Here is a 55690-nt window from a genome sequence, read left to right on the forward strand (position 1 = left end):
GGACGCAGCGAGCTCAGCCGACCGCCGCTGTCCCGTCTGTGTCCCGTCGCTCGGCCGTTCCGGCGGTGAACAGGGGTCGCTAACTCGACCCACGCCGTACACAGGAACGCGACATGCTCGCGCGCGCAATCGAAACCGGGGAGATCTCGCCCAGGCTCGGGCCCGACGCCACGATGGACGCGCTGGTCGGCCCGATCGTCTATCGCGCGCTGACGGGATCGAGCGTCCCCCGGGATCTGGTGGATACCCTTGTCGATGACCTGCTCAGGCCCCGCTCCGACTGAATGCCGGCTCGGCGGTTCGCCGGCGCAGGGCGCTCCAGACCTGTACGGCAACAAACGATTTCGGTTGTACGTGATGTCATTGTGATGGCGCCCGCTGTGAGTTTGGGCTCCACATGGAGCTGCGTGACGCTCTGCGGATCTCCTTCACCTCGACGCTCCTGGGCGTGCTGCCACGTGCCTGAACCTGCCCACTCGCTGTCATCGACGGGCAGGTCGCCTCCTGGTCTTCGTTCCACATCCCAGTGTCCTGAAGTGTGATGTACTCGGCGCGCTACTCGACCTCGGCAATCACTGACTTCCACCACGCCACGGCCGAGCTTCAACATCCTCAACGGCATCGCGCTCGAGGCTCTGGCCTGGTTGAATACTCGCGCTTTCCAGGTACGCATGGGCACGCTCGGCGCATCCAACGTGAACTACGACTTTCCCGGCCTTTGGTATCCACGCATGGAACAACGGGCAGGCCACCGTGGCCCTCGCTCTCGAACCGGCCCGCCCGAAACCTTCGATTCGGTCACGCTGTCACGGTGAGGAATTGGGTCTGGATCTGGACGGCCTGGCCGGATACCGGCAGCTCGAAGTGGTTGACCGCGGTCACCTTGTCGGCGTCTTTCACCTGCCATCCGGCTTTGTCGAACAGTGCCAGCCACGCGTCGCGGGTACCGATGGTGCGCAGTGGCCCGACACCACCGAACATCTCCCCGTCGACGGTGGAGACGACCAGCGCGGAGTCGAGGCCGGCGGGGTGCACTTCGGCGGTGACGGCCAGGGTGCTGCCAGCTGCGGCACGGCTGGAGGTAGCGGTGATCAGCCGTTCGACGTCGTTCGGTTCGAGGAACAGCACGAGGTGCTCGGCGATGAACAGTGTCGGGCGGTCGGCGTCGTGTCCGGCGCGGGACAGGACCTCGGCGACGTCGTCGGTTCCGAAGTCCACGGCGACCAGGATGAGGTGGGCGGTGTCGGTATCCATTGCTTCGAGTCGGCGCGCCTTGTCGGCGATGATGTCGGGCAGGTCGAGGTCGAAGAATTCCACGTCGGGAGCCCAAAACCGCAGCGCGCGGTCGTCATAGCCTGCGCCGAGATTGACGATCTGGGGAACCCCCGCCGTGATGGCATCGAGCACGAGCTGGTCGAAGTAAGGGGTACGCGGAGCCAGCAGGTCCAGCGAGAGGGTGATGTCGCTGGGCTGGCCGTCGGGATCGATGGCTTGCAGTCCCCGCACGAGCAGGCGCGCAGCGTCGGGGTCGCCGCCGCTGGTGTGCGGTCGGTCGAACTCGGCGCGCCCGAGAGCGCACACCTCGCGGATCATGGTCAGGATCGGGTTTTCTTGCGACATGATGACTTCTCCTTACTTCCCGAGGACGTGCCGGGCGCACGTCGGAAAACGCCGGGGGGACATGGACCTGCTGGATGTTCAGCCGTGGCCGCGAGTCAGGGGTTGCCCGGCCATGGCAGATCGGCGGTGATCTTGTCGAGCAGCACCTGGAGGGTTTCCCGATCTGTGCTGGTCAGCGGGGCGAGCAGCGATTCGTCGGCGGCGACCATCGCTTCCTCGTGACCGGTGATGAGCTCGATGCCTGTGTCGGTGGCGAAGACGCGTTTGCTGCGTTCGTCGCCGCTTTCGACACGGCGTTCCACGAGGTTGCGAGCTTCCAGTCCGCGCAGGACACCGGAGACATTCGCGGGCGTCGTCCGTGTCGCCTGCGCGATATCCCGCTGAATAGCCCCAGGATTGCCAGCCAGGTAGTTAAGGACGAAGGCTTGCGCAAGGGTGAGCCCGCGGGAGCGGATCCAGTCCTGCCCGGCCTGCACCTGAGCCCAACTGATGACTTGAAGCTTCGCGAGTGGGCTGGCGGGAGGATGTTCCAACGGCTCCATACCCTCGACCTTAACTATTAAGGCCTTCACAGTAAAGTACTTAACTAAATCTGATCCTTCTGACATTGGGCGTTGGAGTCGGCAGGTGCGGGCGGTGGTGTCGCCGAGGCGGCCTCGGCGCGTTGTTCTTTGGACGTCGTGCGCGCACGCGTCGAAAGCGCCTGGATGTGGCCGCATACCCGCCGTACGGCAACGCCTCTACAGAGAGCAGGGGTCCGGGGTCAGGTCCAGGGCGTTGAGCCACAGATGAGTCAGGGTTGCCGCGGTGTCGTCGAGTGAGACTCCGGTCTTCGACGCCTGATAGAAGGCACGTTCGGTCATCCACACCAGTGCGGTTGTCACAGCGCGTGCGCCGGTCGGGCCGTCCACATCGGGAAGCCCTGTACGTTCGGCGATGGCCTGGGTGATGTCGCGGATGGCGGTGACGGCCGAATGCCAGCTCTCGCCGATGGCCGCGACGGTGGGGGCGAGTTCGACGGCGGCGCGCATGACATCGCCGTGGTCGCGCCACATGTCGCGGGTCTGGTCGATGCTGCGCCGCAGAGCGAGCGCCGGTTCGCCGGAGGCGTCGGCGGCTTCGATTTCCGTGCGTAGCGTGACCACGGTTCGTGCGACCAAGGCGGCCAGGACCGCGTTCTTGGAAGCGAAGTAGAAGTAGAACGCTCCCCGGGTGATGCCCACCGCGTTGGTGATCGTCTCGATCGTCATCCGGTCGAATCCCAGTGTGTCCAGCTGCATTTCGGTGGTGTCGAGGATGGCTTGCTCGCGCTGGTCACCCTTGGTGGGCGCGGCACGGCGGCGGCCGCGGGTGGTTCCGGTTTCGGGCACGAACCATTCTACCCGAAGACAACTAATTTCTACGCTATGTCAATTTTGTCTGACATAGCGTAGATTCTGCGTTGTGACTGATCGAACCTCCGTCAAGACCTTCCTGATCACCGGCGTGAGCTCCGGCTTCGGACAGGCAATCGCACGCAAGGCCATCCAGGACGGCTACGTCGTGGTGGGCACGGTCCGGCGCGAAGCCGACGCTGACGAATTCCGGGCACTGCATCCCAGTCGCGCCGTCGCGCGTGTTCTCGATGTCACCGACGACGCGGCGGTCCTGGACACGGTGAATGACATCGAATCCACGGTCGGCCCGATCGATGTCGTCATCGCCAACGCCGGATACGGCCACGAAGGGGTATTCGAGGAATCGCCGTTGGCCGAACTACGAAACCAGTTCGCGGTCAACGTCTTCGGCGCGGTGGCCACCATCCAGGCGGTACTGCCGTACCTGCGGGCCCGGCGATCTGGTCACATTCTGGGCATCACCTCCATGGGCGGGCTCATGACCGTGCCCGGTCTGGCGTACTACCACGGCAGCAAGTACGCCCTGGAGGGAATCCTCGAGACGCTCGGCAAGGAGGTCGCCGGGTTCGGCATCCATGTCACGGCCGTCGCGCCCGGCTCGTTCCGCACCGACTGGGCGGGGCGATCCATGGTCCGCACCGAACGTTCGATCCCGGACTACGACGCATTGATGGATCCGGTGCGCGCACACCGCCGGGCCGCCGACGGCAATCAGCTCGGGAATCCGGAAAAGGCCGCGGCCGCGATACTTTCGGTGATCGAGGCCGCGGACCCGCCGACCCACCTGGTGCTCGGCTCCGACGCCCTGCGGCTGATACGGGCCGGCCGAGCGGGCGTCGACGCCGAGATCGAGAAGTGGTCCGACCTCTCGCGCACAACAGACTTCGCTGACGGGGCGCAACTGCCGCGCTGACCCGGCAGGCAGCCGCACCAGTGCCCTAGCGTTTCGGTACCGTGCCGCAGCAGGCAGTGCCAGTTAATCCTGACGAAAGTCCGCTATTCGGCGGCCATCTCGACCTAGTGACCGACCCGGCACACGCCCAGCGCTCAGGGCAGATCCCCAGTTTGCGCGGCTTTTATGAGGAGTTTGTGCAGGATGACGCGCTCAGCGTCAGTGAGGGTGCAGACAGAGTCGGCCAGGACCGCTTCGACGATCTGCGATCCGGCCTCATAGGCGCGCTTGCCCTCGTCGGTCAGTTCGTGACGGGTGGCTCGGCCGGGACTGTCAGCCCTTTTCAGCAACCCGCGGTCGATCATCCGCTTGACGAGGGTCCCCAGGGACTGATCGGTCTGGAAGATCAGTACCGCCAACGTGTGCAGCGTGGCGTCCGGCCGGTCGTGCAGGTGCCGGAGAACATCCCACTGCACCAGGGAGAGCCCGCCGTGCACGGACAACCGGCGGTTGGCCTCGCGGTGGTGCCGCCACTGCAACCGCTTCACAGCGAGCCCGATCTCCTGAAGCGACGGTGACACCGGCGCAAGGTATCCCACCACCAGCGATCCTCCTCACGATTGACTAACTAAGGTTGTTTATATAAGGTTACTTATATAAGTGCAGCGTATCGCACTAACGGCGGCGTGGGGCGTCGTTGCCTGATAGAGATCCACTTTCTGACCAAGGAGTCATTTCATGAGCATCGTCATCACTGGAGCCACCGGCCAGCTCGGCCGACTCGTCGTCGCGGATCTGCTGGCGGCGGGTGTCGCACCGGACGCCGTCACCGCGATCGCCCGCAGTGCGGAGAAGGCCGCCGGACTCGGCGTCCACGTGCACGTCGGAGACTACGACCAGCCGGAAACGCTCGAAGGCGCGTTCGCGGCGGGCGACCGTGTGCTGCTGATCTCCGGCCCGGAAGTGGGCAAGCGGGTTCCGCAGCACACCGCCGTGATCGACGCCGCGAAGGCCGCAGGCGTCGCACAACTCGCCTACACCGGCGTCTTCGGAGGCCCGAAGGCGGACTTCACGCTCGTCGCCGAGCACCGCGCGACCGAGGACCTGGTGCTCGCTTCCGGTCTGCCGTTTACGTTCCTGCGCAACAACTGGTACACCGAGGGGTACACCGCCGGTCTCGCGGACACGGTCGCACGCGGCGCGGTCACCAACAGCGTGCCGCCGCAGGCCCGCATCGCCACCGCGACCCGCGCGGACTACGCGGCCGCGGCGGCGGTCGTGCTGCGCACCGAAGGGCACCTCGGCGCCGCGTACGAGCTGAGCGGCGACACCGCATGGACGTTCGGAGAGTTCGCCGCCGAGATCGCCCGGCAGAGCGGCCGGCCGGTGGCGCACAACTCCGTGAGCCCTGAGGAAAACAAGAAGATCCTGGTTTCCGCCGGGCTGCCGCCCGCGTTCGCCGACGTGCTCGTGGGAGTAAACGCCGCCATCGGCCGGGGCCTGCTCGCCGGCACGCCGGGCGACCTGTCGCGGCTCATCGGCCGGCCGACGACACCGATCGCCGACTCGATCGCGGCGGCGTTGGCCGGTTAGCTAATGCGCTGCGAACCGCCACGTACCTACCCGAACCTGAGTACAGGTTAAAGAGCCCTTGTCGCCGTAGCATCCGCCGAAAAAACAATGCCTGACCAGTAGGAACGTGGCTCCCGATGGGGGCAACCCGGTGGTCCAATCGAATGTCACGTTATTCGAATACGATTCGTCCCTCAGGCAGCATCACGTTCACCCCGAAATCACCACCGGGCCAGGACTGCACGGCGAATTCAACGGCAACGCACTCGTCGTGTCCGGCCTCGTTCGTGACACCTACCGTCCGAACCCCGACGGAACCATCACGCTCACTGTCGAAGAGCCCAGGGGCAGTACGTTCTCTCCGCTGATGGTCTGCACGATGACCCGAGACCGACCGTTGTAAACAGATGCGCTGTTGGGGGCGGGTCATCACCGACGACAGCCCATACAGTCGGCTGTCCGGTGAGCGGCAAGTTCGAGGACCGCCCACCTCGTCATTGAATTTCTTGTGGCGCAGATACTTCCGGCGGCCGCACGGCGCTCCACCCGCTGATCATCTGTGGCCCAGCGCTGGCCGGTTCGGTCAGCACGATATGCGGCAGTAGTGTGCGGCCGACCGACCCAGATAACCAGTGCCCGTGGATCTTCCGCATTCCGCACTGGCCATTGTGATCGATACGGAATGCGGAAGACGCGGACGTTTCCGACTCGCGCTGGTGGGCGGATCCGGTTGTCTCGCAGGCCGATCTATGGCTAAGTTACCGATGCCGGGGTCGGTGGGGTGATCGTGCTGAGGTCGTCCCAGGCAGTGCTTTCTTTGGGGGTATGTTGTTCGGTCGAGTATCGATCGTGATCGTGGCGGCGGTCGTGGCGCCGCTGGTTGGGACGACCTTCGCGGCGGCACAGCCAGCGAGCGGGCAGTGTCGCGACACTTCGCGCTGAAATCGGCAATAGCGCGCACTTGAGTGCGTGCGGTAGAGCCAGGATCAGGACCACCGAGCAGTTATCGATCGGACCGGCCGACTAACGGGAATCCGATGCCTGCAACCCGTGGCCCGTGGGCATACCTACCGTATGACCGACAACGATGTACCCCAAGGTTCGTCGCCGCAGGTACACGGTAGCCGCCACCGCGAACCGCTGGATGCGGAGTTCGAGATCGTGATCGCCGAGGGACACGACAGCGAGATCCTCGCGCGAAGCCAAGCCGAAGTGTTGTGGGAGATCACCAAATGGCAGGCGTCCCGACCGAAATAGCCGACCCGGAAGCCTCCGCAACGCCCCAACACGACCAGGGAGTCTCAACGTTGACGACCCCCTAGCGCTTGCTGCCACCCAGGGCGAAATCGGCTTCGATCACCAACCGACCAACAAGAAGATGCTGGTCGGTACTATTCCCATCTATATCGTGCCCCGCCGGGGGCGCTCACCGGGCTTGACCTTTACCCAGGTCAGGCCGGGTACCCACACCAAGTACCCAACCACCGAAACAGAGAAACCCCAGGTCGCCGGTCGCAGGTTCGTTTCATCGGGGGTTGCTGACAGCTAGCATCCCAGCTCAGAACACCTATAGGACATGATAGCCAGCCCAGCGGGCCTCCGAAGAGGGCTTAACGCAGAGTTCCTCCAGCCAGACTGCACGACCGGGCTAGGCAGGAGGGAGCGGCTGTGCTCGCCTCCGGACCGCCATCATGTGATCCCGCGGTGTCCACCCATCCCGCCACACAGGAACCGCCACACTTGCATCACTCACAGCGAGATCCTCACGTGCGGCCACACTGAAGTCCTTACGCAGACGGTAAGCCTCTCGAACAATCAGCAACCAATCCTCATCGCCGGCAAGCTTCCCGTAGGCGAACCATTCCAAAGTCCATGTGCACCTGTTGAGCTCATCCCCGACCGCCACCGCCTTCGGGCTACCCAGCAACTGCACCTCCTGCCACCGCTGAACGCGCTCACGCTCGAGTTCGCCGAGCTGAACAATCCCCTCCTGCAACGAGATCCCGTACGTGTCGGCCTCGCCCGCTCGTATCCTGACCACACGACCAGCCAAGATGTGCATCCCCCGAGTGACGATCAGGAACTCTGAATACACCTGCAACCGACGCTCATCCCACCGCGCAGCCTGACTCCGATTCCACTTCGACCGCTCGTTGACATAAGAAGCCAGAAAGGTGATCCCACCACCGATCACCACCCCACCCAACGTGCCGAACAGCTGAGACAACACGGCCAAATACTATCCGCGGCAGTGGATTTGACGATGAACTTCAGTGTCAGTCGGTCAAGATCCACCGGCAACGAGGTCAGCGAGATCAGTCCGCAGGACAGTATGCAGATCGAACCCTAGCTTGACCATGACACGACTCGTCATAGACGACGTCCACCAGGAGGCCGATATCGCCGCCCTGACGGACGACCGGATCTATACGCGACAGCGAAGGACCGTGTGCTGCTCGCACGCAGCGGGTGACACTTCAGCCCAGCGAGATAGACGATTGAATTCCGAGGGCTCTCAATGCATTTCACGACAATTCGCTCCTTGGAAACCCGGACCGAGATGTCGGTGGGCGGGCGCACCATCGAAGTTATGACTGCATTCGACGCCATCAATGCCGCCAGTATCCAGCGCGCCCGCGCCACCGGCTGGCCAGAGCTATCCGGATCCGACGCCCAGGTGGGATGGTCCTTCACCGTCCGCGAGAAGAAGATGCGGGAATTTGAGGCTGCCGCCGTGTGCGATCCCGAAAGCCGTGCCCGGTAGGGAGGTCCTTTTGCACGAAACCAGCGCCGCAGCATGGCTCGACAACCGTAATCACCCGTGGCAGGTCATGTGGTGGTGCAACCTCACCGCTGACGAGCGCACCACGTTGCTCGACTCCGCAGACGGCCGGTAGCCATATGGACGAGTCGCAACGACCCTGGATCGTGCGCAAGGCCAACAGGACCAGGCTGTGGGCCTGGATGCCATATGGGGACGGGAAGAACCGCGCGTGGCTCAAGGGCGAATTGGGCCGGATTCAGCCGGAATGGAACAAGGCCGAACAACGTTGGGAAATCGCGCGCAAACACCTGTGGGTCCTGGCCGAAGCGTTGGCCGAGAAGTTCGGCGAGGTCGAGCTCACGTTAGAGTTCAATAAGACCGAGAAGTGCAACCCCAGCTGCCAGAACGCCGTCAACGACGTCAGTGAGTGCGTGTGTTCCTGCCTGGGCGAGTTCCACGGCGGGCGCGGTGAGCCACGCGAGTGGATCCGCTCTGGTGCCCACACTCTGATCTCGAAGGGCCCGACCCACACAACCTACTTGATCGTGCACCGCCGCGAACCGATCCTGGAAACCATAGTGCCGGAACCGGAACCCGCTGTCCCACCGCAGCTTCCCGAATCCACGCCGAGAGGCCCGACCTCCAAGTCGGTCCCTCTGTACGCCACCGGCACCACGGATTCAACCCGCGACCCCACTCCCCCGCCCGGCAATGATGACGCCGCCACGAGAAGAAGTTCCACCCGGCTGCGGGCTGGCTGCGTTCCTCTTCGCCCTGATGATCGTGCTCGGAGTGCTCGCGGTGACCGTGGACAAGTTGTGGTGGATCGGCGTGGGCGTGCTGATCGTCGGCATCTTCGCGGTCATCGTCGAAAACTCGTGACCGCGAACCGTACTTTCGCGGACGGGTTCGATTATCGATCTCGAAACTCTTGAGTTAGAGACCATTTGGATAAGGCCGTACATTGACTTGGCAGATAGGTCGCTAGACGTCAGACGCATCCTTGTCGGTCCCAGGGTCTAGCGTGCGATGACTATGGGCGCACAAGGTGTTCCGCTGGACGTGCCGATCTTCACCCGACGGGGTTGGGTCATGTACGACCAGATCCTTCCTGGCGACGAGACGCCCGGTCTCAACGTCGAGACGGGCCACACCGAATGGACCCGGATCACAGACATCGACACCTACGACAACGCAGAGGTCGTGGAAACCACCAGCATGTCGTGGTCGGTTCGCAGTACCCGAGATCACCGCTGGATTCGTTGGCATCACGCGAGCGAGACGTACTCGCAAGTCACCACTGCGAACACCACGCGGGCCATGTCGTGGCAGGTAGCTACCCAGATGGCCGACGGCCCCGGACTGGAACTCACCGAGGGCGAGGCCGAACTAATGGGCTGGCTGCTCACGGACGGCAGCCAATGGGAAAGCGCAGCCATCTGCGCGTTCGAGGGGTGCACCAATCCGGCGCGCGCCAGAGCGTTGTGCGGGTCCCACTCACGCCAGCTCAAGCGAGGCCAGGAGTTACATCGGTTGGGGAAGTACCCGCGTGGTGCGGTGGCCGACTTCTCCATGTTCGTCTGGCAGACCAAGCCTGGCGGAGTCCAACGGCTAGCGGAGATCCTGGGCGAGCAGGGCCGTTGGAACGGCAAGGGCTATCGGCTCATCGATTCGTATGCCCGCGACCTGCTCCATCGCGCCCGGATCGAGCGGGTCAAGAATGCGCCTCAAGTCCTGGCGATGATCAACGAGATGACTGCGGCACAGCGCCACGCTACATTGCGAGGCGTCATCGGCGGTGACGGGACGCGGATCGTCAGTGGTAGCTCGGAACACCTGCGCATCTACCAGGACGATGGCCCGCTGGTCGACGTCATAGCAATCCTCGGCTACTTCTGCGGTTACCGGCCAAGTGTTCTCAAGCGCGAGGTTGAGGGGTTTCCGGGGTACGAAAGCAAAGGCGTGCATCTGAAGATCGCCCTCTGCCGACCAAGGGCGGCCCCCGGTCGCCAACCCAAGCGTTCCCTCGGAGTAATGACGGTGTGGTACCCCACCACCGAATTAGGAAGCTGGACAGCACGATTTGGAAAGAATCCGGTGCTCACTGCCAGCAGCGACCGTAGGGATGAAGCCAATCCTGAACAGTCGGTGCCAGATTCGCAGCCTTACCCCAGCGCCAGTTAGGACGGTCCGTAGCTGTCCGATGACTACACTTCTGACAGCCAAGGTCACATCGAAGGGGCTCGGATGGTTCCACGAAACATGCAGGGCAAGACGATGAAACTGCGCCGCGTCGCCGACGACGGTACAGCGACTGTGTCCGATATTGAGGCCATGGATCTCGGCCCACAGCATGGAATCACTTTCAGAGTGGACGCTGACGTCGAAGACGGTGACGAGGTGACGGACACGCTGCCGAATGGCAAATCGAAGACAATGCGTCTGAGGGAGGTCCAGGTCCTTCAAAGCCCTTTCGGCAGTGGCACACTCGATCACACCGGTGCGAAGTACGACGTGATCTCAGGTAAGGCTGCACTCGGCCGTGCAACAGCCAAACCTGTGGCGGAGATCCTCCGAATCCTGATGTTGGGCGCCTCGCCCGAGGGAGACCTGCGGATCACGCGCGAACACACTCGCATCCGCAAAGCTGTGGAAGCCGCTTTGCACCGCGACTTCGTCGAGTTCGATGTAAGGCTCTCCGCGACGGCTGCCGACCTTCAGGAAGGGATCGCAAAGTTCCGCCCGCACGTGGTGCACTTCGCCGGCCATGGTGGGGACAAGCTGATCGCGCTTGAACGAGACCTGGACGAGCAACATGAGGGCGTTGTAGTCACCGAGAGTGCTTTGGCGGCGGCGTGTGCGGCGACCGACGAGCCACCGAAGCTGGTGGTGCTCAATGCCTGCGACTCGGCCGCGACGGCAGACGCGCTGGTTGAGCATTTCGCGCCACTGGCAATAGGTATGCGGGGCAGCGTGGCTGACGTGGACGCGATGGTCTTCGCCACCAGCTTCTATTCTTCGGTAGCGAACGGCCAGTCGGTGTGGGCTGCGCACTTGGCCGGGCGAGCGGGTGTGGAGTTGCAAGGCGGGGATCATGAAGCGCCCTACCTGGCGGTCGCGGACGGTATTGAACCGAAATCGGTGAAACTCGTAGCAGCGCCGAAGCAGTAACAGGCCGCCTTGAGTGCCTGACCCACTTCCTCGGCGAGAGCGAGAGTCTTCTGGCTGCTTCATCAGGAGCGCAAACGTACTGCCGAGAAGCAACTTTCGTACATGTGGGTCGTCCGGGGTGTGGTGTACAGTCATCGTCACAGGCTCAACCGAGCTGACGATCTTATGAGTCCAGTATTTTTCGTTCGCGACACACCCGCCACCGGCCGGACGTGTCCTTGTGCCCATCTCTAAACCCCATCTGTTATGTGGTCGCGTAGGTTGCGGCCGAGACTTCTGTACCCAGTTCCTTCCGAGCCGGTCGGTCGGACCTTGGTTCAGCCAGACGAAGCATTCGTACTGGTCGAGCTGAGGTTCGTTCGCCTTCTCTCTCGACCAGATACTTCGAGAGAGGAACAAACTTCAGTGGATCTGACCGCGATTCTGCTCATAGTCAGCAGTGCCGCCACGGGTGTTGCGGCCTCAGCCGCGGCCGCAGCCGCCAGGGTCATTATCACGAAGAACAAGATCCGGCTCACCCGCGAAGTTCTCCGGGATGTGCCCGGTGCGGACCGTCCGGCCGTTCTGCAGGCTCTCGCTGAGATCCTGTAATCGTTGTTACGCCGATCGCCCGTCTCCCCGCCGCACTGGGTGGAGGCGGGCTTCGATCGTCAAGGTCGTCCTGCGGTCGGCGCACCGTTTTCGCAACTTCGCCCCGGTTCCGGATTGAACAAGATCAAATCTGTTGTGTTGCAATAGGAAAAGGATATGCCCACCTGAGGCGCGACGCTGGGCAATCTGCATGCTGTTGGGCTTCCAGCTTCCTCGCTCTGGCCGATTGAACAGCTCGATCAGTGTCCATCTAGAGGCCCGTAGGCAGGGCCGGGTCCCGTCAAGGTGCCCGGTGAGACGCTCCCTCAAGCGGCTTCCCACCAGCGTGATCGGTGTGGCCAGCCAACCGATCCTCGATTCGGCGGTCGCGGCAGGTGCCCGGCACCACCGCCCGCGGTGCGAATACTGTCTGCAACAGGGCATTTCGAATCTATCGTTGGAGGCTGGCCGAGGACCGCTTGTACGGGGAGGATTCGAGAGGGCGATGGGACGAGTCGAGTGGAGCCTGATGGCCGGCGACGATGTCGAGACGGTCGTCTCGATGCTGCTGTGCTCGGAAATGCCCAGCGCACAACGAGTGCGGCCAGCACAAGGCGACGGAGGAATCGACATCTTCGTCGCCGGTGACGACGGCCCCACCGTGTCGCGAGCGATCTACCAGGTCAAGAAGTTCGCCGCCAATCTCACGAACAGCCAGAAACGTCAGATCACGAAATCGTTCAACCGCGTTCTGGACACCAGCAACAACGAAGGGTGGGCGATCACACAGTGGCATCTCGTCTGCCCGCTGACCCCCACCCCGGGCAACCTGAACTGGTTCGTCGGACTGACCGAGAACGCCGGATTTCCCTGCTACTGGCTGGATCTGGACCGCCTCAACATGCTGGCCTCCAAGTACCCGGCGCTGATCGACTGGTATCTGCACGACGGCAAGCAACGCCTCGACAACGCCATCACCGCGCTCGCCGCAATCATCACTGGCCAGCGTAAACGGGAATCAGAACAGCCACTGACACCGTCCGACGTGCTACCCGAGCTCGTCGGGATCTACGATTCCATCAACGCCCACGACCCCCACTACCGCTACGCGGTAGAGATCAGCCACCTGCAACCAGACGCCACTGCAGCGCAAAGCCCCGGACTCGTCGCATTGTCGGCTACCCGGACCGAATCGGCGTGGGTGATCACCAAAATCTTCGCGCGCAGTCTCGCTGCGCTGGAAGAACGTCCAGTGCCGCTCGAACTGCAGTTGACCGTGGATTCAGACCACCCCGACTACGAGGAGCTAACAGACCAGTTTCAGCGATTCATTGACTACGGCGCGCCCCTGACAATGCCTCGGGGCACCGTCACTGGCATCATCGATCTGCCCGCCGGGCTGGGCGGCAACTTCTCCGACACCGACCTCAGCCTCACTCCGGTCACACACCGTCAGTCCAGCCCCTCAGCCGTGGCCAACGACGAAGTCCTGCTCGCGATCCTGGACCCCACCGGGCGCGACGTGCGCACAGAGCTACGCATTCACGCCGTCGAACACACCCATGGATCCGTCGGGCATCGCACGGTCTGGCACGACAAGTCCGAGCTCATCGTCGTCGAAACCCGCACGCGCCCCAAAGACGGTCACCTCGACATCATGGTCGAACTGCGCGGCGCCGACTTCACCGGCCGCCGACCCGAAGATCTCGTCGAGCCGTTCGAGTTCTACTCCATCCTTCACCAGCCCAACCGGTTCGGCTTGCGCCCGGTCTACGGCCCCCGCCGGTTCGAGGACACCCCGACCATCCCCAACGACGAGGACCAGCACCTGGTCGCACTCGCACAGCTCGTCCGCATGCTGGTGACCATCCAAGACCATGTCCCGCAACGCCTTCTTTGGCCTGCGCGCCTGACACGAGACGAGATCACGGAGATTATGACCGCCGCGAAATTGCTTTCTGGGCAGCTGGTTCCGGTGCACTCACAGGACCTTTACATCAAGCTGGACGAACCTACCGATCTTGCGGTGGGCGGTGAGTACGAATTCTGCGACGTCTACGAGTTCGCCATCCACCTCGATGGGCAACGCATTCCGGTCGGTCATTGTGCGGCTGTTGTACAGGGCAGGATCGTCGCGCTCAACGACAGCTTCGCTGCGATCGAGCCCGCCGAGCCAAGCAGCGTGCTCGGCTTGTTTACGAGCAGCGACGTCGCAGTGAGCCAGGTGTTCTTCCGCGGCAGACACGTCGGCCACAACGTCGCCTCCTGAGCAACTCGACCAACGAGTGCGGGTACGCGTTGCGATGGCCGGTAGGCCCCTATGGTCGCGGTAAGGGTTGCCAGCAGGCGCGTATTAGTAGTGAGCCGCTGACCCGAAACCATGAATCACATGTGCGAAACAACGTCATCGCCCAAACCAAATGTAGGACCGCCCAACAGCAGATCAGCTAAGAGAACTGCTCCGAAGTCGTGCTCCAGCACCGTCCCCGCGCCGCCGGTCGCGATCGGGCTGGCCATCTGATCGACCTCATTGCCTACCACCGTCACACTGTATGTCGCCCACTCCGAACGAACCTCAGAGTATTGCCAGACACCAGAAATTTCTCAAATGGCTCTATATCACCTACTTCGCAGCGACGCACACAGTCGCCACTGGATCCTCATGCCGACCGGGTCTCCTCCACTGAGCTCGGCCAGAGTGGCCACCGCGCGGCGATACGCGTCCTCAATGAACGTCGCCGACGACCGGACATATTGCATTGTCGAACCCACCGTCCAATGGCCCAAAGCGCGTGGATCGCAGCAGGATCCACGCCACGCTCATAGCCATGGGGCACGTACACGCGCCGCAGCCCATACGGACTGAACTTCGAACGACCGGCGCGCGGAACCTGGGACGGCTACGCATAACGGCCCCCGGCTGCGGGCTGGTTGCGTTTCTCTTCGCCCTGATGATCGTGTTCGGAGTGCTCGCGGTGACCGTGGACAAGTTGTGGTGGATCGGCGTGGACGTGCTGATTGTCGGCATCTTCGCGGTCCTCGTCGAAAACTCGTCACCGCGAAGCGAGTAGATCGACCGCTCATCGTCGGTTGTTACGCCTCGCGGCTGATTGCTTCTTCCGCTGGGTCTTCCTGCGCTCGGCAGAATTACCCTGACTAGCAACGGGCTTCAGGAGATGACCGAACCGACGGCGGCCGTCGCGTCTCCACACCGCAAGTACGGAGGGCACTCGGTTGCGGGTACTCAGCCACTGCATCGCGGCACGGGAATATTCATCGGCAAAGTCGTTGGCCAACTCGTGAACGGTCCGATCCTTTAACGCCTGTACGGCAATGGTCGTATACGGGTGTGCGTTATAGCGGCCGAGACCCTGCACCTGGGCAACTCCAGTACAGAATCCGGCCCCTACGTGCCACGCTGCGCCGGCCATGACAGCACCGGAATCCTCGCCTTCGAGCTCCGTCGGACTGCAAAGGAGATCAACTAGCTGCTGTTCCTGTTGGTCGAGCTCCATCGGGACTTCTGTCGCTAAGGCTGTGGAATACGCTGCCACGGCGTCTTCTCTGGTGCGCAGGACGTGCCGACGTACGTAACCGCCCATGTCGAAGTGCAGCACTGCATCTGACTGGATGCCGGATGCTTTGCCGTAGACGGCCCTTGTTGCCCGGTACCCGCTTAGTACGACGAGCTCGGATCGGCGCTCACCCTTACGCCCGTCACCCCGGCTCAGTCGGGCATATGGCGAAGATACGAACGGGCAGATCTGTGCTGCATACAGTCCGCATATCTCGTGCACGGGAGCCTCTGATGTAGTGACGTCCTCGTCTGTCTCCTCGAACATCACCTGCCAACGCAGCTCGTCATGGAAGGGGAGCGCGCAGACGGCGCAGAGATCGAATGTTGCCAAGGCGAGTTTGCGCCCTTCGGACACAGCGCCGAAGTCTGGTGGCGGCTCCTGACCAATCGTCGCGATAATCGGGTAGCCGCGGGCATCCGCACGGAGGTGGTTACACCGGGCCGGGCGGGGCACGCCAGCGGGTCCTCGATCGGCTATGTCAGGCATGCTCAATTCCTACCGGACAGGTCGTGCGCGTCAAAACACTTTGCGGGTAACCTGTTTGGAGCGCGCCGCCGACCTGCTAGTACGTATGTGGTGGCCAGTGGGCTTCTACAGGGGCGGATCGGGTTGCATACGCGTGCTAACGAGCCCTTTGGCCTGAAACCAGAAACACGGCGGCTACCGACGGTGATCGTGGGCATACCTATCGCATGGCTGACAACAATGCACCCCAGATCCCTTCGCCTCCGGCTGGCGGAAGCCGTCGACACGAACCGCCGGACGCAGAATTCGAAATCGTGATCGCCGAAGGACCCGAGGGTGAACTGCTTGCGCAACATCAAGCCCAGGTGTTGTGGGAGATCACGAAATACCAGGCATCGAGGAAGGAGCAGTCCTCCTAGCAATCCGAGCGGGTAACACCCTAGCTATGTAGGAGGTCTCGACGTCGATGACCACCTAGCGGTTGCCTTCACCCAGGCCGAAATCGGCTTCGATGACTAGTTGACCGACAAGAAGATGCTGGTCGGTACTGTTCCCATCTATATCGTGCCCCTTCCGGGGGCGCCTACCGAACCTGATCTTTCCCCAGGTCAGGCTAAGTATCCATTTTCATACCCACCCGCCGATTCAGAGAAACCCCAAGTCGCGGGTCGCAGGTTCGTTTCCTCGGGGGTTGCTGTCAGCTAGCACCCCAGGTCGGAACACCGTGCAGATCGATGCCGTGCGTGTTCAAGACTGCACGCAAAGAGTCATGGCAGCAACGCTTTCGACCCTCAAGCCCCCTGCCGAACCGAAAGTCGCCGCAGCAACCACGACCGTGGGCCAGGTAACGCCCAACCTGCCCGAAACCATGAACCACATGTGCGAGGGACTGAAGTTTCGAAGGTGGTTCGCGGGACGAGCTTTGGAAGCTACTGGGTCGAGGTCAGCGCGGATGATCAAGATAGAAAAGCGCTGGAAGGCGTGATCGCCGAACGTGGGCGCACGGGACCGAGGTCGATGCAGATGGACGACGCAATAGTGCGACTCGCTGACGACAAGGTCGAAGTGAGCATCGGAAACACACGCGTCGGTGAGTTGGGTGCGGACGACGCGTCGAGATACGCGCCGGTGTTGGAGCTGGCCGGCCGGCCGCCCGCTCGAGTCGAGTGGGATCGTCCTTATCGGCGCCCGTGTTCGCACGTCAAGCTGTACCTGCCGAGCCCAGAAATGCTCTTGCCCGCCAACGTATTCGACCCATCGGTGCCACGATTCCCAGCACATGACCGGGCCGGGGGTGCGACCCTGGCGAGGCGCAAGTCCGACCACACTCTGATCGAGACAGCAACAGCTTCGTGGTGGTCGGGGACATCCCGGTCCGTGTGGGTTGTCCTGACTCGATCAGGCACTGAGATCACCGCAACGATAGATGGGCTCCCACTTCCGCGGTTGAACCCGGATCGAACGTCGGAGCTCCAATCCGTGTGGGACTTACGACATCCCGAACAGGAACGGTTACAGCTCGAGGCACATGTGTACGAGATCAAGGCGGGGAGGCAGATGGCCATCCTGCACCAGTACATCTGGTGAAATCACGAACAGCCAGATGAAGGCTACGACCGACAACAACGCGCAAGGCTGCTTCCAGAACCACGCTATCTGGCTGTAGGTGGTTCGATCAGTACGACTAACTGTGAAGGTTCGGCGCTGGGCCCTGGCATCAATCCTGCCAGTAGAAAGAGCAGGGTTCCGATGTCCAACGGCTCACGCTTGCCGAAGTAGCAGGTGCAGATCGGTCACCTCAGTCCGAGTCCAAAGATGTGTTGTTGGCATCAATCTCACCGACCTCTGTGGCTTGTGGCGAAGCAAACCGGCAGACACGCGTTCCGTCGCCGGCCCAGACGACAAAGTACTCGCCAGTCTCGATCCGAACCTGGGGCTGGTCTTGATCCTGAACATCCTCGAACACTCCCATCGCTATCGAAGTGCCCTCGACCGGTGTGAGCCCGACCTTCTCTTCAGGCTTGCGATACAAGGCAACGCCGCTGCGCCGGTCGAAGAGAATCGCCTCGCCGTCGAGGGCGCCCGTCTCGATATGGGTCACTTGAGCCAGCGCTTCCCTGAACTCAGCCGAGTACCAGGCATGAGGATCCCCAAGCCCGCCATACGGGGTGATGAGGAAATAGCGCTTGGCCTCGTTCCCGAGGGATTCGATCTCGTCTCGAATCGCTTGCGCTGTGGGATCTAGCAAGTCGTTCTGCTGAGAACGGAGCTCCTCCAGGATCCGGAGTTCTTCGCCTTCGATGAATCCCCGTGCAATCACATTGCCGAGCTCTTTGGGGTCGGCGTGCGTCTGGTTGAAAACTTTGTCGACGAGGTAATGCCGAGGGACCCGGAAATTCATGCTGAGGATCGGGCGAGAGGTGTCTACTGATTCGGGGACGGTTGTCTCAACGGGAACCTCCGCGGTAAGCCCTTGTCCGGATTCCAACGCCTCTCGCAGCGAGATCCGAAGCACGTCAAGCTTGGTTTGCGACAACGGCTCCCGCGCGAGCCGCTCGTCCTCGGTGGCGTCCCATTTGCCGACCTCATCGTTGAACCTCTGCATGAGATTCGATTCCGCGGTACTCAACTCGCGACCTTCCCCACCAAGCAGCCTTACGAAGCGCCTGTACCCGGATGCAGTCTCCTGATCGGTCGCGGGTGGTAGCGAGCCATACGAGGAGGCAAGCGCGTCCAACGCGGCACAGTCAATGTAGTGAGGAAGTTGAACTCGCTGAGAACGACCCGATGTGGAAGTGCGCATTTCCCACCATTCCCACCGACTGAACAGAGTAGCTCCGCGCTCCGTTACGGCGTGAGCGGCAAGGATTTCGAACCGCTCACCGTGCGGAGTCAGTAGCGCCCTCATGCCTGGGTCACCGGGGTCCCGCGTATCTCCCCTGGCCGCGAGGTAGTCGAGCCAGGCACTAAGAACCAACTGACCCGCCCGGACGTTCATGCGCCCGTGTCCGCCAGAATCTGCAAACTCGAACAGGCCGTTCAGCTCACTCGCCGCCAACCGGGCATTCTCCAATTGCTTCCCATCAAGTGCCAATTTGACGAGCTCGACCATCGCCCAGGTAGCCCGGGCTTGCAGGTCGTGACGCGGTTCCTCTGCTGCGAATGAATACACGGCGAGGTTTTGAACGCACGTCACGATGCGGAGCGGCACTGAATCGAACTCAGCGCTCCCGTGCCTAAGTACCTCGAACCAGACGCGAGTGAAACTTCGCAGGCATTCATCGACGTACTCCACCGACCCAGTTCGTGGTGCCTCGATTGCGCGCGTCATCGCCTGACCGACAAAGAGACCGCATGCCCGTGGAGACAGCAACGCATCCTGCTCAACCTCACTGATGCTGCGGTACAGCCAGTCACGGCGGGTGAGGGAAGACCGGAGAGAAGAGTCCAAGCTCTCCGGTCGGGCAGTCCAAACCCCGCGAACGACCTGCCCGAGCAGCTCCATGGCCCGCTCGGCTGTGCCGTAGGCACCCGAACGCAAGCTCGTGCCGACGGCATCCTTCAGGATGGCGATCTCTCGATCCGTCTCCTCGTCAGGTGTGACTGATCCTGTGGCCTCGAACTCGATGCTTGACTGAAGGAGTCGGACCAGTCGGTCCTGAACGTTCCGATCCAGCTCTTGTGATGTGCGGATACGGAAGGCCGTTTCTCCGATCCTGGTCCGATCACCGGGTTCGATATCGATATCGACTTGGGGTGGAGAGGAGAAATCGTCGCTCCCACCATCGTCTGCTCCGCCCTCGGTCAGCGGAGGCCCGAGGGTAGCGATTGCTCGAAGGACGAGCTGTGGCCTGATCGCCTTGACGACGAGACCGACCTGTGGAACTGGAACGCGCAGCGTTACGGCAGATGGCCCAAGATCCCCGACCGAGAATCCTGAACCGGCGAGGGAATCCCGTTGACACCGCGCAGCGGCGTACTTACGAGACGCGGTGTTCAGACGACTGGTCAGAACCTCAACCAGTGCCACACGAACAACTTCGTCGAGCCGCGATGGGCGACCGAAGAGACGCATGAGCCCGATGTAAGAGGACACCAACAGCATCACCGTCGCCACGAACCAGCCTATGGCGACTCCGAGAGTGCCAATACTGCTTGGCAACCAGACGGTTCCAACAGCTATGACGGCATTTGCCGTGAGCCCGACCCCAACAAACCACCCAGCACGCACGTGCTCAAGAACCCGGTCACGGGACGCACCGATCGCCAGCGGGGCCTCAGCGAAGAGCTGCGCCGCAATCGCGAGACCAGCAAATCCCACCGACAAGAACGTCGTCTGAACCTGCCAGAGAATTCCATTACTTCCGGGTACGGCCGGATGATTAACGAGCCAATCTGGATCGCCCGCATAGTACGAGATCGCAAGGATCGCAACACTTAACGCGAACGCGAACGCGAGGATGAGGATGTCCCGCCACTTCATACTGCTGAGTTTCCCCCAGTTGGAAGACAACATTTTCTGGGCGGCATCGATCCATCGACGCCTGGTGGATACCGTCACAATGCTCCCATCATGAATTCTCATACCACCGCAGCAAGATCGAATGCCACATCTGATTCAAACGCCTAGGCAGACCCCGGAATCCATTCGCAACCACAGACTCAGCCTCGATCAACCCTAAGCTGATTGGCTCTGTCACGGTCCGACGACTAGGAGCTGCAGTAATCTGCGCGCCAGAAACATCGGGAGAGGGTCTGCGGATCACCGAGGTTTCCAACTGGCCGGTCTCTTTCGAAATGTCGTACTCGCGAATAAGCACGTCGTCGATTTCTGCAGCGACAGCTTGCCGAGCAGGCTCCCCCGAGCATCGCGCGGGTCCTCGCTGATTTCCGGCCGCCTCGTTAACTCGGCGCGGGGCTCTCGCCGTCCCTCCATCAGCATCGCTGCCTCGACAGTGTCACTGCCCACCAGGTCGATAACGAAGTGCGCCCCGTGCCACCAGCAGGTGGATTCCTGAACGAACATGCGGTCCAGGTCGCTTGTTGGGATAGCGCGTTGCCAGTGTCCTTGTCGCGGTTCGAAACCGGGAGGCGGGGACGAGCCGTAGGCACGCAAAATCATCGTGTCTACGCGCCAACCCGAGATGCGATACTCGCCGCCTTCGAAGTTGGCGAAGCTGCCTTCGGGCAACAGATTTGGGGTTGTCACAGCGTAGGCACCTTCAAGGTTCATCGAGTATCCGGATCGCTTGCTGTACTCCATCGACGGCCATTCAAGAAATCGGGGCCATAGGCGCACGGTCTTGGTCTTGTCGGCTTATGGGCACTACAAGGGTATGACTAATGACAACGTATCCCAAGGTCGGCACGAGCCACCTGAAGCGGTACTTGAGATCGTCATCGCTACCGGCCCGGACGGTGAGAAGCTCGCACAACGCCAAGCCGACGCATTACGCGAAATAATGCGATGGCTTGCTTCACGACAGGAGTAGGTCGCGCCGATTCTCACCCTGAAAACTCAGCGTAAGCAACCTCTAACGCTTACCGCCGCCCAGGGCAAAATCGGCTTCGATGACCAGTTGACCCGCGAGAAGATACTGGTCGGCACTGTTCCCATCTGTAGATGATCCTGCCGGGGGCGCTTTCCCATCCTGACCTGCGACGACAGTCGCAGACTCAGGGATACCCAGCCCGTACAGCGCTCAAACAGCTAGGGATTATCGCGGCTGGAATCGCGAGATGGGGCAGGATCTAGACGCCATCGCGGAGCTGTCGGAGGACTTCACAACCGAGCTTCCACGGGCGAATCGCACGAAGTCGACGATCGACACGTACAGCCGCGACATCGGGTTCGGAAGGCTCACCCCCAAGCCGGTAACGATAACCCGGCGCTATGGCTGGGTCAGCGAGGCAGGATGACCAGTTCCGGCATTCAGCAGATGCTCTACCGCCGCGGTGCCGCGGCCGGCATCGGCCATCTGCACCCACATCAGCTACGCCACTTTTTCGCCCACAACTGGCTAGCTAGCGGCGGCCAAGAGCAGGACCTGATGATGCTGGCCGGTGCGCTCATCCAGCAGCTGCCACCGCAGACTGTGGGAAGGGGACTACCGTCGCTGCCACCGCGACCACGAAGAGCATCACGACCGGAAACGATCAAATTGTTCACCGTGATCGGGTAATTCCAGCCAACCTAGAGAGGTAGCTAATCAATTGCCCAAGGAACGGTGGACTCACCGATAAACCCTCCACTGTGATCCAGGCAACACTTACCGCCGAAAAGGGCGGCTGACCTGGCCTCCAGGAGCGTGCCGACATCCGCTTTCGTCCCCGCCCCAGCCCCGTCGGCGTGCACACCGCCTAAACCGCCAGGTAGATAACACACCCAGGCAGACAGATGCGGCTACAGCCCAGGCCGAGCGGATTCTCTGCACCATGCAAGTCGGCACCCAGATGTTGCGGCCCACAACGTCCAAAGTCCCAAACGACGCTGCGGATCGGCGCCCTCAACCCACGTGCCGTCCATCATCGGGGCCAGTCAGCGCTCGAGCGGTGAGCGGGCGAACCTGCGCGTGAGATTGTCTGCGGCACACAGGTTTTCAGCATCACTCGACATATTTCTCGGGTTCCTGATCGTTCTGCCCGCCAAGGCATTCGGGGCAGGTGCCGTAAAGGTCGATGTGGTGGGTGACGTCGGCGTAGCGGTGCTGACCGGCGATGCGGTCGGTGTGGTGTTCGAGGTCGTCGAGGGTGAATTCTTCGGCACGCCCACAGATTCGGCACAGTAAGTGGTGATGGTGGCGGTCGTTGTCGCGGAGGCGGTACAGGAACTCGCCGTCCTCGGCGCGCTGAACCTCTACGACTTGCTGGTCTGTGAGTATGCGAAGGATGCGGTAGACGCTGGTCAGTCCGGCGCTCAGCGTGGGGGTCGCGCGCAAGTCGGCGTGAAGCTGCTGGGCGCTGCGGAAACGGTCATCGCGCCGCATCACCTCCAGCAGCGCGCGTTGCTGCGGTGTGATGCGGCGGCTCCCGCGACGCCCGGCGGTGGGTTCAGGCGATCGATGATCTGGTGCGGGCATGGGTTCGGGCTTGATATCGGCGGAGATGGTCGAAGAGGACGGCGATGAGATAGCAGGTGGTGGCGACGGACATGATGGTGAAACTGGCGGGCGCGGCGGCGAAGCGGTAGGACAGGGCGATTCCCGCCCACACGGCGCCCACGGCCAGCAGCGCGGAGAGCCAGAACGCTTGCCACGGCCGGTTCGTGAGCCGCGCCGCGGTGGCGGCCGGGGCGGCGAGTAGCCCGAGAACGACGACAGCGCCGACCAATTGGGTGGCCTCGGCCACCGTCGCGCCCACGATTCCCAGGAAGACCGCGCCGAGAAGGCGGACCGGGACACCCGCAGCGAGCGCAACGCCGGGATCGACGGTGGCGAACAGCAACGGACGCGAGATCGCCAAGAGCACCGCGGTGGCACCGACCGCGATCAAGGTGGCCGTCACGGCGGCGGAAGCGCTGATCCCGAAGATGCTGCCGAACAGCACATTCACGTTCGCGCTGCCGTTTCCGCCGCTGCGGTGGGTGGTGTAGTAGGCCAGGAACAGCACGCCCAGCCCCAGTACCCAGGAGAAGAACGAGCCGATCACAACCTCGTCGGCGCCACCGCGCACACCACCGACACCGAGTGCCACCCCAACTGCCACTGTTGCTACGAAAAGCCCTGCACGCGGGTTGATTCCGGCGGCCAGCGCCGCCATGGCACCGGTATAGGCCACGTGGCCCAGTGCGTCACCGGCGAAGACCTCGCCACGTTGCACGACGAAATAACCGGCCAGTCCGCACAGGATCGCTACCGCTGTTCCGGCGAGCAGCGCATGGTCGATGAAGGGATGCGCGAGCATGGTCGACACGGCGTTCACGCGGCCACCTCCGCCACCGCGTGGTGGGTCCGGCCTGGGTGCAGGTGTCCGCGCCGATCGAGCCACGTCCTGAGGCCCGCGCTCGCCAGGTAGCACGTGAAAGCGAAAGTGCTGACCCAGAATCCGATCGGATACGGGGAGAAGTACGCGAATCCCATGCCCAACCAGGTCACTACGACGGCGATCGCGACCGACACCGCGACGCCGAGCCCGGGATGGCTGGTGAGTCGGTGCGCGGCGGCCGCCGGTGACACCAGCAGCGCGAAGACCAGCAGGCTGCCGGTGACCTGACTGGTACCCGCCGCCGCGACACCGAGCAGTAGCATGAACGCTGCTGCGACCAGTCGCACCGGAACTCCCTGGGCTGCAGCGGTTTCCGGGTCCAGCGAAGCCCACAGCAGCGGCCGCCCGAGCAAGGCCAGCACCAGCAGGCACGGCACGGCCGCGATCAGCAGCACAGTGACCTGCTGAGAGGTGATGCCGGCGATGGTGCCGAACAGCAGATTGGTCAGACCGGAGAGGAACCCCTTGTAGAGGCTGACGAACAGCATTCCCGCGGCCAGCGCGTATGCCTGCACGGTGCCGATGACGGCGGACTGCTCGCCGGTGCCGCGCGAGCGGGCTGCCTGGGGAAGTGCCGCGATCACGAGCGCGGTCACGATGCAGGCGGCGAAATACCCGTACCCTGCGCCGATTCCGAGCCAGGTGGCAGCGGCCGCGCCGGGGAACCCGACCACGGCCAGGGTGTGCCCGGCGAAGCTTTCCCGCCGCAGCACCATCATCCAGCCGATCGCACCGGCCGCCACCGCGACGATGGTTCCCGCGCGCAGCGCATTGACCATGAACGGGTAGGACAGCAGCTGCCGCAGATCCTGCACCAGGTTCCAGGTGGCGACCGGGTTCATCGCTCGGGCCTGGCTATCGAAGCGGTGGCGGTGTGCCCGGGTGGCACGTCGGGCTGCCCGACCACGAACAACCGCCCGGTGCTGTCGCGCAGCACCTCGATCGGGATGCCGTAGAGCGCCGAAAGTTTCTCCCCGGTGATCACTTCCGCGGGTGTGCCGGTCAGAGCCTGTCCGCGCGCGACGTATACGAGGCGATCGAGGTAGGGCAGGATCGGGTTCACGTCGTGGGCGACCATGACGACCGCGACCTGCTCCTGTCGGCAGATGTCGCGGATCAGCGCACTGATACCGGCTTGGCTGGGCACATCCAGGCTGTCGAGCGGTTCATCGAGCAGCAGCAGTCGAGGGCGCCGGATCAGCGCCTGTGCGATGAGCAACCGTTGCTGTTCACCGCCGGAGCACTGCCCGATCGGGCGGTGCGCGTACGCACTCGCCCCGACGAGGTCGATCACTTCTCGCAGACGCTGCTGGCGTGCCCGATATCGTTCGGGGGTAACAAGTTTCGAGAGCCAGGGAATTGGTGTTCCCCACCGCGCCCCGTCCAGGCCCAGGCGCACGATATCGATGCCGCGGATGCGTAGGCTCGTATCGAAGGCGCGCCGCTGCGGCAGATAGCCGATGCCTGAATTGCGCCGGCCTACGGGGCCACCGAGTACCTCGACGGTGCCCGCCACGGTCGGCGTCAGACCGAGAATCGTCTTTATCAGCGTGGATTTGCCCGCACCGTTCGGGCCGAGCACGGCAATGAACTGCCCGGTTGCGACCTCCAGGGACACGTCCGACCAAATGGTTCTGCCACCCACCGCCGCCGCGGACCCCCTCATGCGGACCACGGGAGCGGGGACGGAATCCGGCGGCGGGACCGCGATCTCGGTCATCGCGGTCCTCGCCTTCGTGCTGGTCATCTACTTGCCGGTCGCCTGGTGCAGCGCGTCCTGCAACGCCGTCAGCTGGCTCGATTGCCAATCCTGGAACGACGCATTCTCCGGCGCAAGGGTTTCGGTGACCGTCGACACCGCGATGCCCTGCTTCTTCGCCGCGTCCACCTGCGCCTGCACGTCCGGGGTGCTGTTCTGGCTGTTGTAGACGTACACCTTCAGTGCCTTGGCGGCGATCTGCGCATCGATGGTGGCCTTGTCGGCCGGGGCCGGGTCGGTGCCCTCGCTGATCGCCTTCAGGAACTCCGGCGGGGTGATCAGGTTGAGGCCCAGTGCCTCCGAGAGCGGCGAGAAGATCGACTCGCTCGCGCCGACCGGGGTGCCCGCGTACTTGGTTTTGATAGCGGTGACGAGGCTCTTGTACTTCGACAGCGTCACATCCAGGAACTGGGTCTTCTGCGTATCGAAGTAGGCGGCATCGGACGGGTCGGCCTTCTTGTAGTCGGCGGTGATCGCGTCCACCACTTTGGTGACCGAATCGGGCGAGTACCACTGGTGTGGGTTGCCGTCGTCGGCAACACCGAGCTGCTTGCCGACATTGAGCTCGGTACGATCGTTGCCCGGATTGGCCGCCAGCAGCTTGTCCGACCAGGCGTCGTAGCCGATTCCGTTGGCGATCACCACTTTCGCGCCCGCGATCGTGCGCGCATCCGCCGGTGTCGGTTCGTAGGCGTGCGGATCGGTGTCCGGGTTGGTGATGATGCTGGTTTCGTGCACCTTGTCGCCGCCGAGCTGGGCCGCGATGCTGCCCCAGGCGTTGATCGTCGCCACCACTTCGAGTTTCCCGCTACTGCCGCCCGTATCGGACGAAGTATTCGACGAACTACACCCCGCCACGACCGCGGTAACCGCGACCGCCCCCATTGCCGCTGCCATCACGCGTTTGCTGTTGCCCGGTCGAGCCATCTTGCATCCCTCATCAGATCTTGAAACTGGAAATCATTATCATCAAGGTAGCAGCCGGATCGCCGATCGTCCAAGCGAGCTTGACGTGTCCATCCGGAGGCGCATGGCAGTGAGTGGATGTCCATGAAGAACGGCCGCAATCGAGCCAATCCTATTGCTGCGCTTGATCTCCCACGATTGCTTCTGGTTCGACCCTCCAGTCCCGTGGAGGCTTCAGTGGGGTGCACGTCACTGTTTCTGGTTGCGCATTGACATTCACGCAACCCCCCCTCATGATTACCGGCATTGACAACCATGTTCATCAAGCAGCGTCGACAACCCCTCGCTGAGCCGTTCCGCGCGTATATCAAGTCTGTCGCGGCTCGCACTGATGCATGCCCGAACGGCTCTCGTATCATGTTGCGCGACTGTGTAATTCGCCCGGATAGCCCTTTGATCTCCGGTTTCAGTGACCCCGGTACGGCTGCGCTGTTCCCCCTGCCCGCATCGCAATTCCGAATTCCACGAAGAAAGAATCCTGATGAAGTTCCGTAATATCGCCGCGACCGCCACCATCGCTATCGCTGCTCTGTCGATCACCTCTGTCACCGCGAATGTTGCTTCCGCGCAACCGGATTCGTTGAGCAACAGCTCCGTCTCCACCGACATCGCGCCCGGGATCCATTACAAGGCGAACATTGTCGACCATTCGGTCGTCATTGCCACCGATGCGGGTTCGCTGGCCGTCAAGGACAACCAGGTCCAGATCGTCGACAACTCCGGCGCGGCGGTCGCTACCCTCCCGCTGAGCTACCAGGCGAACGGGAAGTCCTTCCCGATCGCGGCTCGGATTGACGGCGATACCGCCACTCTGACCCCGAACACCGATCCGGCTGCCGCGCAGCCGATCACGCCCGGTGCCCCGGTTATCAAGCAGGTCGACGCCACCGCCAACGCCAACTTCAACCAGGCCATCAGCAACCTCGCCAACGAGGTCTCGGTTGGTGTGGCGATCGGTAGCCTCATCGGCACCGTGATCGGCGCGGGTATCGGTTGCATCGCGGGCGGTGCCATCCTCGGCGCGGGCGCTACCGCCGCGACCATCGGCACCCTGACCATTCCGGGCGCCATCGGCGGCTGCCTGGTCACCGGCGCGGCCGCCGCCGCCATCGGCCTGGTGGCCGGCACCATCTTCATCGGCGGACCCGTCGCGGCCGTAGCCCTGTTCCAGTTCTTCAACGACCTGGCCACCCCGCCTGCCCCGGCTGCCGCTCCGGCCCCGGCGGACGCGGCTGCGCCCCCTGCTGCCTGAGTAATCCGCATAGCTGGCGGAGTCCTCGATAGGCCACCGCCGGCTGTCGGCATTCCGGTCCCGCACAAACGATTTCAGCAAGTAGGTGGTCGAGGGTGCCGATGCCAGGTGGTGGAGAATCGAGGATCGCCCGCTGCTCTTCGATTCTTCAGTTGCAGCACGAGCAATCGTGGTCAGCGGGTTGCCTAGCGGCAGGGAGAGCGCCCGGTGACGGGCAGCAGGTGTCGCCACGCCAGGCGTTGATGCCTTCCCTGATGGCGATGACCGCGATGACCAGAGCCGCGATCGGGTCCGCCCACGACCAGCCGAACAGGCTGTTGAGGAGCAACCCGATCAGCAGTACCGCCGAGAGGTAGGTACACAGCAGGGTTTGCTTGGAATCGGCTACCGCAGAGGCTGATCCGAGTTCGCGCCCGGCGCGGCGCTGCGCCCACGAGAGCACCGGCATCACGGCCAGGCTCACTGCCGCGAGCATGATGCCGATCATGGAGTGTCGGGCCTCACCCACACCGAGTAGTCCGCGCAGCGAGTCGACGCTGACGTAGGCAGCCAGCGCGAAGAACGAGAACGAAATGACCCGCAGGGCAACCCTTTCCCGCTTTTCGGGGTCTCGCGCGGCGAACTGCCACGCGATCGCCGCAGCGGAGGACACCTCGATGACCGAGTCCAAGCCGAACCCGATCAGCGCGGTCGAGGACACGCGCGTGCCCTCGCTCAGCGCGATGATCGCCTCGATCACGTTGTAGGAGATCGTCGCCGCGACGAACCAGCGGATGCGGCGAGCCAACAGCGCCTGCCGCTGTGGTCCGGGCCTGGCCAGGGCGGTTGCCGCGGGAAGCGGTGGGATGCCCAACGTCTGCGACATCAGCAGCACCCCTCGGTCTGCGAATCGGCGCAGTACGCCGGATCGACGGCCAGCACCAACCCCGTCAGATCATCGAGCGCTGTCCCGATCCGCGCGTCCGCGAGTTCGTAGCGGGACCGGCGCCCCTCCGGCACCGCCACCACGAGGCCGCAACCACGCAGGCATGCAAGGTGATTGGACAGGATCTGGCGCGAAACGCCGATCAGGTCGGCGAGATCGGAAGGATAGCTCGGTGCCTGCCGAAGACTCAGCAGGATTTGGGTACGGGTCGGATCGGAGAGCGCGTGCCCGAAGCGGGCCAGCGCATCACGGTGCAGCAGGGTATCCACGCACTCACGATACATTAGAATCTGTATTCAGAAAGCGATGAACCATTCGGGACCTGATTAGGAAGTTCGACCTGCCATGACCCCCGGACCGCGCTGATGGAACCGGCCACCCATCGGTGGCCGGTGGCGGGCTCGTCCCAGGACGCGATTAGTCGATTTCGGGTGGGGCGATTTAGGTCGGCGCGAAGGCGCGGGCTCGCTCGCCGGGTGTCGACTGGCAGTGCCTCGGTGGGCGCGAGCAGCAGTGTCGTCGTGATGCGAAGGATCAGCTGCACCGCATGTTCGGCGGCCTCGACGTCCATCGTTTCGCTGATCAGTAAAGAGCTGTGCGCGAACGACACTCGCACCGCCAACTGCGTGACGTCATCCTTCGGCCGGACCGCAACCCACGGGCCGCCCTGCGCAACGGGGCTCAATCGTTGCCCTTCACGCCCCCCGCTGTAACGCTGGTCACTCCCGCGATGGGTCATCGAGCGAGACGCAGTCCGAGCCTCGCATTTATTGACAATATGTGATGTCATTTCATTGAAGAAAGGTCGCGGTCGCCGCATTCAGCCGTGACCGATCCGCACCTGAAATACCAACGCTCACCTCGAATGCCCATGCGCACCACAGGAGTCCTCATGTTCGGCCCAGGATCATTGTTATACGAGTCTTATGGCGATCGGCGCGGTTACCTGGTTGCGCCCGTCGAAGGGCTGCTGCAACTGATGTACCCCCCGCTCGGTCGCGGCGTCGAGCAGCACTCCGCGTTTTCCGACGAGCCGCTACAGCGGTTGTTCCGATCGGTACCACAGATTCAGGCCACTATCTTCGACGGTAGGTCAGCTGCGGAAACGGCACATCGGGTCCGGGACTTCCATCGAGATATCAAGGGCGACATGGCCGATGGCACCCGCTACCACGCACTTGATCCGGAAACCTACTTCTGGGCGCACGCGACCTTCATCGACGCTGCCTTCCGGACCAGTGATCTGTACTTCACTCGGTCCTACAGCAACGAAGAGAAGGCCGCGATCTATCGCGAGGGCGTGCAGTGGTGGCAGATGTACGGCATGTCCGCCCGGGTCGTTCCCGCGACGTACCCGGAGTTCCGCGAGTACTGGGACCACATGCTGCACAAAGTGCTCGAGCCAACCCCGTCCGCGCGTGGACTTGTCGATTTCTTCCGGTCCCCCGGCAGTATGCCGCAGCCATGGGTCCCGAACTGGTTGTGGCGCATGGCAGGACCGGCCGGGAGCCAGGCATGGTTGCGGGTAGGCGCCGGGGCCCTGCCGCCGGTCGTCCGTGAGATGTTCGATATTCCGTGGACCCGGGCGAATCAGATCGCGTTCGACGCGTTCCGTACCACCGTCGCCTACACCTGGCCCGCGGCGCCCTATCCCCTGCGCATCATGCCCCGCGCCCGCGCCGCCTACCGCCGTGATGGGCGCCTCGGCCTTGCCGCGGCCCGCGAACTCGTCGTCTCCGGACGCGGCGCCGAGGCTCCCGCCGCCTGAACCCGGCAATCGCATGCCGACCCAACGTCACACCGCGCCCCGGCAGGCACGGTCTCGAACCATGGTGAGCCAGATCATCGATGCAGGTGAGACCGTGCTCATCACACACGGTTACGAGGCCGCCTCGACCAACCGGATCGCCCACACCGCCGGCATCAGCCCGGGCTCGCTGTACCGGCACTTCCCGAACAAGGACGCCATCGTCACCGCAGTCGTCGACCGCTACAACGACGAGGTCGTCACCACTCTGCGAAGGTATGTCTTCGACAATCTCACCCAACCGCTCGAAATCGCCGTCCCCGCAATGATTTCGGTGCAGCTCGACGCACTCGCCGACCGGCCCGAGCTGCTGCGCGCGGTGATGGAGCAAACCCCGCGCCTCAGCGCTTCCGGTACCGTCTTCGCCTTCGAACAACAGATATCCGAGGTGGCCCGCACCGTTCAGCATCTGACGATCCGCTACATACTCGATCGGCCCGCGATGGTCCGCGCCCACTTCGTTGCCGACCTCACGCGCCTGGTACGCAACTTCGTTCAGGAATGACCGACCGTCGCAGATGCCTGCCCCGAGCGGTTTTCGCCTACTCCGGTCCGGGACCGGCCGACACCTCGATGATTGCCGGGAAGTAGGTTCGCGCGAACCAGCGGGCGTGCTCGTCGGTGTCGATGGGAAGCGCATCGGTCGGGACCATCAGCAGGGATGCGGTGACTCGCACCAGCATTTCCGCGGCGCGCAACGCGCCGTCGAGCGGTAGCGAGTCACCCGCGATGGTCATGGCGATCGCGGCGCGGATCGGCTCCATCTGCGCCGTACTGTCGGTGAAAAACGAAGTGAGCGTTTCGGGTTCGTACTGCTGCAGCGCGATCACCAGCGGATGCCTACGGCATTCGCGCACCCCCAGGACAAAGGCTTCGGCGGCACGGTCCGCCGGGTCGGTCCTGGTGAGGACCCGGCCACTGATGGCGACGAAGAACGACACCACCTCGCGCACCACGACCTGACGCACGATTTCGTCCTTATCGCCCAGCCGCCGGTAAACGGTCGGCCGGGACACCGCAGCGCGCCGGGCGATATCGCCGACGGAGGTGCGCCGGAAACCGTGTTCGATGAATTCGGCGCGGGCGGCATCGAGCAGTCGGCCGTGTTCGGCATCGGTGGCGAGCCCCGCCCCGAACAGCTGCTCGATATCGATGCCTGCGTGCGTCATGCAGCGAGAATAACGTCCGACAGGCCCCCAACGGGCACCGCTATCGGCGGACACTTAGAAATGTTTGTCTCAACGCCTGCACCGGAAGGGTCTCCGAGTACCCTCGGGCCATGGCGAGGATGGCTCAGTCACGCGCGGGGCGCGCCGCACAGCTGGGCGGCCTTGCGGGCACACAGGCCGCCCGGCTCGCCGCGCAGAAGACCGGCGATCTCGTCCGCTCCGATGCCCGCGCCGAGGCCGCCGCACGGGCTCGCCGCACCCTCTTGACGCAACAGCTGGTCGCCACGCTGGGCACCATGCGCGGGGTGGCGATGAAGCTCGGCCAAATCCTCTCGCTGGTGGATATCGGTATTGTGGGCCCAGAGAATCGCTCGGTGTTCCAGACCGCGCTGGCGACCCTGCAGGACAATGCGCCCCGGGTGCCGTGGACCGAGATGCGCGGCCATCTCGAAGGCGAATTGGGCGGCCCGCTGGATGAGGTCTTCGCCGAATTCGAACCCGAGCCGGTGGCCGCGGCCTCGATCGGCCAGGTGTATCGGGCGCGGCTCACCGACGGCCGCCAGGTGGCGGTCAAGATCCAGTATCCCGGTATCGAAGCCGCTGTCCTGGCCGATCTGAAGAATCTGCGCACCCTGCTGACCGTCTACCGATTCGTCCATCCGGCCCTGGACACCGCAGCGCTGGCCGACGAGTTCGCGGAGCGGATGCACGAGGAACTGGACTACCGGATCGAGGCGCGCCACACCGGACTGCTGGCGGGAGCCCACCGCGGCCATCCCTTCATCCGAATCCCCGATGTCATCGAATCAATGTCGGGCAGAAGGGTTCTGGTCACCGAGTGGCTCGACGGCCGGCCGCTGCGCGATATCTACACCGGCCCGCAGGCCGAACGTAATCGAGTGGCGGAGATCGTGTTCCGCTTCTACGCAGGCACCCCGTATCGCCTGCGCCACTACAGCGGCGATCCGCATCCGGGCAATCTGCTGCTGCTCGACGACGGCGCGGTCGGCTTCCTGGATTTCGGCCTGTGCAAGACGATCGACGCCCGCACGGCCGAGGCCGAATTGGCGGTCCTGCGCGCCGGAATCGACGGCGATGCCGCGCTCGTGCTGGAGCTGATGGAATCGCGGGGCTTCGCGCGCAGTTCGAAGATGTCCGAGCAGGCCGCCTACGAAACCTTCCTGCGCGTGTTCGGCTGGTATCTCTGCGACCGCGAGGCGGATATCAGCCAGGAGAACGTGAAGGATCTGGTGGCCCTGCTGAGCCGCTCCGGCGATTCGACCGGGGTTTCGGTGCGCCCCTTCAATCTTCCGGCCGATCACGTCCTGCGCGGCCGCGCCGAAGTGCAGCTGCTGGCCATTCTCGCCCAATTGGAACCGCGGATGAACCTGTACACGATCGCCCGCGAGTGGATCTTCGATGCCCCGCCGGTGACTGAACTCGGCCGCGCACAGCGCGAATGGGAGCTCCGCCGCTAACCCTCCGGGACCGACCTTGAACGGTCTTCGAATTCTGCCTTCTTGACACAGTGTTACAACGACATATTTTTGTATCACTGCCACAGGAAGGGTCAACATGAAGACGCTGCACAACCTCGGCCCCTCGCCCGAGCACGAGCAATACCGAGCACTGCTGCCGCAGTTCTGGGAGCGGGTCGACGAGCAGGGCTGGCCTGGTGGAAACCGCAGTGTGGGAGTGTCCTGCCGCCGCGATCAGCATCCTCTGAAGAACGCCGCGAAACCCATGGTTGACCTTTCGCTCCACAATTGACAATATCTGATGTCATTATCGCGTTTCGGCGATGGTGGCATGCGGAGGAGCGCGAGATGGCCGAGGACATCGTTGTCGAGGTCGACCAGGAGCTGTGTCTGGGGTCCGGGTTCTGCACGAGGATGGCACCGGAAGTTTTCGAGCTTCCTGATGACGTGGTTGAGCTGCGTGATCACGCCCGCGGCACGACCGGTCCGGTAGCCGTACCGGACCGGTTCGCCGAGGCCGTGCACTCCGCCGAGCTGGGTTGCCCGGCGGCGGCGATCGCGGTGCATTCACCTCACTAGGTCGCGGTAATAGACAACTTTCGTTGTAAATCTTCAGAAGTACCCGGAAGGACATCGCAATGGTGCAAGTGCTGGCAAGCAGCTGGGGGTCGCCACCGATCACTGAGGCGGGGACGGTGGCAGCCTGGCTGCTGCTCGGGGTGGCCATTGCCTCGGTGGTCGGTGCGCTGATCTTCGCGGCCGGACTGGTCATCGCCAAGGACCGGGAGACCTCGGTGCTGTTCTGGCTGGTCACGGCGGGCGCGGTGGTGGTGTTCTCGTTCTATGTGGAGCCGTGGCTCGATTTCATCGGTGCGACAACGTATCTCACCAATGTCTTTGATCCCGTCGTGACCATCGTGGACCGGCCGATCCCCTGGCATGTGGTGCTGACCTACTCCGGCGGCATCGCACCCGCGACGATCATCGCGTACCTGATCATCAAGCAGGGCCGGTCCGCCAAGGTGCTGTTCGCCTGGGCCGCTTTCATCTCCGTCGCCGAATGCATCGGCGAGATGATCAGCTGCCACTACGGCGTGATGCTGTACTACAGCAATAACGCTCTGGTGCTCGGCATTCCGATGCCGAGCCTGGTGCAGAACGGCGGCATGTTCGTCCTCATCGGCTGGGCGATGGCGGCCATGCTGCCGCATCTGCACGGCCGGCGGCGAATTGTGGTGGTGCCGTTCATCGCTCCCGCGGTGTACCTCGCCTACACACTGCTGTGCACACTGCCGAGCTACTACGCCATACACAACAACGCTTCCTCGGCTGTCTCGTGGACGCTGGCGATCGTGTCGACGGCGTTGAATCTGGGGGCCGTCATCTTCGCCGGATACGCACCTACCGTCACCCGGCTGCGTGCAGCCGCACAGTCCGGAGATACGGCGAAACACACTGTCGCCCAGCCCGTTCAGACGACCGAGGCAGCCGCATGAACACTCCGCAGCGAGACAGGTACGCACTGACGCGCAATCCCGCACGCGCGGTACGCAAGTCGATCGTCGCCAAGCGCCGCAATCTCCTGTTGCCGCCGGGACCGGTCGGCCGGCCAGTGACCGGCGTGCTGCGCGAGTTCACACGCGATCCGTTCGAATATCTGCGCGGTTGCGCCGCCGAATACGGCGACATCTTCCGGCTGCCGACACCGGTGCTGGATATGGTCGTCGTCAATACTCCCGACCTCGTCCGCTACATCATGAGCGACGTCGAGAAGTACACGATGATCGGGCATTACGCGCCTGCCGCGCACAGGATCCTGGGCCGGACCATTCCGCTGCTGGAGGGCGATCCGCTGCGGCAGCGGCGCAAACTCATCACGCCCATGTTCAAGCACAGCTCACTCAACGAGCTGGCCGATGAGATCGTGGACGAATTCGCCACCCGCATCGACAAGTGGGGCGAGTGGGCCGATTCCGGCGAGACGGTCGATCTGCAGCACGAGATCGCCTGGCTGACCATGCCCGCATTCATGCGCGCCATGTTCGGGATCACGCCCTCGGACGCGGAGATCGAGCAGCTCGACCACGATCTGCGCCTGCTGCTGAGCTCCTTCGCCGCGGCCGTATTCCTCAGTCCCATACCGAAAATGGTGCCCTTCCCCGGCCGGGACACCCTGCCCGCCGCCTGGTGGCGCATCTCCCGCTGGATCGAGGATCAGATCGAACGCCGCCTGACCCAACCGGTCGACAAGGTCGACATGCTGCAGGTGCTGCTGGACGCACGCAATGAGGACGGCACACCGATCAGCCGCAAAGATCTGATAGCCGAGCTCGCCATTCTGATCGCAGGCGGCTACGAGACCGTGGTGGCCTCGGTGTCGTGGACCCTGGCGCTGCTCGCCGACGATGCCGAAGCACGGGAGCAGCTCATCGCGGAAGTCGATGAGCTGCACGGTGAGCGGCCCGAATACGCCGACCTGAAGCGGCTGGAGTGGGTCAAGGCCTGCTTCGACGAGGGCCAGCGCATGCAGGGACATCCGTTCCATCCGCGCATCGCCCTGCACGACGATGTCATCGACGGGCATTTCATCGCGCGCGGCACCATCATCGGCGTCTCGGTCTACGCCCTGCATCGTGATGAGCGCTGGTGGCCCGAGCCGGACAGGTTCGATCCGTCACGGTTCACCGATCGCGCGGTGGTGGCCGCACGCCCGGTCAATGCCTTCATCCCGTTCGGGACCGGACCACATCGCTGCATCGGTTCCCAGCTCGGATACATGAACGCGCAATTCATTCTCACGCTGTTCTTCCAGCGCTATCGGATGAAGACCGCGCCCGGGTGGAAACCGAAGCACGCCTCCACCTTCTCCACCACCATCGAGGGCGGCCTGCCGGTCACCCTGGAGCGCGTGCCGGTGCCGCACCCCGCCTGATCCGAAACCAGTGGGGCCGATCGCTTTTCACGATCGGCCCCACCGTGTTTCTCGCGCTCAGGACGGATCCGAACCGGTGACCTTCCGCCGCCAGACAACGGCTTCGTCGATAAAGCTCACCAGATAGTCGACCAACTCCTCGGCGGACATATCGAGCCGATCGTCGACCCACGCCATGAGCACCTCGGCGGCGGCGCCGGCCATCGCGATAGTGGTGATATCGCCCATGACCGGGTCCACGGCCTCGGAGCCGCCGTTCATGAACTGCGTCATCATCGGCAGCGCCGCGACGACCATATTGTTGGATTCGGGATTCTCCAGCCACATGGTCATCAACCAGGTGGTCCCGTAGAGCATCTGCTGCCGCACCTTGGCCAGGGCGCCGCCGGCCCGTTCGGGCTCGATGAACAGGATGCGCCCCACCCGGGGGTCCTCATCCATGATCGTCACGAGTTCCTTTGCCACCGCCCGCAATCGGGCCTGGCCCTCGTCGATGCCGACCGCCTTCAGGAACAGCCGCCCCGCGACCTGCATGGCGACCGATTCGACGACCGCCTTGGCGAAGGTGTCGAGGTTTTCGAAACTCTCGTAGAAGTAGCGCTCGGTCAGCTCCGCCTTGCGGCAGACGTCCCGGACCTTGGTCTCCGCGATCCCGGACTCGCCGATGACCGAGATCCCCGCCTGCAGGAACGCCTCGCGGCGGGCCTGCACGCGGTCCTCTTTGCTCATACCCGCGAACCGATGGGGCCGCCGGGCGGCGCGGGTCGGTTGCGATGTCATGGGGTCGATTATCTCCTATCGCGGCGTGGTGGCGTGGAGGGTGACCGCTCCGGGGACCGCGACGGCGGCCAGCGCGGTATCGAGCAGCCTGCTGATATCGATCGATCCGGACGAATTCACGGCCGCACTGATCCCGGGCAGCGCCGAACCCGCGAGCTTGCGCACATCGGGGCCGACCTTGTCCTCGAAGCCCTGCAGTTTGCCGAACAGGACCAGCGGTCCGACCTGCACGACCCGCGGATAGTCATTCGTCTGCATCATATCGACCGCGGTTTGGGCCAAGGTCGCGAAATTGACCCCCAGCATGCGCGCCGGATCGCTGACCTCGGCGATGGTGGGTCCGACCGCACCGCTGCGACCCAGCACCTCCTGTCCGTCGGTGAGCAGATCGCGGATCGAACCGGTGCTCATCAGCAGCGTTGAGGCCAGCAGCGCACTGGCCCGAGACAGATTGTGCACCACCTCGATATCGGCGGGCAGGGCCGAGTCCAGTTCGCCGACAAGGGAGTTCGCCGTATCCGGTGCGATGCCGTTCATCATCCGAGTGAGCGCGGCCGACAGGTCGCCGAAGTTGCACGGCACCGTCGATTGCGCGGCGCGAATGTGCTCGCCTTCGGAGAAGTACGGTCCCGCTGTGGATTTCGGCAGTACCGCGACATAGCTCTCCCCCAGCGAGGACAGGCTTTCGATGCGGAAATCGCTGTCGGCGGGAATCCGATAGCTGTCGCTGTAGCCGAAATCGATCTCCACACCGTCTGCGGCGGCCTTGACCGCACTCACCTGACCGATGGGGACGCCGCGCATCAGCAGCTTCGAACCGGCGACAAGGCCATTGGCGTCACTGACGGCCAGCACCGCGTGACGCTGATCGGAGGTCGGCAGCCAGTGCACACCCTGACCGCCGATGGCGACCACCGAAAAGGCCAGCAGTGCCAGCAGTGCGGTGACGGACAGCACGTTCTTGATCTTCACCGGACGGCTCCCAGCATTCTGAGCAGATTCGCGACGTCATCGAGGTGTTCGGTGCCGTCGGCGGTGACGAGGGAGGTGACATCGACGCTGGGCTTGCTCAGCAGCGGCATCAGGGTGGTCTGCAGGAAATGCTGCACGCTCGCACCGGTGTCGGCGAATCCCACACCGGTGCTCGACGCGCCCTCGAGGGTGTTCGCGAGCGAATTGATCATCGGCACCAGCCAATTGCCGCCGGTGTAGACGCTGCCCACCGACGGCAGCAGAATGCCGATATTGGCGATCAGCAGCCGCAGATTGGCCCACAGCTTCATGGCGTGCGAGGACAGGATGTTCTCGAGGTCGGGGACGTGCCGGTTCACCGCCTGCGCGAAACCGGCTGCGCTGGTGAACATGCGGTCGAGGTCGGTGGTATCGGCGGCGAGGCTGCGCACATCGGCGGCCAGGGTACCGGCGACCTTGCGCACCCCGTCGGCGGTCGGCGGCAGGGCCGCGTTCACCTTGCCGATGGTCTGCTCGATGCGCTGCACCGAGCCCGTGCCGAGGAAGTTCGCCAGCACCGCGAGGGTGTCCTCCAGCGGTGCGGGCGCTACCGTGTGATCGCGGCCGATCCGCGAATTCGGTTTCAGTGCGGCATTGTTCGCGTCCGCACCCGGCCGGTCGATCTTGATGTAGGCGTCACCGAGCACGGTGTTCTGGGTGATGGTCGCGGTGCTGTCGGCCGGAATCGCGATACCGTCGTCAACTTCCACCCCGACTGCCACCGCGCCGTCGCGCAGATCGATGCTGCGGACCGTTCCGACGGCCGCGCCGTCGAACGACACCTTCGCCCCTGCGGGCAGATTCAGCGCATTGGTGAATTCGACGGTGAGCGGATATCCGTGCCGGGTGAGATCACTGGGCATCGGCAGATTCGCCGGATTCGCCGAGCAGCCGGCCAGCGCTGCGGTAGTCGCCGCCGCTATGATGACGACGAGGGTGTGGCGCACATTTCTCACTGGGGTACAACACCTTTCAGCACCAGTTGCAGCAGATCGGTGACTGATAGCTCCGGCTGTCCGGGTATTGTGGTCAGCCGGAATTTCGGCCCCACTACTGAAATCGGCTGTCCGGCCGGGCCATTGGTCAGTGCGCTGATCGAACCGGCCAGCACCGGAAGCGAACTGGCCAGTTTGCCGATGCTGTCCTCCCCTGTTGCCGCGAGATGCAGTGCTGCGGCGACGGTGTCGAGTCCCGGCCACAGCAGATCGCCGTAGCGCTCCGCGAGGTCCAAGCACAGATCCATGGCGCCGGGCAGGCCGTCGAAGATCTTGGTGATGGCGGGGAAAACCTGCATGGCAACGGCATCGATGCCGGGCGGCGCGGTGGCCAGCGCGGATTCCACATCGTCCCAGTGCGCGCGGGTGGCGGCCAGCAGTGGCGCGGTATCCGCGAGCATCTGACCCAGGGTCGCCGTCGCATGGTCCGGGTCAGCGACTGCGCGGGCCAGGCTCGCCATCGCATCACCGGCGGCCGTTCCATTGCCTGCCAACTGGCTCGCGAGATTGTCCACGGCCCGGTTCGCGGTATTGCCCGCACCGGATCGGGTGATGCCGTCGATGAGACCGGCTGTGGACGCGGTGATCTCGGAGATGCTCTTGGGAGTTGCGCTGTCGGACAGCGGAATACAAAGTCCGGGAGCCAATTTCGGCCCGCCTCCGGCGCTTCCGACCAGCTCGAGGCTGCGGTCGGCCAAAATCGAGGTCGATCGGGTCACCGCCTTGACCGGACCGGAGATCGACTGGTCACCGTCGAGGGAGAAGGTGACCTTGACTCCGGCGCCCTCTGGATCGGCCCGCTGCACCGTCCCGATCTGCACACCCATCCTGGTCACGAAATTGCCGGGGTACAGCCCGATCGTGTCGGGCATGATCGCGCAGAACCCCGGGGTGCTGCGCGAACCCGTATCGGTGGCGACGGTGACGCCGACCGCGAGTACGACGGCAGCGATGGCCGTCAGCACGAACAGTCCTCGGTAGCGGCGGAGCATCAGCAGCTCCTTCCGGGAATCGGTACGCACAGGTCGGTGGCCAGCACCTGATCACCGCCGGCGAGGCGGACTCCATCGGGGCCGAGCAGCGATTGCAGGTAGTTGATGAAGGTCTGCAGCCGGCCTATGAGGCCGGGCAGATCGGTGTTCACACCGTGCGCCGCGGTGTCGAGCTGCTGCACCGCGTTGTACACCTCGTCGCGATGGTTCGAGTAGAAGTTGGTGAGTGTCTTCACCTTGGTGAAGACGTGCGCCAAACCCTCGTAGGCATAGGCGAATTCGACATGGGTGTCATCGAGGACCCGCAGCACGATCGCGGCCTTGCGCAGCATATTGAACAGCACATCGCGCTGATCGCTGAACTTGCTCAGGTACTCCTGCGTCACCGAAAGGCTGGTTCCCACCTGGTCGCGCTGGTGTTCCAGCACTCCGGCGAGCGCCTGCACACTGTCGATCATGGATTTCACCGAACCCGGATTCTCCTCCAGTGCGGTGGCGGCCTTGTCGAGGCCGTCACCGATGGCCGGTGCGTCGAGGCCGGCGATCTTCTGCGGTGCATCGTCGAGCAGTTCGGGCAGGCGGTAGGGCAACTGCACCCGGGCGGCGGGAATCGTCCGACTACCCAGGGGCGCATCGCCCGCGGACACCAGTGCGACGTAGTAGCCGCCGACCGCCGTCAGCATGCGAATATCGACGGCGGTGTCGGTGCCCAGGAATATCGAATTGTCGACAGAGAGCGCCACTTCGACATGATCGGGCCGCAACCGCACCGCACTGACCTTGCCCGCCGGGATGCCGGCCACGCGCACCTCCTCGCCGGAGCGAAGTGCGGCCGCGTCGGTGGTTTCGAAGACTACTTGCTGTTGATGCAGCGGATGCACATAGAGCGCCCCCGCCGAGACTGCGACGACCACCGCCGTCCCCACCGCGATCACACCGATGAGCACATGCCGCTGATCGGAGCTCCGGCTGCTCAGATAGGCGCGCACGCGCCGCACGAGTCTGGTTATCGGTTGCACAGCACCACCTGCTGACCGGCCAGCAGTACCTGCACGCCCTGCGGCAGCGCCGCGGGACCATTGCTGCATCGGGTGTCGATTCTCGCCGCGGTGAGCTGCTGCAGTCCCGACAGCATGGGCGGGAGCATGCGCAGCGTCTGCGGGGCGTCCTGCAGTTGCGCGAGTGCGGTTTTCAGCAACGCGTCCAGATCGGTGCCTTCACGAAGTCCGAGTCCGTCCAGCAGCCGATTGACCGAGTCGACGAAGGCCGGCCCATAGGTCGCGGTCGCATAGAACTGGTCGAGTACGGTCATCGTCTTGTCGAGGGCGAGGTCGAAATTCTCGATGAATTCCAGCACACGATCCGACTTTCCCTTCATAGTGTCCGATATCGCGGCGATGTTCTTGACGAGGGTGGACACCACCTGCTGCCGGTCGACGGTGTAATCGGCGAGCTTCTTGACGCTCGCCGCCAGATCCGCCGCACCGGCGCCGTCGCCTTCCAGGAAGGCCGAGACATTCGTGGCCAGCTTGTCGACCTCACCGGGATCGAGGGTGCGCAGCACCGGTTCCAGACCGTGGAACAGCGTGGTGATGTCGAAGGACGAGGTGGTCATCTGGGTGGTCGCGTGCCGCACCGGCCCGCCGGGGCCTGCGCCGGGGGTGGTTTCGCTGTAGTCCAGATAGCGTGAGCCGCTGAGGTTCTGGTATTTCACCGCCAGATGTGAGGCGGTGGTCAGCCGATAGCGCTGCTGCAGCGCGAATCCGACCACAGCGATATTCCCGCCGCCCTGACGCCGGATGTCTATCGAGCTCACCTTGCCGATCTGCACGCCCTGCATGCGCACGTCCGACCCGACCCGAAGACCGGAGACATCGATGAAATCCGCTGTGTAGGAGGAGGTGTCACCGTGCACGGGATTGCGGAGCGCATTGACGACGCCGACGAAGAGCACGGCCGTGACAGCCGTGGCGATCAGCAGTCGCCACAGCGCCTGGCGTGGCGTGGTGCCCATATCAGTTCCCCCGGGGTAGCGGCAGCGCCGCGGCGAGCGCCGGGAGCTGGTCCAGCACAATGCGCAGCTTCAGCGACTTGTCCTGATCCGGTCCGGTGTACGCCGATTCGAATCCGGACAACACCTGATCGAGCCGGGTACCGAGCTGCGCTTTCTGCAATGTCGACGACACCGGATCCGACACCGTGCGGAGAATCTCGGTCAATGGCGTGAAATCCTGTGTGTGCGAGCCGAGCAGTGCTCCCAGCGGGCCGAAGAATCCGGTGGCGATCAACTGCATGGTGTCGTTCATGGGCCCGAACTTGTTGATGATCGTCTCGGCGCTGGGGACCTCGCGCACGGCCTTGACCGCCGAGATCGCGTCGTCGGTGAACACCGGCAGCGGATCGAGCAGTGTATTCAATTGGCGCAGCTGCACATCCGGCATCCGCTGCTGGGTTTCGGCGAGGGCGTCGGCCACGGTGAACCCGGCCTCGATCAGCGGCGCGAGCGCATCGGTGTAATCGGCGATCCGCCGCACAACCTCGACCATACGATCGGTGACCACACCGTTGACTACCGTCGAGGTGCGGCTCAGTAGCGAAGCCATGGTGAAGTCGCCCTCTGGTGCGCGGTCCAGCCGCAGACCGTCGGTCAGCGCTTTCCCGCCCGCGCCGGGTAGCAGGTTGAGGGCGGAGACGCCGAAGTAGTTCATCGGGCGATAGTCGAAGCCGACTGCATCGGTGAGTCCACCGATCTGATTGCGCTGCAACCCGATACCGATCTCCACCCCCCGCACCTGACCACCGTGCACCGATTCGACCCGGCCCACCTCGACACCGTGCAGCACCACCGTGGAACCGGCGGCAATGCCGTGTCCGAGGTACGCCGTCCGGACGGTGACGTGCAGGACGCCGCCGGGCTCTCGGCCGCTGATCCGCGCCGCGGCGAATATCGCGATCAACAGCACCACCACCGTGACCACACCGGTCAACAGCAGCACCCGCCGTTGCCGTCGTTCTGATCCAGCCAATAATTCCGACATAGTCAATTCACCCCGTGAACACGAATTCCGGTGTGACCCCCCACAACAGGACAGTCAATATCAGGTCGAGCATGATGATCGCCACCAGGCTGGCGCGGATCGCGCGCCCACTGGCGATGCCCACCCCAGCCGGGCCGCCCGAGGCGAAAAAGCCGAAGTAGCAATGGATGAAGGTGACCACCGCACAGAAGAGAACCGCTTTGATCGTCGAATAGATCACGTCCACCGGATCGAGAAATTGCTCGAAATAGTGGTTGTAGGTACCGGCGGATTGGGAATGGACCACCGTCACCACCAACCGGCAGGTGACAAAGCTGACCAGCAGCGTCACCAGATAAGCCGGTGCGACACAGAGCATTCCGCCGATCAGCCGGGTCCCGACCACAAACGGCACGGTGCGCACGCCGAGCGCTTCGATGGCGTCGATCTCCTCCGAGATCCGCATGGAGCCGATTTCGGCCGTCATGCGGCATCCGGCCTGTGCGGCGAAGCCGACCCCGGCGACGATCGGGGCCATTTCCCGAATATTGGCCATACCGCCGACCACACCGGAGAGTGCGCCGAATCCGATGAGATCGAGCCCGGCGAACGCCTCGATCGACACCATCGCGCCGATGGCGACACCGAGGATCAGCATGGTGGTGACGACTCCGCCGTCGACGATGAGCGAGCCGCGACCCCACGCCAGATTGTTCAGCACCCGGAAGGTCTGTGCCCGGTACTGGCGCACCGTGACCGGCAGCAGCCACAGGGTACGGCCGACAAACACTGCGACCCTGCCGATTTCGGCGAACATATCCAGACCGGGCCGGGTGATCCGCCGGGTGATCCGGGCGACTCGCGGCATCGCATGGTAGCGAGAGGGAACGGTGGTACTCATGCGACCTGACTCGGCAGGAACATGGTCTGCAGCTGTGTGATCAACAGCGTGGCCAGGATGATCGCCGTAACACTCAGCACCACCGACGAATTCACCGCATCGGCGACGCCCCGCGGGCCGCCGCGCGTCTCGAGGCCGCGCAATCCGGCCACGATGGCCACCAGTACGGCCGCGACCAAGGTCTTGATCACCGCGACCGCCAGATCGGCGGTGGTGGCGAAGGCGCCGAAGGAGGCCCAGAAACTACCCCGGCTGACGCCGTTGAGTTCGACGGCGACGATATAGGAGGAGCCGACGCCCACCATGACAATGGCGATCAGCAGCATCGGCGAAATCGCAAGCAGGGCAAGGAAACGCGGTACCAGCAGCCGCTGCACCGGATCAACCCCCATGACCCGCATGGCATCGAGTTCCTCGCGAATGGCCCGCGCGCCGAGATCGGCCGCGATCGCCGAGGCGGCGGCCCCGCCCAGCAGCAGACCGGCAGCCAGTGGCGCGCCCTCGCGGATGATGCCCAGCCCGCTGGCCGCACCGGTGAGCGAATCGGCGCCGACCTGGTGGACCAATCCGCCGACCTGCACCGAGACGACCGCGCCGAACGGGATCGCCATCAGCACCGCCGGCACGGCCGTCACCTTCAGCAGATGCCAGGCCTGCTGCAGGAATTCGCCGAACGGAAAGCGGCGGCCGATGATGTCCCGCATCAGATATCGAAGAATCGATACGCCCAGCAGAACCGATCGGCCCAGCGTCGCCGCACTCGTGCGGCCGATACCCCCCACATGATCGACCGGAACATTGAGAATGTCTGCGACTCTGCCCAGCGACGGTGCGCTGTCGAGCTGTGCCATGAGGTCTTCGGTGTCCCCTCGTACGAAAATCTATTTACCGCTCATAGCCGAATCGATGCCGCCCACATCGGTGATCTTCCAGCCCGCGTTCTTATCGATGGTGACGGTGTAGGTCGCGGTCGACTGGACGCCCTCCGGCGCCTGAGTGTTCTTGGTCATGACGCTGACAAAGCAGGTCACGACGTAAATACCGTTCTGCTCCGAACGGACCGACGCGGTGATCGGAGTCGGCGTGGACACCCACTGCAGCGGCACGATGATCTGTTCCATCGAGGACGCCGCCTGCTTGAGCTTGTTCGCCAGCTGCGGTGAGGTGTTCGTGGTCAGCCGCTGCGACCAGGACGGGAGATCCTTGAAGTCCATCTGGGCGGCCCCGACCGAATAGTCACCGGCAACCTGTTCGGCGTGCTTACTGTCGTCGGCCGCCGAGTGCAGCGCCGTGACCTGGGCGCGCGCCGTATCGCGATCGCTCCCCCGCTGATGCGCCATCCAGCCGAGCGTGGCGGTCGCAAGCAGCAGTACGACCACCACGCCGAGCAGCACCACGGTGCTGAGCGGGAGCGATACCGTGCCACCGGTTTTCAGCTTCGGAATTCGCCGCTCGGCAGCCTCGTCCTCGATCTCCGGGCGCTCGAGATCCACCGTCGCCGCCTGTTTCGACATCGTCCACCCTTCATTGTCACCAGCCGACAGAACGTCGCAGACTGACAACACTCCATGTCATTCAGTGTGCTCAAGCTAACAGCCCGGCTACAGGTTGCCTAGAGCAAGTCCCGATTTCGCAGGTTTTCGCAGGCAATGCAGGTCTCGATAGCCACCCACAGACAGTTGACGGCGGACCGTCGGCACCATTAAATGACAATTGTTGATGTCATATATTGAGAACAAGGGGGTAAGAACAGATGCGTGAACCCGTCGGCGAGTTGACTCGCCTCCTTGCGGACGACACCGGCGTTGTCGCCGAACTCACCGCCGAACAGGCCGAGCTGATGCTCACATTCCTACAGCGACAACGGGATTCCCAGCACCGCGAAACCATGGCGGCCATCGACGAAGCGATGGGAATCCTGCCCCGCCTCATCCGTATCCCGGCGAAGAAGATTCTGTTCGGTTAGGACGCAACACAATGCACAATCTGATCACCGAGGTACAGCTGCAACTGCTCGCCAAAACCCTGGGCGTCGCACCGGCCGAGGTCGACGCCTTCGAGGGATTGGGAGCCGAGAAGATCCAGGCCCTGCGCGAACTCGCGTCCGGATATCTGTTCGATGAACTCGCGCCGATCTTCGGCCGTGTCAGCAACCTCGCCCCACTGGTTCCCGACGCACTGGTCACGAAGGTCGCGGAAATGGCCGTGCCACCCCTGGTGGCCGGCCGGGCCTCGGGAGCGCTCGGCGTCGCGCATCCGCATCGAATCAATGCGATCCTGCGCAGACTGAGCCCGGAGTACACGGCCGACTCCGCCCAGTCCATCGATCCGCGGGTCATTCCGCTGGTCTCCGCGGGCCTCGATATTCCACTCCTGATTCCGGCCGCACGAATTCTGCTGGCCCGCAAGGACTTCGCGACGGTGACCCTGCTCATCAGCAGCGTCGACAATGACCGGCTCTTCACCGAACTGGTCGAGGCGATCAGCGCGGACGGCCAGCACCTCGGCACCATCCTGCAGGCCCTGAGCTACGCACCCTCCGACACCTGGCTCACCGAGAATCTCGGCCGACTCCGCAGACCGCTCCTGCGAAAGCTCTTCAGCCCGACGGCCGACACCGAAACCGTCGCGGCATTGTCGGTGATCGCACGCCTGGGCTCCGACCTCCGGCCCCAGGTGGCCGAACACCTCTTCGACAGCCTCGACACCACGGGCGTGCGCGCACTGGCCGACACCGCCCACACCCACGGCGCTGACGCCGAGCTGCGGTCCTTCGCGGACGCCCTCGGCGACGGCCGCCGCGAGCAGTTCGATCGCCTCGTCGTCACCGAGGTCGCCGAATGAATCGCCCGGAACTGTTCGTGCACGGCGTCCCCGAAACCGCGCTCACCGCAGCACTTGTCGAGCATCTGCCCGTGAATGCCGCTGCGGCGCCGTGGAATTGCTCGGCCGAGGCGGTTTTCTGGCTGGGCCGCGGCGGCGCACCGGCCACCGCCGCACTGCCGCCGCGATTGCGCGGAAAAGCTCGCGCGCTCGGGGTGATCGGCGGATTCGTCCGATACACCGAAACACCCGTCGGCAGCTATGACGAAGTGCTCGGCGCCATCGCCTTCCGGCAGGGACTGCGCCCGCGCGGCCACGTCGCCTTCATGGCCGTCGATTCGGAAACGAGCCTGGTCGGCGGTCGCACCAACTGGGCCATGCCGAAAACCCTCGCCTCGTTCTCCGGTGACCTCGCTTCGGGCACCATGACCGCCACCGAGGCGGTCGGCGGTGCGCCGAAGTGGACAATCGGAATCACCGCCCGCTCTTTCGGATTCGCATTGCCGCTGCACGCGACCGGCACCGTCCTGCACCAGTCGCACACCGGCGATATCGCCGCTGCCGCACTGCACACCCGAGGCCGCGCAAAACTCGCGCTCATCGATACCTCCGTCGACGGCGACGGCGACCTCCCCCACTGGCTACGGCCTGGACGCCACCTCGGCGTACTAGTCCCCCGCCTACAATTCACCCTTTCCTCGCCCGCACTGGTACGGGTAGGTAGATAGCACATGGCGCGGCATCACCACCGCTTGCGTCGGAATTGAACGGCTAGACGATATAGCCGACGCGAGCCAGTACCGTTGCTGAGCGAGAACTAGCGGCGGAGAACAACGCCGACTACAGCGAAAACTCGGCTTCGAGCACTAGTTGACCACGAAGAATCCCCAGGTCGCCGCTGTTCCCATCTATATGGTGCCCTGCCGGGGGCGCCTCACCACCCTGACCTGCGACGTAGTCGCCAGGTTCAGTGGTACCCACCCTCTCCCAGAGGCAAACACCGAGGGACTGTTGTCGAGCCCCGAGCCCTCTGACCCTCGGGAGATCTTCAGTTCACTGGATTCCGGCGCTGGCCAGACCCTCGCTGATATCATTGATATCAGGAGGTGGGTGCCATGACAGATATCCTGATTAGGGATGTTCCCGAGCCGGCGATCGAGGAGATCGATCGGCGCGCCCAGGAGATGGGCGTCTCCCGGACCGAGTTCCTCCGGCGATGGCTCAGCAGAGACTTCCGGCCTACCGCCCCGGTCACAACCGGGGACCTCAGCCGTCTCGGCGAGCTTGCCCAGGACCTCAACAATCCCGAAGTAATGGGCCGGGCATGGTCGTGAGCGGCCGCCCCTGGTTGATCGACAAGTCTGCCCTGGTACGCCTCGGCCAGTCTCCCGACGCCAGCGAATGGGCAAAGCGAATCGAGCGAAGCCTGATCCGGATCTCAACAGTCACGCTGCTCGAGACCGGCTACTCAGCGAGGTCCGCATCCGACCTCACAGAACTCCTCGACCTCCCCCCGCTCGCACAGATGCCGATCGAGTACATGACACCGGCAGCGGAAGACCGTGCAGTAGAGGTACTTCGGAGACTCGCCGACCACGGACAACATCGCGCCCCGTCAATTCCCGATCTCCTGATCGCGGCGACCGCGGAGCAAGCAAAACTCGTAGTTCTACACGCCGACAAGGACTTCGAACTCATCGCAGAAGTCACCGGCCAACCGACAGAGCGCCTCCGCTTCGACTCGCACTGAACCGCTGAGGCCCCCAGCAGCTACGCAACTTCTTGCCCCACAACGGATTCCAGGATCAAGAATCTCGGACTCTCGTCAGACGCCGCCCGCAGCGGCGAAACCCTGGCGGCGGTCATCCGCCGCGCTCGCGGATATCGCATATCGGCCAGTCGTTATTCGCTGTGGGGTTACCAACTGTTGCAAAAACCGGACAAAACGCCCTTCGATGCCGCTACTCTCACAGCGGTGGGCCGAAACCTGATGGTCCGCAGTCGTATTCGGCTCAGATGAGGAACCCTTGTGCGCAAACTCGTTGTTGCCGTCGTCGCTGTCGGGACGGGAGGGGCGCTGACGGGCGCGGCTGCTCCGGCACATGCGCTGGCCTGGGGCGATATGACGATTTCGGCGTCGTGCAAGATCTATATACCCGGCAACGCGGACGTAATGGTGACGGTGAAAAACGTCGGTACGGACATCGCATACGCGGTGACGGCGCGCTACGAGGCTCCGGATATGGGGACAGGCATGGGATCGCGGACCTTCGGCAACTTCGGTATCGGCAGTTCGGACCGTGCGATCGTCGGGGCCGCACACAAGCGCTACTACAGGGTGGTGGCGGATGTGTATTCACAGGGCGGGGAACCCAACATGGCCAACAACAGCATCGACACCGTGGTCGATTGCGGTGACGGTTTCCCAACCCCGTAGCACCGGTTGACCGGTCCACGGCTCCGGCGGCGCGCCGAGGTCTAGACGACCTCGACGCCGAGCTTCTCCGCCTTGGCCAGGCGTGAGCGAATTCGTCCTAGCGCGGCTAGCGGAAGAATTCGCGCAGGGCGGCAGCTACCGGGGCGAAATCTTCGGGATGGTGGGTCAGCCCGACCAGCAACATAAACCGTGAATCCGGCAGGACAGCGTCGAGTTTCTCCATGCCTTCCGGCCCATACCGTTCGTATGGAAGACGACGCGGGTGCCGTCGGCCGAGACGACGCTGTCGGTTGTTGTCCACATGGATCTATCGTGCGCGCCACACCTCTCACCGCGCTTGCGCAGACCTTGCGCCGCTCAGGCAGTCGATGCGGAAGCTTCCGGCCGGGCGACGATTGTCGACCGGAACCCCATTGCGAGCCCCTGGAATTCGCGGCATTCCTCCGAGGCGGACCCCTCCTAGAGTGCTACGGAGCATGACCTCGAGGAGATTACGATGAAATCGATTCTGCGACCGAAACTCCCACAAGTACTGGTCGGCTGTCTGATTGCCGGCGCGCTCGCCGTCGGCACCGCACAGGCCGCACCTGTCACCCTCGACCCCGATCAGTCCAGCCCAGCCGCCATCGCCACCGGCGATGCTTCCGGCTCAGCGGCAACAGGATCGGTCAGTTCATCCGAGTTGGCGATACTGCGAGTGCTTCTGCTGTGCCAGCTGGGCCTCATGTCCGGCCAATCCTGCAACCTGATGCCATAGCCTCCGCACAGCCCACGACCTACCGGTGTTGCCGGATGGAGCATCCACAGACCGAAGCAGTCGTTCTGACAACAGCTCTGAGATATCGACCGGCGGCCCATTCGAGAACCGAGTGGGCTGCCGGTCTTCTCGGTGCGGCGGCGAGTGGACTCGTTCGGGCGCGATGACGAACGTGTCGGGGTTCGCGTTATTCGGGGATGATCGCTATTGCGTCGATTTCTACCAGCACGCCGGGGCGGGCGTGGGCTGCGGTGGAAATGACAGTGATGGCTGTGCGGTGGTTGCCCCAGACTGATTGGGACGCAGCGAATCCCGCTTGTACGTCGACACCGGCGACCAGGTAGATATTGAGTTTGACGACATACTCGGGCGTGGTGCCGGCGGCAGCAAGGACGGCCAGGACGTTCTTCATGGCTTGAATGGTTTGGGCGGCAATACCTTCGAGGACGGCTCCGGCGCTGTCGGTGCCTAGTTGGCCACCCACGTAGAGGGTGCGGGCGGCGGGGGCTATTACACCCTGGGTGAAGGCTGGGTTGTAGTGGAGTTCCGCTGGGTCGAGGTGGATTGGCTTCTCGGTCATGAGGTTTCTCCGCCGGTGTCAGGATTCGTGTGGAGGTAGAGGTCGCGGAGGAGGCAGATCTCGGAGAGGTGGTGGATCAGTTCGCGGTGGATGTGCAGGACCAGGTCGGCCATGCGCAATTCGGGGAAGGGTTCCTTCGGGCCGGCTGGGACCAGGAGGCCGGGTTCGCCGAGGGTGCGCACTCCGGCCAGCCAGAGGTTGAGCTGTTCCTCGAGCTGGTCGAGTGCGGTGGACGCGGTGCCGGCGTATTTCCAGGTTTCGTATGACGCCTCCGGGCCGCCGAAGTGTGAGGCGTTGCGGGTGGCGAGGACGCCGACTATGACGTGGCCCAGGCGCCAGGCGATTGTGGTGAAGGGGGCGGGGATTGGCTGGGGGTAGCCGAAATCCACGGTGTAGTCGCCGGCGCCGGCTTGCATGGGTGCTGCCGAGGTGCCGCGGGGGCGCACGCTCCAGGCGTCGGGCACGGGTGACCAGAAGTATTCGTCGTCGGTGAGGCCGTCGAGGCGGGCTCGGAGCTGATGGTTCCAGTGGAACTCGAACTGCTCGCGCAGTGTCCGGTTCCAGTCGAATTCGTCGATGTCCATGCAGCCACCCTCACATCAAATGCGGACAGCATCGGTCCGCTATCTCTGGCAATGTGGGCGATATGGACGAGGGCGCCGAGCGCGGGACGACAGAGCGGGTGCTTACGCTGCTCGGGCTTTTGCAGCAGCGGCAGGTCTGGACCGGGCCCGAGCTCGCCGAGCGGCTCGATGTCACGCCGCGCACGGTGCGGCGGGATGTCGAGCGGCTGCGGGCGCTCGGTTATCCGGTGCATGCGAGTCAGGGGGTCGGGGGCGGGTATCGCCTCGGTCCGGGGCAGGAGTTGCCGCCGCTATTGCTCGATGACGAGGAGGCGATTGCCACCGCTGTCTCATTGCTGGCCGGGGCGGGCGGTGCGGTCGCGCGTGCCGGGGATGCCGCGCTCCGGGCGCTGACCAAGCTCGATCAGGTGTTGCCGATTCGGTTGCGGCACGAGATGCGCGCGCTGGCCGGCTCGGTGGAATCCTTCAGCGGTGGTCGTACGCTGGTCGACCCCGAGGTGCTCATGACGCTGGCCCGGGCCTGCCGCGATGAGGTCGAGACCGGCTTCGACTATCCGTCCGGGAGCGAGGTCCGGCGGCGGCGGGTCGAACCGTACCGTCTGATCGCCTCCGACCGGCGCTGGTATCTGCTCGCCTACGACCTCGATCGCGACGACTGGCGCAGCTTTCGCGTTGATCGGATGACCGAGGTATGTTCCCGCACTTGGCATTTCCGCCCGCGCACGGCGCCCGATGCCGCGCCCTACGTGCAGGAGGGTGTCGCGAGCCGGGTCTATCCGAAGCAGGCGCGCTTCCTGGTGTATGCCCCGAACGATATTGTGCGCGAGCAGATTCCGGCGTCGGCAGCTTTCGTCCGACCGCACGGGGCCGAGCACTGCGAGGTGCTCAGCGGCGCCGAGAACCTCGATTTCGTGCTCATGCACATGGCAGCGCTCGGCCACGATTTCGAGGTGCTCGATCCGCCGGAACTCCGGAGTCGCTGTCGCGCACTGGCGGAGCGACTGCTGTCAGCCGCAACGACTCCGGACGTCAGCTGACCGTCAGGCGACCGCGTAGGGGTACGCCGCAGCACGCCGCTGGAAGGAAAGGATGCGAAGGTTCTGCACTCGCCCCTCACGGATTTCGATTGCGCGCCGGACGGTTTCGCTGCCATCCCAGGCGTCCGGACCGGACATCACAATCGGCAGGTATTCCAGCAGCGCTTCGGAGTTCTCCCACGTGGCGGAGTTCCAGAGGTAGGACGGGCTGTGGTCCACCCCGTAGTAGTGCAGATCGTCGCCGACGGTGAACATCGGATCCTTGAACGAGGTCGGCCGCGCCCATTCGAACCCCATACCCTCGTCACAGGAGACGTCGACAAACAGCGTCCCGCGCGCGAACAGCGGCAGATCCTCGTTCATGACGAACATCAGCGGCTCCTCGGTGTCCTGGAGGATGCAGTTGACGACAATGTCGTACTGGGCCAGCATTTCCGCGAGCGGTCCGGGTTCCGGCGCCTTCAGGGCGAGCGTGCGGCTGGGGTTCGAGGGATCGCGGGCGAAGTGCTGCATGCGCACCGACGCGAAAGGTGAGGCGACCGCGGATACGCTGCGCTGCGTCAGCACCGTGACGTCGCTGATTCCGAGCGCCGAGAGCGCACGCACAGCGCCGCGGGCGGTGGCGCCGAAGCTGATTACGGCGGCCCGCATCCGCCGGCCGTAGTCCCCGCTGGATCCGCGCAGCTGCAGTGCGTGCAGGACCGAGCAGTAACCGGCCAGCTCATTGTTCTTGTGGAAGACGTGGACGTTGAAATTGCCTTCCTTCGTCCAGTGGTTCATCGCCTCCCAGGCGATCAGGGTCAGGCCGCGGTCGATGGCGAGCTGCGTCATGTGCTCGTCCTGAACACAGTGCGGCCACCCCCAGACGATCTGCCCGGCGCGGAGGTTCTCGAGGTCTGCGGCCAGCGGCTTGGGCAGCAGCAGGACATCACACTCGGCGAACAGCTCTGCGCGGGTGCGATGGCCGCCTACCAGCGGCGCCAGGTGCTCATCGGAGTAGCCGAATCGGTCTCCGTAACCGTGCTCGAGGAAGACGCGGTCGCGAAGCTTTGGGTCGATCCGGTCGAAGTGCGCGGGATGGATCGCCAGTCGGTGCTCGTCCTCTTTGCGGGAGGTCGCAACTACACCGATGGTTAGTTGCTTCACCAACTGAGCCTACGCGCACGTAGGAACGCGCTCCGCCGGGTTCCACAGCGGTGAGATTGCTCTCCGGAGAGCATGCAGCCCCACAGCGGCGCCGGTCACAGCCATCCAGGTCGGCAGCGGGTAGAAGACGAGTCGTTCGGAAATGCCGACCTGCAGACCGATCATGAGCAGGACCGTGCCGGTGAGTCCGGCCGAGGCGCAGACGGCCGACCAGACCGCGACGAGACGGCGTTGTTTCCACAACCAGATCCCCAGCAGAATCAGCACGATATGCCGGGATACGAGCGCGGGCAGCACGGCCAGGCCGTGAATGACGATGCCGTCGTTGGAGGGAAACATCCCGGTGGCGGCGGTACTCAGCCCGATGACGACCGCGAGCACGACGATCCATACCTGACGCCGGCCGGGTGGGATGTAGTCGCGAAATCCGATGGCGCCCAGGATGGTCAGCAATCCGAGCGCTACGAAGGTCGCATTCATGAGCAGGTGCAGCGGCGAGCACCTGCTCGGCGTGCACGCGGTGACGCCGAGGTCGCTGATGGTGTCGTAGCGAAAGCTGTAGCCGGTCTTGCAGGCGATGGCGGTGAGCAGCTCGGCCGCCAGGTACGCGAAGGTCAGTGTCCACGCGATTGCCGCGAGGGTGTGCCGCAGCGGCTGCGAGGCCAGGACCGTAATCCTAATAGTTCGATCAATGTTGTGCTGCACGGGAATCGAAGACATCAGTCGCGTAATGCCTGCTCTTGCAACGAGTTCAGAACTCGGGACAAGATGCGTGAGATCTGCATCTGTGAGACACCGAGGGTTTCGGCAATCCTGATTTGCGGCTGGGTGTCGAAGAATCGCAGGATCAGTACCTGGCGGTCCCGCTCGGGCAGCGCAGCGATCAACGGCTTCACCGCCATGAGGTCCTCCACCCTGCAGAAGTCCGATTGTTCGGAGCCGAGGGCGTCCAGTAGCGATATCGGCGTGTAGTCGTTGTCATTGTCGAGGCAGGCGTCGATCGACGAGCTGCGGTAGCCGTTGCGGGCGATCAGCGCCTGCAGGACCTCGTCCGGGTCGGCGCCGAGCTCCTCCGCGATTTCCGCGGCGGTCGGTACGTGGCCCAGCCGCTGGAACAGCCGGTCGATGGCCAGACCGATGGTGAGCTGCAGTTCCTTCAGCCGCCGCGGTACTCGGACCGCCCAGGTGTAGTCCCGGAAGTGGCGGCGCACCTCGCCCATGATCGTGGGTATTGCGAAAGACAGGAATGATGCGCCGTAGTCGGGGTCGAATCGGTTGATCGCGACCACCATGCCTACACGGGCGGTCTGCAGCAGATCCTCGTAGTTCTCGCCGCGGCCGGCGTACTTGCGGGCAATGTTCTCCGCCAAGGGCATGCAGCGCTTGATCAGGTCCTCCCGCAGCGGTTTTCGGCGCGGGTCCGTGTCGCTCATCTCGGCGAGCCGAGCGAACAGCGGTTCGAGGTTGTCGTAGCTGTCGGTGCCACGGCGGGTGCGGGGCGGCACCGAAGGGGCGGTCAGAGTCGACTGATAGGTCATTGGTGGTGCCTCGATCCAAAGGAAAATCGGCGGCGGCCTAGTACCCGAACATCAGCAGTGATGATCATCGCGGTCCACGAATCCTTCGCTCGGATCAGTGATGTCTTCCAGTACACGCCCTGCAGGGCCCGGCGTCAACACCGTAGACCTACAGTTGTAGACCCAATCTCCGTAGATGTAGACCTACACCGTTGACACTGAGTTCCGGGAGGCGTCTACTTGAGGGGTAGCAGATCCGCCCACGCTCATATATCGGGATCACAGGGTCCGGAGTATGCGCCGAGCGCTGACATCGATTCTGAAATCGGCGCTCGCGGTACAACATTCGACTACTACCCGGAGTTGGGAAAATGAGAGAATACGCAGGCGATGGCTGGCGCGCGCGCGGAGCCAGTCGTTCGGGTCTGAGCAGCATCTTCATGGTGCTGGTACTCGCCTGGCTGATCATCGGCGCCATTGCCGGCGGCCAGCGGCACTACTACGACAGCGCTCCCACCAATTGCGCGAGCACGGGCACGATCGCGGTGACGATCATCGCCGGGCCGCTCAATTACCTCGGCATGAATCCCAAGGTCGGCGACTGCCATGTGAATGTGCCACAGCCGAGCCCGTAATCCGATAACCGGTAGTGTCCGGCTGCTCCCGAAACCCGCTGTCACGCAACGGTAGAGGAGGGCGATGACAGCCGCGCGCGCTCGCGGTGCGCTCGTTGGCGACAGGCCGGCGAGCAGTACCTCGGCCGCCGGCCGGTCCCTGATCGGGAGAGTTCACACCCGCAGCTCTGACAGCTGT

General features: G+C 63.8%; 60 protein-coding genes and 2 pseudogenes (1 of these 62 cut by a window edge). 29 read left to right on the plus strand and 33 right to left on the minus strand.

What is annotated here, in order from left to right; translation table 11 throughout:
* Positions 1-95: 95 nt before the first annotated feature.
* Positions 96-284 (plus strand): annotated as a pseudogene (locus tag JWN03_RS15375) (TetR-like C-terminal domain-containing protein); the annotation flags it as partial.
* 514 nt (positions 285-798) lie between these two features.
* Here JWN03_RS15375 and JWN03_RS15380 read toward each other — a convergent pair.
* The 3 genes from JWN03_RS15380 to JWN03_RS15390 form a co-directional block, all read right to left on the minus strand.
* Positions 799-1620 carry a class I SAM-dependent methyltransferase gene (locus JWN03_RS15380; protein ID WP_297614975.1) on the minus strand — a complete coding sequence of 274 codons (822 nt, stop codon included), beginning with the start codon at positions 1618-1620 and terminating at the stop codon, positions 799-801.
* 95 nt (positions 1621-1715) lie between these two features.
* Positions 1716-2162, minus strand: coding sequence for a MarR family winged helix-turn-helix transcriptional regulator (locus JWN03_RS15385; protein ID WP_297614977.1), 447 nt, complete (start codon positions 2160-2162; stop codon positions 1716-1718).
* A gap of 198 nt (positions 2163-2360) precedes the next feature.
* Positions 2361-2990: a TetR/AcrR family transcriptional regulator gene (locus JWN03_RS15390; RefSeq protein WP_297614978.1), complete on the minus strand. Its 630-nt coding sequence runs from the start codon at positions 2988-2990 to the stop codon at positions 2361-2363.
* A gap of 73 nt (positions 2991-3063) precedes the next feature.
* Between JWN03_RS15390 and JWN03_RS15395 the strand changes: the two genes are divergently transcribed.
* On the plus strand, positions 3064-3930 hold the full coding sequence (locus JWN03_RS15395) for an oxidoreductase (protein WP_297614980.1): 867 nt from the start codon (positions 3064-3066) through the stop codon (positions 3928-3930).
* A 134-nt stretch (positions 3931-4064) separates the two neighbouring features.
* Here the strand turns inward: JWN03_RS15395 and JWN03_RS15400 are convergent, their stop codons facing one another.
* Positions 4065-4490: a MarR family winged helix-turn-helix transcriptional regulator gene (locus tag JWN03_RS15400; protein WP_297614982.1), complete on the minus strand. Its 426-nt coding sequence runs from the start codon at positions 4488-4490 to the stop codon at positions 4065-4067.
* A 157-nt stretch (positions 4491-4647) separates the two neighbouring features.
* Here JWN03_RS15400 and JWN03_RS15405 point away from each other — a divergent pair, with 157 nt between their 5' ends.
* Both JWN03_RS15405 and JWN03_RS15410 read left to right on the plus strand, forming a co-directional pair.
* A complete protein-coding gene (locus JWN03_RS15405; RefSeq protein ID WP_297614984.1) occupies positions 4648-5502 on the plus strand; it encodes an NAD(P)H-binding protein in 855 nt (284 codons plus the stop codon).
* A gap of 1053 nt (positions 5503-6555) precedes the next feature.
* Complete coding sequence (locus JWN03_RS15410; protein ID WP_297614986.1) at positions 6556-6738, plus strand: hypothetical protein; 183 nt, start codon at positions 6556-6558, stop codon at positions 6736-6738.
* Between the two features lie 391 nt (positions 6739-7129).
* Here JWN03_RS15410 and JWN03_RS15415 read toward each other — a convergent pair whose 3' ends face one another.
* The gene (locus tag JWN03_RS15415) at positions 7130-7711 is read right to left on the minus strand and encodes a hypothetical protein (RefSeq protein WP_297614988.1); all 582 of its coding nucleotides are present in this window, start codon (positions 7709-7711) and stop codon (positions 7130-7132) included.
* 360 nt (positions 7712-8071) lie between these two features.
* Here JWN03_RS15415 and JWN03_RS15420 point away from each other — a divergent pair, with 360 nt between their 5' ends.
* The 6 genes from JWN03_RS15420 (at position 8072) to JWN03_RS15445 (ending at position 14255) form a co-directional block, all read left to right on the plus strand.
* Positions 8072-8245 (plus strand): hypothetical protein, encoded by a 174-nt coding sequence (locus JWN03_RS15420; protein ID WP_297614990.1) that lies wholly within the window; start codon positions 8072-8074, stop codon positions 8243-8245.
* A 10-nt stretch (positions 8246-8255) separates the two neighbouring features.
* Complete coding sequence (locus tag JWN03_RS15425) at positions 8256-8378, plus strand: hypothetical protein (protein WP_297614992.1); 123 nt, start codon at positions 8256-8258, stop codon at positions 8376-8378.
* 902 nt (positions 8379-9280) lie between these two features.
* Complete coding sequence (locus JWN03_RS15430; protein WP_297614994.1) at positions 9281-10429, plus strand: hypothetical protein; 1149 nt, start codon at positions 9281-9283, stop codon at positions 10427-10429.
* A 78-nt stretch (positions 10430-10507) separates the two neighbouring features.
* Positions 10508-11416 carry a CHAT domain-containing protein gene (locus JWN03_RS15435; RefSeq protein ID WP_297614996.1) on the plus strand — a complete coding sequence of 303 codons (909 nt, stop codon included), beginning with the start codon at positions 10508-10510 and terminating at the stop codon, positions 11414-11416.
* Between the two features lie 405 nt (positions 11417-11821).
* Complete coding sequence (locus JWN03_RS15440) at positions 11822-12007, plus strand: hypothetical protein (RefSeq protein ID WP_297614998.1); 186 nt, start codon at positions 11822-11824, stop codon at positions 12005-12007.
* 484 nt (positions 12008-12491) lie between these two features.
* On the plus strand, positions 12492-14255 hold the full coding sequence (locus JWN03_RS15445; RefSeq protein WP_297615000.1) for a hypothetical protein: 1764 nt from the start codon (positions 12492-12494) through the stop codon (positions 14253-14255).
* Between the two features lie 116 nt (positions 14256-14371).
* Here the strand turns inward: JWN03_RS15445 and JWN03_RS15450 are convergent, their stop codons facing one another.
* From JWN03_RS15450 to JWN03_RS15465, 4 genes are all read right to left on the minus strand, one after another.
* Complete coding sequence (locus JWN03_RS15450) at positions 14372-14527, minus strand: hypothetical protein (RefSeq protein WP_297615002.1); 156 nt, start codon at positions 14525-14527, stop codon at positions 14372-14374.
* A gap of 539 nt (positions 14528-15066) precedes the next feature.
* Complete coding sequence (locus JWN03_RS15455; RefSeq protein WP_297615004.1) at positions 15067-15894, minus strand: hypothetical protein; 828 nt, start codon at positions 15892-15894, stop codon at positions 15067-15069.
* 1933 nt (positions 15895-17827) lie between these two features.
* The gene (locus tag JWN03_RS15460) at positions 17828-20512 is read right to left on the minus strand and encodes a hypothetical protein (RefSeq protein ID WP_297615006.1); all 2685 of its coding nucleotides are present in this window, start codon (positions 20510-20512) and stop codon (positions 17828-17830) included.
* A 279-nt stretch (positions 20513-20791) separates the two neighbouring features.
* Entirely contained in the window at positions 20792-21292 is a 501-nt protein-coding gene (locus JWN03_RS15465; protein WP_297615008.1) for a hypothetical protein, read from the minus strand.
* Between the two features lie 652 nt (positions 21293-21944).
* Here JWN03_RS15465 and JWN03_RS15470 point away from each other — a divergent pair.
* Positions 21945-22211: a hypothetical protein gene (locus JWN03_RS15470; protein ID WP_297615010.1), complete on the plus strand. Its 267-nt coding sequence runs from the start codon at positions 21945-21947 to the stop codon at positions 22209-22211.
* A gap of 423 nt (positions 22212-22634) precedes the next feature.
* Here JWN03_RS15470 and JWN03_RS15475 read toward each other — a convergent pair whose 3' ends face one another.
* The 5 genes from JWN03_RS15475 to JWN03_RS15495 are packed head-to-tail and all read right to left on the minus strand — an operon-like array spanning position 22635 to position 26698.
* Complete coding sequence (locus JWN03_RS15475; RefSeq protein ID WP_297615012.1) at positions 22635-23108, minus strand: Fur family transcriptional regulator; 474 nt, start codon at positions 23106-23108, stop codon at positions 22635-22637.
* Positions 23080-23949: a metal ABC transporter permease gene (locus JWN03_RS15480; RefSeq protein ID WP_297615014.1), complete on the minus strand. Its 870-nt coding sequence runs from the start codon at positions 23947-23949 to the stop codon at positions 23080-23082. Before JWN03_RS15480 ends, JWN03_RS15475 begins: the two co-directional genes overlap by 29 nt.
* Positions 23946-24854, minus strand: coding sequence for a metal ABC transporter permease (locus JWN03_RS15485; protein WP_297615016.1), 909 nt, complete (start codon positions 24852-24854; stop codon positions 23946-23948). The genes JWN03_RS15480 and JWN03_RS15485 overlap by 4 nt, the downstream gene beginning before the upstream one ends.
* Positions 24851-25732, minus strand: coding sequence for a metal ABC transporter ATP-binding protein (locus tag JWN03_RS15490; RefSeq protein WP_297615018.1), 882 nt, complete (start codon positions 25730-25732; stop codon positions 24851-24853). The genes JWN03_RS15485 and JWN03_RS15490 overlap by 4 nt, the downstream gene beginning before the upstream one ends.
* A 27-nt stretch (positions 25733-25759) precedes the next feature.
* On the minus strand, positions 25760-26698 hold the full coding sequence (locus JWN03_RS15495) for a metal ABC transporter solute-binding protein, Zn/Mn family (RefSeq protein ID WP_297615020.1): 939 nt from the start codon (positions 26696-26698) through the stop codon (positions 25760-25762).
* A gap of 520 nt (positions 26699-27218) precedes the next feature.
* Between JWN03_RS15495 and JWN03_RS15500 the strand changes: the two genes are divergently transcribed.
* Positions 27219-27989 carry a hypothetical protein gene (locus JWN03_RS15500; protein ID WP_297615022.1) on the plus strand — a complete coding sequence of 257 codons (771 nt, stop codon included), beginning with the start codon at positions 27219-27221 and terminating at the stop codon, positions 27987-27989.
* Positions 27990-28137: 148 nt separating this feature from the next.
* Here JWN03_RS15500 and JWN03_RS15505 read toward each other — a convergent pair whose 3' ends face one another.
* Genes JWN03_RS15505 through JWN03_RS15515 form a run of 3 tightly spaced genes read right to left on the minus strand, consistent with a single transcriptional unit; the run spans position 28138 to position 29599 of the window.
* Complete coding sequence (locus JWN03_RS15505) at positions 28138-28854, minus strand: cation transporter (protein WP_297615024.1); 717 nt, start codon at positions 28852-28854, stop codon at positions 28138-28140.
* Positions 28854-29183, minus strand: a complete 330-nt coding sequence (locus JWN03_RS15510) for an ArsR/SmtB family transcription factor (RefSeq protein WP_297615026.1) — start codon at positions 29181-29183, stop codon at positions 28854-28856. Before JWN03_RS15510 ends, JWN03_RS15505 begins: the two co-directional genes overlap by 1 nt.
* Before the next feature lie 14 nt (positions 29184-29197).
* On the minus strand, positions 29198-29599 hold the full coding sequence (locus JWN03_RS15515) for a hypothetical protein (protein ID WP_297615028.1): 402 nt from the start codon (positions 29597-29599) through the stop codon (positions 29198-29200).
* Positions 29600-29806: 207 nt separating this feature from the next.
* Here JWN03_RS15515 and JWN03_RS15520 point away from each other — a divergent pair, with 207 nt between their 5' ends.
* Both JWN03_RS15520 and JWN03_RS15525 read left to right on the plus strand, forming a co-directional pair.
* Positions 29807-30682, plus strand: a complete 876-nt coding sequence (locus tag JWN03_RS15520) for an oxygenase MpaB family protein (RefSeq protein ID WP_297615030.1) — start codon at positions 29807-29809, stop codon at positions 30680-30682.
* Positions 30683-30743: 61 nt separating this feature from the next.
* Positions 30744-31226, plus strand: a complete 483-nt coding sequence (locus JWN03_RS15525; RefSeq protein ID WP_297615032.1) for a TetR/AcrR family transcriptional regulator — start codon at positions 30744-30746, stop codon at positions 31224-31226.
* A gap of 37 nt (positions 31227-31263) precedes the next feature.
* Here the strand turns inward: JWN03_RS15525 and JWN03_RS15530 are convergent, their stop codons facing one another.
* Positions 31264-31890: a TetR/AcrR family transcriptional regulator gene (locus tag JWN03_RS15530; RefSeq protein ID WP_297615034.1), complete on the minus strand. Its 627-nt coding sequence runs from the start codon at positions 31888-31890 to the stop codon at positions 31264-31266.
* Between the two features lie 110 nt (positions 31891-32000).
* Here JWN03_RS15530 and JWN03_RS15535 point away from each other — a divergent pair, with 110 nt between their 5' ends.
* The 5 genes from JWN03_RS15535 to JWN03_RS15555 all read left to right on the plus strand — a co-directional run bounded on the left by JWN03_RS15535 (position 32001) and on the right by JWN03_RS15555 (position 36300).
* Entirely contained in the window at positions 32001-33368 is a 1368-nt protein-coding gene (locus JWN03_RS15535; protein WP_297615036.1) for an ABC1 kinase family protein, read from the plus strand.
* A 97-nt stretch (positions 33369-33465) separates the two neighbouring features.
* Positions 33466-33660, plus strand: a complete 195-nt coding sequence (locus tag JWN03_RS15540; protein WP_297615038.1) for a hypothetical protein — start codon at positions 33466-33468, stop codon at positions 33658-33660.
* 56 nt (positions 33661-33716) lie between these two features.
* Positions 33717-33947 carry a ferredoxin gene (locus JWN03_RS15545; RefSeq protein WP_297615039.1) on the plus strand — a complete coding sequence of 77 codons (231 nt, stop codon included), beginning with the start codon at positions 33717-33719 and terminating at the stop codon, positions 33945-33947.
* A gap of 59 nt (positions 33948-34006) precedes the next feature.
* Positions 34007-34864 (plus strand): hypothetical protein, encoded by an 858-nt coding sequence (locus JWN03_RS15550; protein WP_297615041.1) that lies wholly within the window; start codon positions 34007-34009, stop codon positions 34862-34864.
* Positions 34861-36300 (plus strand): cytochrome P450, encoded by a 1440-nt coding sequence (locus JWN03_RS15555; protein ID WP_297615043.1) that lies wholly within the window; start codon positions 34861-34863, stop codon positions 36298-36300. Before JWN03_RS15550 ends, JWN03_RS15555 begins: the two co-directional genes overlap by 4 nt.
* 57 nt (positions 36301-36357) lie before the next feature.
* Here JWN03_RS15555 and JWN03_RS15560 read toward each other — a convergent pair whose 3' ends face one another.
* The 10 genes from JWN03_RS15560 to JWN03_RS15605 are packed head-to-tail and all read right to left on the minus strand — an operon-like array spanning position 36358 to position 45510.
* A complete protein-coding gene (locus tag JWN03_RS15560; protein ID WP_297615045.1) occupies positions 36358-37080 on the minus strand; it encodes a TetR/AcrR family transcriptional regulator in 723 nt (240 codons plus the stop codon).
* A 15-nt stretch (positions 37081-37095) separates the two neighbouring features.
* Positions 37096-38052, minus strand: a complete 957-nt coding sequence (locus JWN03_RS15565) for an MlaD family protein (protein ID WP_297615047.1) — start codon at positions 38050-38052, stop codon at positions 37096-37098.
* Positions 38049-39047 carry an MlaD family protein gene (locus JWN03_RS15570; RefSeq protein ID WP_297615049.1) on the minus strand — a complete coding sequence of 333 codons (999 nt, stop codon included), beginning with the start codon at positions 39045-39047 and terminating at the stop codon, positions 38049-38051. The genes JWN03_RS15565 and JWN03_RS15570 overlap by 4 nt, the downstream gene beginning before the upstream one ends.
* A complete protein-coding gene (locus JWN03_RS15575; protein ID WP_297615051.1) occupies positions 39044-40078 on the minus strand; it encodes an MlaD family protein in 1035 nt (344 codons plus the stop codon). Before JWN03_RS15575 ends, JWN03_RS15570 begins: the two co-directional genes overlap by 4 nt.
* Complete coding sequence (locus tag JWN03_RS15580; protein WP_297615052.1) at positions 40078-41097, minus strand: MCE family protein; 1020 nt, start codon at positions 41095-41097, stop codon at positions 40078-40080. The genes JWN03_RS15575 and JWN03_RS15580 overlap by 1 nt, the downstream gene beginning before the upstream one ends.
* Positions 41085-42092, minus strand: coding sequence for an MlaD family protein (locus JWN03_RS15585; RefSeq protein WP_297615054.1), 1008 nt, complete (start codon positions 42090-42092; stop codon positions 41085-41087). Before JWN03_RS15585 ends, JWN03_RS15580 begins: the two co-directional genes overlap by 13 nt.
* Position 42093: 1 nt before the next feature.
* Entirely contained in the window at positions 42094-43116 is a 1023-nt protein-coding gene (locus JWN03_RS15590; protein WP_297615056.1) for a hypothetical protein, read from the minus strand.
* 7 nt (positions 43117-43123) lie between these two features.
* Positions 43124-43996 (minus strand): MlaE family ABC transporter permease, encoded by an 873-nt coding sequence (locus JWN03_RS15595; RefSeq protein ID WP_441342998.1) that lies wholly within the window; start codon positions 43994-43996, stop codon positions 43124-43126.
* Positions 43993-44847: an MlaE family ABC transporter permease gene (locus JWN03_RS15600; protein WP_297615058.1), complete on the minus strand. Its 855-nt coding sequence runs from the start codon at positions 44845-44847 to the stop codon at positions 43993-43995. Before JWN03_RS15600 ends, JWN03_RS15595 begins: the two co-directional genes overlap by 4 nt.
* A gap of 30 nt (positions 44848-44877) precedes the next feature.
* Entirely contained in the window at positions 44878-45510 is a 633-nt protein-coding gene (locus JWN03_RS15605) for a hypothetical protein (protein ID WP_297615060.1), read from the minus strand.
* 239 nt (positions 45511-45749) lie between these two features.
* Here JWN03_RS15605 and JWN03_RS15610 point away from each other — a divergent pair, with 239 nt between their 5' ends.
* The 7 genes from JWN03_RS15610 to JWN03_RS15640 all read left to right on the plus strand — a co-directional run bounded on the left by JWN03_RS15610 (position 45750) and on the right by JWN03_RS15640 (position 50013).
* Positions 45750-45962 (plus strand): hypothetical protein, encoded by a 213-nt coding sequence (locus tag JWN03_RS15610; protein WP_297615062.1) that lies wholly within the window; start codon positions 45750-45752, stop codon positions 45960-45962.
* 11 nt (positions 45963-45973) lie between these two features.
* Entirely contained in the window at positions 45974-46840 is an 867-nt protein-coding gene (locus JWN03_RS15615; protein WP_297615064.1) for a hypothetical protein, read from the plus strand.
* Positions 46837-47547 carry an acetoacetate decarboxylase family protein gene (locus JWN03_RS15620; RefSeq protein WP_297615066.1) on the plus strand — a complete coding sequence of 237 codons (711 nt, stop codon included), beginning with the start codon at positions 46837-46839 and terminating at the stop codon, positions 47545-47547. The genes JWN03_RS15615 and JWN03_RS15620 overlap by 4 nt, the downstream gene beginning before the upstream one ends.
* A gap of 387 nt (positions 47548-47934) precedes the next feature.
* Positions 47935-48153 carry a type II toxin-antitoxin system VapB family antitoxin gene (gene vapB / locus JWN03_RS15625; protein WP_297615068.1) on the plus strand — a complete coding sequence of 73 codons (219 nt, stop codon included), beginning with the start codon at positions 47935-47937 and terminating at the stop codon, positions 48151-48153.
* Positions 48144-48569 (plus strand): PIN domain nuclease, encoded by a 426-nt coding sequence (locus JWN03_RS15630; RefSeq protein WP_297615070.1) that lies wholly within the window; start codon positions 48144-48146, stop codon positions 48567-48569. The genes vapB and JWN03_RS15630 overlap by 10 nt, the downstream gene beginning before the upstream one ends.
* Positions 48570-48848: 279 nt before the next feature.
* Positions 48849-49256: a hypothetical protein gene (locus JWN03_RS15635; RefSeq protein WP_297615071.1), complete on the plus strand. Its 408-nt coding sequence runs from the start codon at positions 48849-48851 to the stop codon at positions 49254-49256.
* Positions 49257-49752: 496 nt separating this feature from the next.
* Positions 49753-50013 (plus strand): hypothetical protein, encoded by a 261-nt coding sequence (locus tag JWN03_RS15640; RefSeq protein ID WP_297615073.1) that lies wholly within the window; start codon positions 49753-49755, stop codon positions 50011-50013.
* 187 nt (positions 50014-50200) lie between these two features.
* Here JWN03_RS15640 and JWN03_RS15645 read toward each other — a convergent pair whose 3' ends face one another.
* Complete coding sequence (locus tag JWN03_RS15645) at positions 50201-50593, minus strand: RidA family protein (protein WP_297615075.1); 393 nt, start codon at positions 50591-50593, stop codon at positions 50201-50203.
* Positions 50590-51177 carry a DinB family protein gene (locus JWN03_RS15650; RefSeq protein WP_297615077.1) on the minus strand — a complete coding sequence of 196 codons (588 nt, stop codon included), beginning with the start codon at positions 51175-51177 and terminating at the stop codon, positions 50590-50592. The genes JWN03_RS15645 and JWN03_RS15650 overlap by 4 nt, the downstream gene beginning before the upstream one ends.
* A 62-nt stretch (positions 51178-51239) precedes the next feature.
* Here JWN03_RS15650 and JWN03_RS15655 point away from each other — a divergent pair, with 62 nt between their 5' ends.
* Positions 51240-52214 carry a helix-turn-helix transcriptional regulator gene (locus tag JWN03_RS15655; RefSeq protein ID WP_297615079.1) on the plus strand — a complete coding sequence of 325 codons (975 nt, stop codon included), beginning with the start codon at positions 51240-51242 and terminating at the stop codon, positions 52212-52214.
* A gap of 3 nt (positions 52215-52217) precedes the next feature.
* Here JWN03_RS15655 and JWN03_RS15660 read toward each other — a convergent pair whose 3' ends face one another.
* The 3 genes from JWN03_RS15660 to JWN03_RS15670 are packed head-to-tail and all read right to left on the minus strand — an operon-like array spanning position 52218 to position 54898.
* Positions 52218-53360 carry a N(5)-(carboxyethyl)ornithine synthase gene (locus JWN03_RS15660; RefSeq protein ID WP_297615081.1) on the minus strand — a complete coding sequence of 381 codons (1143 nt, stop codon included), beginning with the start codon at positions 53358-53360 and terminating at the stop codon, positions 52218-52220.
* Positions 53361-53369: 9 nt separating this feature from the next.
* Entirely contained in the window at positions 53370-54080 is a 711-nt protein-coding gene (locus tag JWN03_RS15665; RefSeq protein WP_297615083.1) for a DUF998 domain-containing protein, read from the minus strand.
* The gene (locus tag JWN03_RS15670; RefSeq protein WP_297615085.1) at positions 54080-54898 is read right to left on the minus strand and encodes an RNA polymerase sigma factor SigF; all 819 of its coding nucleotides are present in this window, start codon (positions 54896-54898) and stop codon (positions 54080-54082) included. The genes JWN03_RS15665 and JWN03_RS15670 overlap by 1 nt, the downstream gene beginning before the upstream one ends.
* Positions 54899-55248: 350 nt before the next feature.
* Here JWN03_RS15670 and JWN03_RS15675 point away from each other — a divergent pair, with 350 nt between their 5' ends.
* Positions 55249-55512: a hypothetical protein gene (locus JWN03_RS15675; RefSeq protein ID WP_441342999.1), complete on the plus strand. Its 264-nt coding sequence runs from the start codon at positions 55249-55251 to the stop codon at positions 55510-55512.
* A 64-nt stretch (positions 55513-55576) separates the two neighbouring features.
* A pseudogene (locus JWN03_RS15680) lies at positions 55577-55690 on the plus strand (cytochrome P450); its annotated part runs 408 nt beyond the window's last position; the annotation flags it as partial.

This window comes from Nocardia sp., assembly GCF_025465275.1.
Taxonomy (GTDB): Bacteria; Actinomycetota; Actinomycetes; order Mycobacteriales; family Mycobacteriaceae; genus Nocardia.

Coding starts and splice junctions, on each gene's coding strand:
- JWN03_RS15665 (WP_297615083.1), bottom strand. CDS start 54,080: ATGTCTTCGATTCCCGTGCAGCACAACATTGATCGAACTATTAGGATT.
- JWN03_RS15405 (WP_297614984.1), top strand. CDS start 4,648: ATGAGCATCGTCATCACTGGAGCCACCGGCCAGCTCGGCCGACTCGTC.
- JWN03_RS15585 (WP_297615054.1), bottom strand. CDS start 42,092: ATGGGCACCACGCCACGCCAGGCGCTGTGGCGACTGCTGATCGCCACG.
- JWN03_RS15675 (WP_441342999.1), top strand. CDS start 55,249: ATGAGAGAATACGCAGGCGATGGCTGGCGCGCGCGCGGAGCCAGTCGT.
- JWN03_RS15435 (WP_297614996.1), top strand. CDS start 10,508: ATGCAGGGCAAGACGATGAAACTGCGCCGCGTCGCCGACGACGGTACA.
- JWN03_RS15610 (WP_297615062.1), top strand. CDS start 45,750: ATGCGTGAACCCGTCGGCGAGTTGACTCGCCTCCTTGCGGACGACACC.
- JWN03_RS15465 (WP_297615008.1), bottom strand. CDS start 21,292: ATGGAGTACAGCAAGCGATCCGGATACTCGATGAACCTTGAAGGTGCC.
- JWN03_RS15620 (WP_297615066.1), top strand. CDS start 46,837: ATGAATCGCCCGGAACTGTTCGTGCACGGCGTCCCCGAAACCGCGCTC.
- JWN03_RS15500 (WP_297615022.1), top strand. CDS start 27,219: ATGAAGTTCCGTAATATCGCCGCGACCGCCACCATCGCTATCGCTGCT.
- JWN03_RS15630 (WP_297615070.1), top strand. CDS start 48,144: ATGGTCGTGAGCGGCCGCCCCTGGTTGATCGACAAGTCTGCCCTGGTA.
- JWN03_RS15410 (WP_297614986.1), top strand. CDS start 6,556: ATGACCGACAACGATGTACCCCAAGGTTCGTCGCCGCAGGTACACGGT.
- JWN03_RS15550 (WP_297615041.1), top strand. CDS start 34,007: ATGGTGCAAGTGCTGGCAAGCAGCTGGGGGTCGCCACCGATCACTGAG.
- JWN03_RS15555 (WP_297615043.1), top strand. CDS start 34,861: ATGAACACTCCGCAGCGAGACAGGTACGCACTGACGCGCAATCCCGCA.
- JWN03_RS15525 (WP_297615032.1), top strand. CDS start 30,744: ATGGTGAGCCAGATCATCGATGCAGGTGAGACCGTGCTCATCACACAC.
- JWN03_RS15650 (WP_297615077.1), bottom strand. CDS start 51,177: ATGGACATCGACGAATTCGACTGGAACCGGACACTGCGCGAGCAGTTC.
- JWN03_RS15535 (WP_297615036.1), top strand. CDS start 32,001: ATGGCGAGGATGGCTCAGTCACGCGCGGGGCGCGCCGCACAGCTGGGC.
- JWN03_RS15530 (WP_297615034.1), bottom strand. CDS start 31,890: ATGACGCACGCAGGCATCGATATCGAGCAGCTGTTCGGGGCGGGGCTC.
- JWN03_RS15430 (WP_297614994.1), top strand. CDS start 9,281: ATGGGCGCACAAGGTGTTCCGCTGGACGTGCCGATCTTCACCCGACGG.
- JWN03_RS15670 (WP_297615085.1), bottom strand. CDS start 54,898: ATGACCTATCAGTCGACTCTGACCGCCCCTTCGGTGCCGCCCCGCACC.
- JWN03_RS15470 (WP_297615010.1), top strand. CDS start 21,945: ATGACCAGTTCCGGCATTCAGCAGATGCTCTACCGCCGCGGTGCCGCG.
- JWN03_RS15600 (WP_297615058.1), bottom strand. CDS start 44,847: ATGGCACAGCTCGACAGCGCACCGTCGCTGGGCAGAGTCGCAGACATT.
- JWN03_RS15485 (WP_297615016.1), bottom strand. CDS start 24,854: ATGAACCCGGTCGCCACCTGGAACCTGGTGCAGGATCTGCGGCAGCTG.
- JWN03_RS15385 (WP_297614977.1), bottom strand. CDS start 2,162: ATGGAGCCGTTGGAACATCCTCCCGCCAGCCCACTCGCGAAGCTTCAA.
- JWN03_RS15590 (WP_297615056.1), bottom strand. CDS start 43,116: ATGTCGGAATTATTGGCTGGATCAGAACGACGGCAACGGCGGGTGCTG.
- JWN03_RS15495 (WP_297615020.1), bottom strand. CDS start 26,698: ATGGCTCGACCGGGCAACAGCAAACGCGTGATGGCAGCGGCAATGGGG.
- JWN03_RS15460 (WP_297615006.1), bottom strand. CDS start 20,512: ATGAAGTGGCGGGACATCCTCATCCTCGCGTTCGCGTTCGCGTTAAGT.
- JWN03_RS15380 (WP_297614975.1), bottom strand. CDS start 1,620: ATGTCGCAAGAAAACCCGATCCTGACCATGATCCGCGAGGTGTGCGCT.
- JWN03_RS15645 (WP_297615075.1), bottom strand. CDS start 50,593: ATGACCGAGAAGCCAATCCACCTCGACCCAGCGGAACTCCACTACAAC.
- JWN03_RS15575 (WP_297615051.1), bottom strand. CDS start 40,078: ATGCTCCGCCGCTACCGAGGACTGTTCGTGCTGACGGCCATCGCTGCC.
- JWN03_RS15505 (WP_297615024.1), bottom strand. CDS start 28,854: ATGTCGCAGACGTTGGGCATCCCACCGCTTCCCGCGGCAACCGCCCTG.
- JWN03_RS15655 (WP_297615079.1), top strand. CDS start 51,240: ATGGACGAGGGCGCCGAGCGCGGGACGACAGAGCGGGTGCTTACGCTG.
- JWN03_RS15615 (WP_297615064.1), top strand. CDS start 45,974: ATGCACAATCTGATCACCGAGGTACAGCTGCAACTGCTCGCCAAAACC.
- JWN03_RS15540 (WP_297615038.1), top strand. CDS start 33,466: ATGAAGACGCTGCACAACCTCGGCCCCTCGCCCGAGCACGAGCAATAC.
- JWN03_RS15605 (WP_297615060.1), bottom strand. CDS start 45,510: ATGTCGAAACAGGCGGCGACGGTGGATCTCGAGCGCCCGGAGATCGAG.
- JWN03_RS15445 (WP_297615000.1), top strand. CDS start 12,492: ATGGGACGAGTCGAGTGGAGCCTGATGGCCGGCGACGATGTCGAGACG.
- JWN03_RS15490 (WP_297615018.1), bottom strand. CDS start 25,732: ATGACCGAGATCGCGGTCCCGCCGCCGGATTCCGTCCCCGCTCCCGTG.
- JWN03_RS15520 (WP_297615030.1), top strand. CDS start 29,807: ATGTTCGGCCCAGGATCATTGTTATACGAGTCTTATGGCGATCGGCGC.
- vapB (WP_297615068.1), top strand. CDS start 47,935: ATGACAGATATCCTGATTAGGGATGTTCCCGAGCCGGCGATCGAGGAG.
- JWN03_RS15560 (WP_297615045.1), bottom strand. CDS start 37,080: ATGACATCGCAACCGACCCGCGCCGCCCGGCGGCCCCATCGGTTCGCG.
- JWN03_RS15420 (WP_297614990.1), top strand. CDS start 8,072: ATGACTGCATTCGACGCCATCAATGCCGCCAGTATCCAGCGCGCCCGC.
- JWN03_RS15595 (WP_441342998.1), bottom strand. CDS start 43,996: ATGAGTACCACCGTTCCCTCTCGCTACCATGCGATGCCGCGAGTCGCC.
- JWN03_RS15475 (WP_297615012.1), bottom strand. CDS start 23,108: ATGCCCGCACCAGATCATCGATCGCCTGAACCCACCGCCGGGCGTCGC.
- JWN03_RS15545 (WP_297615039.1), top strand. CDS start 33,717: ATGGCCGAGGACATCGTTGTCGAGGTCGACCAGGAGCTGTGTCTGGGG.
- JWN03_RS15640 (WP_297615073.1), top strand. CDS start 49,753: ATGAAATCGATTCTGCGACCGAAACTCCCACAAGTACTGGTCGGCTGT.